We start from the raw sequence: 57,671 nt of genomic DNA, 5'->3' as shown, positions 1-57,671 counted from the left end.
GGACGAGACCAGGGGCCGGGCCCTGTGGTCCGGCGCCTGGCTGGCCGTCATCCAGGCCGACATGGACACCGCCACGACGATGCTGGAGCAGGCCGAGGCGATCGGCAGGCGACCGGGGCAGGAGGCGATCCTCGGCTACGTCGCCCTCTGGTCGGGGATGATCTCGATGTCCCGGGGGGACGTCGAGGTCGCGATCGGGCTCTACGAGGAGGCGGCGGAGCGCCATCGCGCCGAGGACGACCCGACCGGGCTCGCCGCGACGCTCATCCGGCTCTGCCTGGCCCACTCCTTCCGGGAGGACTGGCCGAGCTCGGTCGCCGCCGGGGAGAGGTGCCTGGCACTCTGCGAGACCCACGGGGAGGGCTGGCACCGGGCGTACGCCATGATGGCGCTCGGGGTCGGGGTCTGGCGCCAGGGGGACGCGCGGCGCGCGGCCGAGCTGGAGCGGGAGAGCCTGAGGTTCAACCGCTCGCTCGACGACCTGCTGGGCACCGGCGTCAACCTGGAGGTGCTTGCCTGGATCGCCGCCGCCGAGGGCGACCACGTCCGGGCGGCCAGGCTGCTGGGAGTGCTGGAGAAGATCTGGCAGGCGCTCGGGGCACCGCTGTCCGGGTACGGGCATCTGATGCGCTACCACGACGAGTGCGAGGCCGCCTCGCGCGCCGCCCTGGGAGGGGCCGCCTTCGACGCGGCGGCCCGGTACGGGGGGCGGATGACCCGCGACGAGACGGTCGCCATGGCGCTGGGAGAGTACGAGCGCCCCGGTGACCTCTCCGCGACGGTCCCGCCCTCCCCGCTGACCCGCAGGGAGACGGAGATCGCCCGGCTCGTCGCCCGGGGGCTGAGCAACAGGGACATCGCGACCGCGCTCACCATCGCCCGGCGTACCGCGGAGGGTCATGTGGAGCACATCATGACCAAGCTCGGCTTCCACTCGCGGGCCCAGATCGCGGTCTGGGCCGAGGACCGCGACCGGACCGGGGACCACGGCCGGGACGGCGGCCACGACGGGGACGGCGGGCGGGACACGGGCGAGTCCCCTCCCCCGGGCGGCTGACGGCACCGGGGAGGGACCCGGTTTCCCGCTCCTCCGGGGAGAACGGCGGGCGGCCTCGGGAACGGTCCCCGAGGGGAGGTCAGCCCCGCGCGGGGTGTGCGATCAGTTCGAACCAGACGGTCTTGCCCTTGGCGGTACGGGCGCTGCCCCAGCAGCAGGAGAGCAGTTCGAGCAGGTACATCCCGCGTCCCCGCTCGTCCTCGTCGCGTGCCCGGCACACCCGGGGAAGGGAGGGGTCGGCGTCCTCGACCTCGCCGCGCAGCATGCCGTCCGAGAGGAACAGGGCGAGCCGGATGGCTCCTCCCGAGTGGCGCAGCGCGTTGGTGACCAGCTCGCTGACGAGCAGTTCGGCGACCTGGCTCTGCTCCTGCAGTCCCCAGCCCTCCAGGCAGTCGCGGGTCATGTGACGGGCCCGGGGCACGGACGAGGAGTCGGGGGCGAACAGGTGCCATCGCTCGCGGACGGGCGGGTGGCCGGGGCGGGGGGTGGTGGACGGCCGTCCGATGGACACCGGTGAGACGGCCTGCGGGCGCGGCTCGGGCGGTGTCGCGGCGTCCGTGGTGTCCGAGCCGCCGGCGGTGCCGGCGGTGTCGGCGGTGTCGGCGGTGTCAGCGGTGTCAGCGGTGTCAGCGGTGTCAGCGGTGTCAGCGGTGCCGACGGTGTCGCAGCACGAGGTTCCGGACACGTCGGTGAAGCCGGAGGGGTTCGCGTCGTCGGGCGCGTCGGCGATCTCGGGCACCGTGACGGCGAACGCGCCGGGGATCGCGGGAGGTTCGGCGACGCCGAACACACCGGCGATCCGGGGTGATCCGGCCGTACCGGGCGCGGTCGTAGGGGGTGCCGTCATGCCGAGCACGGTCGTGGCGGGCGCGGTCGTGGCGGGGGCCTCGGCGAGCGCGGACGTTCCGGCGGCGGTGGGCGCGCCGGTGGTGTCGGCGACGCGGAGCGGGCCGCTCACGCCGCCCGTCCCAGTGCGTCCCGGTGGACGGGGATGCCGTGAACGGGAACGCTGCTCCCGTCCGGCAGGAGTGCTCCGGTGTCGTCGAAGACGACCACACCGTTACAGAGCAGCCCCCACCCCTGTTCCGGGTGGAAGACCACCAGATGCGCGGCATCGTGATCGGGGGCGCTCGCGAGGGGACATCGGGGCTGGTGATGACACATGGCTCGTACCTTCGATCCTTCTCTGGTTGCAGGAGCCCTTACTGGTGTGACCAGCATCTCGCGCAACCAATTCCTCCACAGGGGGACAAATACCTACACGACTACCTATATGTCCGAAAAGGTGATGAAGCACCCAGAAGACATCAGACAGATCGAAACTTCACGAGGGTGGATGCCGGGCCCGGCCGGACCCGGAGCCCTTTTGGTAGATCTTTTGCCTTGGAGGTTTGATGCTGAAAATACGTAAAAGGCCGTTGACGTCGATGTTTGTCTAGGTACGTCACACTAAGTCACTTGACGACTGCTTTAACGTGTCGTGAATCATCCTTTTGTCCGGGTAGCCTCCCTCGTCACGGAAGACATCCGGTCAATGGCGCCGCCACACGCGTCCCATCGCCCCCACGGTGGGTCAGCGTGAACGTGCCGTCGTCCAACCCTGTCTCCCGGTGGCCGGGTCGCAGGGCGGAGCGACCAGGACGTACGGCCGCCGGGGGTCCCCCTGATGCCTCACATGATCCCTGAGATGCAGAAGTTCATCGAGCTGCTCGAGAGCCAGCTCGGTTACTCCGAGAAGAACGACGGCTACACCAAGTTCGGCAGCTGGTACGGCAAGACCGTCGAGTTCGACGCCGACTACACCTCCGCGCCCTGGTGCGACATGTACCTGTCGTGGGCGGCCAAGCAGCTCGGTTACCAGGACTGGGTGGGCCAGTTCGCCTACACCGTCCACCACGCGAAGTGGTTCCGGGAGCAGGACGCCTGGGGGACCGTCCCCAAGCCCGGCGCCATCGTCTTCTTCGACTGGGGCGGCTCCGCCAACGTCGACCGCATCGATCATGTCGGGATCGTCACCGCCGTCGAGGGCGGCAGGATCCACACGATCGAGGGCAACATCGACGGCGGCGTCGCCAAGCGCAAGCAGCGTGAGACCGACAAGGTCGTCGGCTACGGGTACCCCGAGAAGATCAAGATCCGGCTGGACCGGGAGGCCCAGCAGAAGCAGACGATCCTCGACCCCAACTCCGTCACCGGCTCGATCGGCCCCACCGTCGAACTGCCCGGGAACCTCGTCGCCGTCGCCCCCACCCCCGCCCCCGCCCGGGCCTCCGCGGGTCCCGGTACGGCCACGGCGTCCCCCAAGCACGCCAAGCCCGCCGAGCAGGCCCGGGAACAGGCCCCCAAGGCCGAGGCACGCTCCGGCGCCACCTCCGGGAAGGCCGACGCCACCAAGGCCCCGCGGAGCGAGCGGGGAGCCGAGGCCGGCGCCCAGGTCCCGGCCACCGCCGGCCGGAGCGCGGCGGGCGAGCAGGCCAAGACGTCCACCACAGGACGTGGCACGCCGGGCAAGCACGCCAAGGCGTCCACCGCCGACACCAGCGCGCTCGCGACCGCGCCGGCCGCCGCGACGAGCGACTACACCGGGTACACCCCCGAGCTCGGCACCCCGGCGGTGCTCGCCCCGGTGCTGCTGGCCGCGGTCGCGATCCTCGTGCACACCAAGGCGAAGCAGTCGCGGCTACGGCTCGTGGCGGCCGCCGCCGAACGCGTCGTGCCGGTCGCGCCCCCGCGCAGGTCCCCGGGCCGCAGGCGCGCCCCCGGCCGGCGCCGCATGCCGAGGAACGCCCCCGTCACGGCCCGCGTGGCCGGGAGGCGCCAGGAGATCGTCCCGGCGACCACGTCGTTCACCCCGGCCGTGGCGGCCGGGTTCCCCGCGATCACGACCCCCGTCGATCTTCTTGAGGAGATCGGCACGCGGGCACCGCGCGACCTTCTCGACGGGCCCCGGACACGGGCCTCCCGCGACCTCCTCGAGGGGACGCGGGCATCGGTCCCGCACGGCCTTCCCGAGGGGACGCGGGCATCGGCCTGGTACGGCCTTCCCGAGGAGATCCGGGAGTGGTCCTCGCACGGTCCTCGCGAGGAGACCCGGGCGTGGGCCCCGCGCGACGACCGTCCCCGCGCGCCCTACCGGGGCAGGCGCCGCCTGCACGAGCGGCCCGTGGTGGAGTCGTCCACCTTCGTCCAGGACGCCCCCCTGCGCGGCCGCCGTCATCGCCGGACCGACTCCACGGTCACCACGACCGTCCCGGCCGTCCCTGCCGTCCCTGCCGTCCCGGCCGTCTCGACCCGCCCGGCCGGGCCCGTCCCGTCCACCACCTCCGCCATGCCCTTCCCCGCGCTCCGCGGCGGCCGGGGCCGTCCCGTCGCCCGTACCGTTCCGGTCGCGCCGCCGGTCGAGGCGGGGGACGTCCTGGAGCACAGCGGTTACCAAGGACGCCGCCGGGCGAGGGTCCCGGCCTAGCGACCCCTGCCCAGCGGTCCCTGCCTGGCGACCCCTGCCGGTGGCCTCGCGGGGCGGCTCCCGGGAGCGGGTGCCGCCTCAGGAGCCGAGGTGGCCGGCCGCGAAGGTCTCCAGGGCGGCCACGGCGTCGCGGCCGCGCCTCCAGGGGCGGACGATCATGCGGTCCACCCCGAGCGCCTCCCAGCGCGGGACCTCCTCGGGACCGGCGAGCTCGTAGGCGTGCACGGTGAGCGAGAAGGGCCGGTCGCCGGTGGCGCCGTGCCGGTCGCGAAGCACGGCGAGCCTGTCCAGGCGCGGGCGGATCGTCTCCAGGGAGTGCGGCATGCTGATCCAGCCGTCGCAGAGCCCGGCCGCCCGCCGCAGGGCCGCCTCCGACTCGCCCCCGGCCAGGATCGGCAGCCGTTCCTGGACGGGCTTGGGTTCGAAGGCGACCTCCGGGAAGGCGTAGAAGCGCCCGGTGTGCGCGACGACCGGCTCTGACCAGAGCCTCCGGGTCACCTCGATCGCCTCGTCCAGGCGGGCCCCCCGGCCGGCGAAGTCCACCCCCGCGGCCACCCACTCCCCCTCGTACCAGCCGGCGCCGACCCCGCAGACGGCACGCCCGCCGGAGACCCGGTCCAGGGTGGCGAAGGCGCGGGCGGAGACGAAGGGGTGCCTGAGCGCGTACAGGTACACGGCGGTGCCGAGCCGGATCCGCGAGGTCAGCCCGGCCAGCCAGCACAGGTAGGCGGGGGCGTCGAAGAGGGGGGTACGCGGGGAGATGCCCGGCCTGTCGGTCCCCGGGTAGACCGCCAGCGACAGGTCGGTGGCGAACACCAGGTGCTCGGGCAGCCACACCGACTCGAACCCCAGCTCGTCGGCGGCGACCGCGACGTCCCGCCACGCGTCCGGGTGGAGCAGCCCCAGCGGAACCCCGAACCTCATCGCGACCCCCCGATTCCCTCGCCGGTCCCCTCGCGAGGCCCCTCACCGAACCTCCCGCCAGGCCCCTCATCAGATCCCTCACCGAACCTCCGGCCGGGTCCCTCACCGAACCTCCGATCAGGTCCCTCACAAGATCCCTCGCCGGACCCGTGCGACGGCCCCTCGCAGGAGCACCGCCCGAGGATCATGGCTCTCAGGCGCGAGCGGTGCAGGGCGGTGCCGCCGTGGGCGGCCGACAGGGACCACACCCGGGCCAGCCACAGGTGCAGGTCGAACTCCTCGGTGTAACCCATCGCGCCGTGCACCTGCAACGCCGCCCTGGCGGCCAGCTCGGCGGTCTCCCCGGCCCCCGCCTTGGCCGCGGCCACGTCCCGCCCGGCGGACGGCAGGTCCCGGTCCACCGCGACGGCCGCGGCGCAGACCAGCGGGGCGGTGAACTCGACGGCCACCGCGACGTCGGCGAGCAGGTGCTTGACCGCCTGGAACGACCCGATCGGGACGCCGAACTGCCTGCGGGTCAGCGCGTGGGCGACGCTCGCGTCCAGCAGGTGCCGGGCCAGCCCGACCAGCTGGGCGGCGACGGCCACGGTGACCGCCCGGACGGCCGGCGCCGTCCGGACCGGAAGCCGGACCAGGCCTCCTCCGAGGACCGGAGGCCGGACCACGCCTCCTCCCGGGACCGGAGGCCGGACCACACCCTCCGTCGGGACCGTGAGCCGGGTCACGCCGCGGGCCTCCGGGCGGGACGCCCCGCCGGACCCGGCCTCGGCCCCGTCTTCCGCCCCCGGGTCCACGGTCCGCGGGTTCACCGTCCCCAGGTCCACGCCGAACAGCCTCCTGGTCCGGTCCACGCCCGGCTGCGGCGTGAGCCGCACCCGGTCCGGGCTCACCGCGTACGGAACCCCGTCGCGCTCGACGATCAGCAGGTCCGCCAGGTCCGCGTCGGGCGCGTAGACCTGGTCGCCGACGATCGTGCTCACCCGGAGCGAGCCCTTGGCGAGCTCGCCCAGCAGCGGGTTCCCGGCCAGAAGGGCCGGAGCCGCCGCCACGGTCTCCGCCACCGGGCCCGGGAGCGCGGCCCGCCCGGTCTCCTCCAGGGCCGGTACGGCGTCGACGAGGCCCAGCCCGAGCCCTTCGTACTCCTCGGGGACCATCAGGCCGAACAGCCCGATCTCGGCGAGCCGGGACCAGGCGGGGGTGCGCTCGGTCCGCACCGCCCGGGGCGGGCAGTGGGCCGCGAGCACGTCCCTGACGGTGGCGGCCAGCGCGAGCTGGTCGTCGGTGAAGGCGAAGTTCATCGAGCACCTCCGGCGCGGGGATACCCCCTGTCACGAGGGGGGAGGTCAACGGGGGAGCCCCAGGACGCGTTCGGCGATGATGTTGCGCTGGATCTCGTTGGTGCCCGCGTAGATCGGGCCGGCGAGGGAGAACAGGAAGCCGTCCAGCCAGCGCCCGCCGTCCGGCGCGCCGGGGGCTCCGGCGCCCAGGAGGCCGCGCTCGCCCAGCAGCCGGAGCGCGAGGGCGTGCATGCGCACGTCGAGCTCGGACCAGAACACCTTGCCCATGCTGGAGGCGGGGCCGATCTCCTCCCCCGCCGCCAGCCTGCGGGCGGTGCCGAAGGTGTGCAGGCGATAGGCCTCGGCGTCCACCCTGGCGCGGGCGGCCTGGTCGGCCAGGACGGGATCGGTCCCCTCGGCGCGGGCCAGCCGGACCAGCCGGTCGGCGGTGGCCAGGAACCGGCCGGGGCTGCGCAGGGTGAGGCCCCGCTCCGACGACGTGGTGGCCATCGCGATCCGCCAGCCCTCTCCGGAAGCGCCGAGGACCAGGTCGTCGGGGACGGCGACGCCGTCGAAGAAGAGCTCGGCGAACCCGTGCTCCCCGTCGAGCTGGGCGATGGGCCGCACGGTGACGTCGTCCAGCGGGAACATGAAGTAGGTCAGGCCCCGGTGCCGGGAGGAGGCGGGGTCGGTCCTGAACAGGCCGAATCCCCAGCCCGCGTGGCAGGCCCGGGAGCTCCAGGTCTTCTGCCCGTACAGCCGCCAGCCGCCCTCCACCCGTTCGGCGCGGGAGACCAGGGCGGCCAGGTCGCTGCCCGCCTCGGGCTCCGACCACGCCTGGGCCCAGACCTCGTCGGCCCCGGCCATGGGAGGCAGGAAGCGCGTCCGCTGCCCGGCCGTGCCGTGGGAGAACAGGGTGGGCGCCAGCAGGAAGATGCCGTTCTGGCCGACCCTGCCGGGCGCGCCCGCCGCCCAGTACTCCTCCTCGAAGATCAGCCATTCGACGAGACTCGCTCCCCGCCCGCCGTACTCGACGGGCCAGGAGACCACCGAGAGCCTCGCGGAGGCCAGGAGACGCTCCCATTCGCGGTGCGCCTCGAAGCCGTCCGGGGTGTCCATGGACGGCAGCGGGGCGGCGGGCACGTTCACGGCCAGCCAGTCCCGTACCTCGGCCCGGAACGCCCGCTCGGCCGGAGTGAAGTCCAGATCCACCCAACCAACCTAGCGCACGCTTGGGAAAGCGTACAGGGAGCGGCCACCCGCCGGACGGCCTAGGTGTAATGACCTGAGAGGCCCGGACGGGCGCCGGCACCGTCAGCCGAGGTAGGCCGCGCGGACCACGGGGTCGCGGCCGATCTCGGCGGGGGTCCCCGAGGCGATGACCCTGCCGAGGTCGAGGACGACGAGGTGCTCGCAGGTGTCCATCACGAACGCCATGTCGTGCTCGACCAGCAGGATCGTCGTCTCCAGCCCCCTGACGACGTCGGCGATGCGGGCGGTCTGGTCGGCGTCGAGGCCGGAGGTGGGCTCGTCCAGCAGCAGCAGGGACGGTGCGTCGGCCAGGGCACGGGCCAGCTCGACCATGCGCCTCGTCCCGGCCGGGAGGGCCGCGGCGGGGGTGGCGCGCAGCGCGGTCAGCCCGCACAGCTCCAGCATCTCCTCCACGCGCTCCCCGCGTTCCCGCTCCAGCCGGCGGCGCCCCCGCCAGCCGGCCAGGTCGGCGGGGAGTCCCCCGCCCCCGCCCCGCCACTCCATGGCGGTCAGCACGTTGTCGGCCACGCTCAGCCGGCCGAACACCTGGGTGCGCTGGAAGGTGCGGCGCACCCCGTCGCGCGCGCGCCGCAGCGCCGGCGTCCCCGTGACGTCGCGGCCCGCGACCGCGACCGTCCCCGAGGTCGGGCGGCGGAGCCCGGAGATCACGTCGAACAGCGTGGTCTTGCCGGCCCCGTTGGGTCCGATCACCCCGCAGACCTGCCCCGGCGGCACCTCGAAGGAGACGTCGGCGAGCGCCCGTACACCGCCGAACGCCACCGACACGGCCCGTACGCTCAACATCGTCACGAGACCCCCAGGTAGGCGGCGGTGAGGCGGGCCCCGTCCACCTGCGCGCGGGGGCCGGTCCAGGTGATCCGGCCCAGCCGCATGAACGCGACGGTGTCGGCGATCTCCAGGACCGAGACGGCCTTCTCCTCCACCAGGAGCAGCGCGACGCCCCGTTCGCGGAGCTCGGCGAAGACCTCGAAGACCTGCCCCACGACGAGCGGCGCCAGGCCGAGTGACGGCTCGTCGGCGATCAGCACGCGGGGCGGCCTGACCAGCGCCGGGGCCAGGGTGAGCAGTTGCTGCTCGCCCCCGGAGAGGGCCCCGGCGGCGAGCCCCCTGCGCCGGGCGAGCTGCGGCAGCCGTTCGTAGACCGGACCCGGGTCGTCGAGCCAGGTCCGCAGGTTCTCCTCCACGGTCAGCCCGGGGAACACCCCGCGCCCCTCGGGTGCGAGCAGCACCCCGCCCCGCGCGCGGCGGTACGCCGGCCAGGAGGTCACGTCGGCCCCGTCCAGGGTCACCCGCCCGGCCGTGAGCGGCAGGTCTCCGGCCGCGGCCGCGCAGGTCGTGGACTTGCCCGCGCCGTTCGCGCCGAGCAGCGCCACCACCTCCCCCGGCCGTACGGCGAGGTCCACCCCGCGCAGCACGGTGACGTCCCCGTATCCGGCGACCACGTTCTCCAGCGTGAACAGGGCACCCCCCGGCGTGTCCTGCGGCACGGACGCCACGACGTCCTCTCGCGCGGGCGCCTCGGGCCGCACGGCGACGCGCTCCAGGCGCGGACCCCGGGTGCGGTCGCGAGTGCGGTGACGGCGGCGGTGGCGGGCCTCGGCCATCTGGGCGAGCACCCCGTCCGGGTGCCGGGCCAGGATCATGCCGCCGGTACCGAAGAGGATCGCGCCGACGTGGGCGGAGACGTGCCATCCGGCCAGCAGCTCGGGGAAGACCGCGGCGATCAGCCCGCCGAGCACGGCACCGCCGATCCGCCGCACGCCCTGCAGGACCACCACGGCCAGCCAGACGAACCCGGTGAAGGCCGGCAGGTCCGTCGCGGTCACCGAGCCCTTGGAGATCGCGAACAGCACCCCGCCCAGCCCGGCGATCCCGGACGCCAGCGCGAAGATCATGATCTTGGTGCGCGGGGCCGAGATGCCCGAGGTGGTCGCGGCGGCCGGTGCGGAGCGGACGGCCAGGATCGCCCGGCCCGAGGCCGACCGTTCCAGGTTGCGGACCAGCAGGCCGACCAGCCCGATCAGGGCCAGCAGCAGCACGACCCTGACCCGGGGGTCGGTGGTGTCGGCGAGGCCCAGGCCGAGGGCGGGCAGCGGCCAGCCGATCGTGCCGTTGCTGAACGCGTCGATCTGGAACAGCACCTGGTCGGCGAGAAGGGCCAGGGCGAGCGTGGCCAGGGTGAGGATCCGCCCTCCCAGCCGCAGCGCGGGCAGTGCCACGAGCACGCCGGCCGCCGTCGCGCCGAGCACCCCCAGCAGGATCGCCACCGGCAGCGGCAGACCGGAGGAGAAGGCCCAGCCGCAGGTGAGCGCGGCCATCGCGGCGAAGGACGCCTGGGCGAGGTTGACCATGCCCCCGATGCCGGTGACCACCGTGAACGAGCAGAAGATCAGCGCGAGGACGAGTCCGTGGGCGACCACGCCCACCCAGAAGTCGTCGGCCGGGCGGGTGAGGGTCCAGGCGAGCAGCGCGACCAGCGCCACCGCCCACGGCAGCCGCCGCCGCCACGGCGGCAGGTCCGCGAGGTGGTCGGGCGGGGGCGCGTCCTCGGCCGCGGACCCGGCGACGCGCTCCCCGGACCGGTTGAGCAGGATCAGCCCGGCGAAGAGCAGGATCACCGGCACGGCGGTGCGCAGCCCGGTGACGTCCTCGGCGAAGTCGGCGTACCCGGCGACCAGGTTCTGCACCACGCCGAGTCCCAGCCCGGCCGCGAACGTCCACGGGATCGACCTCAGCCTGCCGAACACCGCGGCCGTCGCCGAGACGAAGAGCATCACGGTGAACGCCGTGGAGTCCAGTCCCAGGGTCGAGACCGCCAGCACCCCGGCGAGCCCGGCGAGCGCCGACCCCAGCGTCCAGGCCAGGGCCGAGGAGGCGTCGGCGTCGATCCCGCGCAGGGTGGCCAGCCCGCGGCGGTCCACCGAGGCGCGCATCCTCAGCCCGTACGGCGTGTGCCGCATGAAGGCCCACAGCCCGGCGGCGGCCAGCACCGCGAAGGCGAAGGTGATGAGCTGGTCGGAGTCGAGGTGGACACCGCCGAGGGTGTAGGCGATCGCCGGGTAGGGGCCGAGGCCGCGCGGGAGCGAGGTCGCGTCGGCGCGCGGCAGCCCGAGCGGCTCGGCGACCAGGTCGACGGCCAGCAGTCCGAGGGCGGGCAGCGCGATCGTCAGGCCGACGGTCCCGACGATCTGCGCGGTCTCCCCGGCCTGGGCGAGGCCGCGGAACATGACCCGGTGCAGCAGGTGGCCGAGCAGCGGCGAGAACACCGCCACCGCGAACAGTCCCGACGCCCAGGCGGGCCACCCGAGTCCCACGTTGAGCTCGAAGAACACCAGCGCGGACAGGAACCCGACGGCCCCGTGGGCGAAGTTGAACACGCCGGTCGCCGCGTAGGACAGGGTCAGCCCGGAGGCCATGACCGCGAAGACGGCCCCGGTGACGAGGCCGCTGAGAACGTAACCGACCAGTTCGGACATGAAGGCCTCACCCCGGAGTTTCGCGCCTGGTCACCGGACGGGTCCGCGTCGTACGCCGGGGCGCCCCGCGAGGGAGGCCCGCGTTGGCCGCGTCGTACGCCGGGGCGCCCCGCGAGGGAGGCCCGCGTGGGCGCCGGGGTGCCGCGCGGGCACCCCGGTCGCCCCCGTCCCGCCGCCCACGTGGCCCGCCACAGGCGTGGGCGACGCGCCGGCGCCCCCTATCTGAGCGGGACGTTGTCGAAACACTTCATGTTCCTGGCCACGGTGAAGACGCCCTTCTCCAGCCTGACCAGGGCGCCGCAGCCGTTGGGCTCGGTGTGGTCCCTGGGGTAGCGGATCCGGCCGAAGCCCGGGTTCTCGTAGCTGAAGGAGCCGTTGGCGGTCGCCAGGAACCTCTCCCTGGTCAGCTCCCTGCCGGTCTGTTCCAGGATCTTGAGGAAGATGTCGGCCGCCCAGTAGCCGATGGCCAGGTGCTGGGTCGGCACGGTGCCCGGGGCGGTCCTCTCCACGTCCGCCTTGAGCTGGGCGATCTCGGCGGCCTTCGACTCGAAGGGCTCGAACATCGGGGCCGCGATCACGCCCTCCAGGGCCTGGGCCGTGGCCGGGTCCTTGAGGATGGCGGCGTCGTAGCTGGTCGCGTCCGACAACAGACCCTTGTAGCCGGCCTTCTTCAGCGCGCCGTACAGACCGGTGTTGAACTTGGTGCCGGCGATGATCGAGACCACCAGGTCCGGCGGCCCGCCGCCGTCGGCCGTCATGATCTTGTTGACGTACGGGAGCCAGTCGGGCGGCGGGGCCGCGGCCGGCAGGCCCGAACTGACGCCGGCCAGCGTGAAGCCGGCGGCCTCGAAGGACTGCGCGATGGTCCTGCCGCCGTACTTGCTGCCGCTGGAGTCGGTCGTCTGGATGTAGACGCTCCTGCCCGCCGAGCCGCCGATGAGCCCGGCCATCTGGTTGCCCCACCAGGTCTGCGAGCCCGCGCCCGGCTTCGGGGCCAGGCAGCCGTTGTAGCCGAAGCCGGTCTTCGTCCCGCACCACTGCGGGCCGGTGGCCCAGCCGAACCAGGGCACGCCCTGCTGCTCCAGGAAGGTCGCGCCGCCGAAGTTGGGCGCGTGCACGGGGACGAGCGCGAACACCCGGTCCCTCTGGACCAGTTTCTTGGCCGCCGCGTCCCCCTTGGCCGCGTCCTGGGTGTCGTCCTCGGCCCCGAGGAACTCGACGGTGCGGCCGTGCACGCCGCCTGCCTCGTTCGCCCGCGCGAACCTGGCCCGGGCCCCGATCTCGGCGTCCTTGGTGGAGTAACCGCTCGCGCTGGTCTTGGTGAGCACGCCGCCCACCGTGATCGTCGTGGCGGTCACCCCGGCCGTCCCTGCCGGTCCCTCACCGCCCGCGGCCTTCCGCTCGGCCGCGCAGCCGGCGGCGGCGAGCGCCGTCGCGGCCACCAGGCCGATGAGTCGCACTGCCTGCCGTCCCATGGTCGCTCCCTGCCCTGCCACGCGTCCGCGGATGGTTTTGGCCTAGCGCTCGCTTGGTTTCGTCAGCGTAGATTTGCGATTCGGCAGTGTCAATGGAGTGATCCACCGGGACCGGCCGGAAGCCGCCTCACGCCGGAGGCCACCTTACCAAGCAATTGCTTGCTTATGCTCCTGCCCCCGGCTAGCGTGCGGAGCGCACGGGGTCCTCGGCGCGAGGGGAGCGGACATGTTGATGCGTGCGGCCGTACTCACCGGGTTCGGTGAGGCGCTGGAGGTACGCGAGGTCGAGATCTCCGACCCCGGCCCCGGCGAGGTGCGGGTGCGGATCAGGGCCTCGGGCGTGTGCGGGTCCGACCTCAAGGCCATGGACGGCAGGAGCCCGGTCGTCAGGCGGCTCCCCTTCGTCCTCGGCCACGAGAGCGCCGGGGTCGTGGAGAGCGTCGGCGACGGCGTGACCGGCGTCCGGCCCGGCGATCACGTGATCATCGCGATGAACGGCCCGTGCGGGCGCTGCCGCAACTGCGGCGGCGGCCGCTTCCACCTCTGCTCTGGCCCGGCCAGGCTCGCGGCCGTCACCGGCACGGCGCGCGACGGCGGCACCAGGATCACGGTGGACGGCGAGGCCGCCAGGACGATGATCGGCATCGGCTCGTTCGCCGAGTACGCCGTGGTCAACGAGCCGATGTGCGTCCGGATCGCCGAGGACGCGCCGTTCGACGTGATGTGCCTGCTGGCCTGCGGAGTGGTCACCGGCGTCGGCGCGGTGCTGAACGTCGCGAGGGTCACTCCCGGCGCCAGCGTGCTGGTGGTCGGGTGCGGCGGGGTCGGCCTGAACGTGATCCAGGGCGCCGTGCTCGCCGGGGCCACGACCATCGTCGCCGCCGACGTGGCCGCACAGAAGCTGAAGCTCGCCGAGGAGTTCGGCGCCACCCACACGATCCTCGCCGGCGACCTGCCCGCGCGGGTGGGCGAGATCGTCAGGGGCGGCGTGGACTACGCCTTCGACGTGACCGGGGTGGCCGGGGTGCTCGGGGCCGCCTTCGCCTCCACCCAGCCCGGCGGCACGACCGTGATGGTCGGCAGCCCGCCCCAGGGGGAGCCGATCCGCGTCGAACCGGGCCTGCTGTTCGCCTCCCGGCGCCTGATGGGCACCCAGGGCGGTGACGCCGCCCCGGTCAGGGACCTGCCCATGCTCGCCGAGCAGTACCTGCGCGGCCGCCTCGACCTGGACCGCCTGGTCAGCGAGCGGCTCCCGCTGGAGGAGATCAACGAGGCGGTCCGGCACGTCCGGGCGGGGGCGGTGGCCCGCAGCGTCATCGTCTTCGACTGACCGTGCCCGCCGTGCCCGCCGTGCCCGCCGTGTCCGCCGTGCGCGACCGTCCCGGGGTTCCCGCGACCGGAATCTCCCGGCCCGGCCACCCCGGGGCCCTCGCCGCCGGAATCCCCCAACCGGACCACCCCGGGATCATCGCCGCCGGAACCCTCCGGCCCGGCGGCCCGTCCCCGTCAGCCGCGACCGGCGCCGACGAGTTCCCTGACCGGCTCCGGCTCCCGCTCGTCCTCCTCCTCGTGACCCTCCACGGAGAGGTTCGGCAGGATGCGGTCCAGCCACGGAGGACACCACCAGTTGAGCCTGCCCAGCAGCACCATGGTCGCCGGGACCAGCAGGCCACGGATGATGGTCGCGTCCACCGCGATGGCCACCGCCAGGCCCACCCCGAAGATCTTGACCATCGGGTCGGGGTAGGCGATGAACGCCACGAAGACCGCGACCATGATCAGCGCCGCGGAGGTGATGACCCGGCCGGTCGAGCCCAGCCCCTCGGCCACCGCCCTGCGGTTGTCGCCGTGCCTGAGGTAGGCCTGGCGCACCGCCGTGAGCAGGAAGACCTCGTAGTCCATGGACAGGCCGAACAGGATCGCGAACAGCATCAGCGGGATGTAGCTGTCGATCGGCACCGTGAAGAAGATCGTGTTCAGGTAGGAGCCGTCCACGCTGACCGGCGGGTCCATGCCGACCAGGGCGCTGCCCAGGCCCAGCGAGAAGACCAGCGACAGCGCGCCGAACGCGGCGCCGAGCGAGACCAGGTTCATCAGCGCGGCCTTGATCGCCACGACCGGCGAGCGGAACGCCAGGAGCAGCAGCAGCGCGCTGAGCAGGATCACCACGCCGACGACCAGCGGCGTACGGCCGGCGATCCTGTCACCGGCGTCGGCCATGCCGGCGACCTTTCCGCCCACGTGCACCTCGGCGCCGGGGACGTCGAGCGCGCGGACCGCCTCCACCACCTCCAGGGCCCGGGGGTCGGCCGGGGCGTAGTCCGGGATCGCCTGCACCAGCGCCGCCGTGCCGCGCGTGTTGAGGACCGGGTCGCCGACGTGGGCCACCCCCTCGACGTCCGCGACGCGGTCCTTGAGGATCTGCAGCACGGCCGGGGCGGGCTCGCGGTCCACGACCCTGGTGTCCAGGGCCGCCACCACGATGAGGGGGCCGTTCATGCCGGGCCCGAACCCGGCCTCCAGCAGCTCGTACGCGCGCCGCGTGTCGGTGCCCCGGTCGCCGTAGCCGTCGTCGAGCGTGCCCAGCTTCATCCCCAGGGCGGGCGCGGCCAGCGCGGCCAGCAGGGTGACGCTGAGCGCGAGCACGGTCCAGGGGCGCCTGGCCACCCACAGGCCCAGCCCGGTCCAGCCGGAGGAGCCGTGGTTGCCCCGCCGCCCCACGAACGGCAGGCGGAGCGCGTTGACGCGGTGCCCGAGCAGGCCCAGCAGCGCGGGGACCAGGGTGACCGAGGTGACCACCGCGGCGACGACCGAGATGCCGGTGATCCAGCCGAGCGTCTGCAGCAGGGGGAAGCCCGCGAGCAGCAGCGCGCTGAGCGCGATGATCACCGTGCCGCCGGCGAACACCACGGCGCCGCCCGAGGAGGCGACGACCCTGCGGACGGCCTCGTGCACCGGCAGCCCGTCGGCCAGCAGCTTGCGGTGCCTGCTGAGCAGGAAGAGCGCGTAGTCGATGCCGACACCGAGGCCGATCATCGTCGCCATGATCGACGCCTGCTTGGGCACGTCCAGCAGGTGACCGAGCAGGCTGATCACGCCGAGCCCGGTCGCGATGCTGACCAGCGCGACGAAGATCGGGATCATCGCGGCGACCAGGGTGCCGAACGCGAGCAGCAGGACCAGCAGCGCGCAGACGATGCCGATGATCTCGCTCGTCCCGGTCTTGATCTCCTTGTCCGCCGGGTTGGACGAGTCGGCCGGCACCACCTCGACGCCCGCCGCCCGCGCGGGCCCGGCCGCGTCGGAGACACGCTTGACCATCTCGGACCGCGTTCCGGACGCGCCGTCCTTCAGCTTGACGGTGATGAGGCCGATCTCCAGGCTGGGCGCGAGCCCGCCGACCCGGTAGGGGGATTTCACCTCCGCCACGTCCGGGACGTCGCGGACCTGGTCGACGGCGCGTTCCACCGCGCGTTTCCTGGCCTTGTCGGTGAGCGGTCCTTCAGGCGAGTAGAGGACCATCTGGAAGGTGCCGCCGGTCCTGTACTCGGAGCCGAACCCCTCCCTCATCAGGTCCAGGGCCCGCTGCGCGTCGGTGCCGGGAATGCTGGTGTCGTTGCTGGTGGGGCCGGGAAAGAACACCGAACCCGCGGTCAGCAGCACCGCCGCGGCCACCCACAGCGCCAGCACCGCCCTTCCGTGCCGTGCGCACCAGCTCCCCAGCCGACCCAGCAAACCAGACATCGATGTCCGCCCCGTGAAAAGTGAGATGTTCTTGAAACGTCGTCCTGTACGGTCGTACAAACCGCCGGTACAAGACTATGCGAGGAGAATGCGAGATGCCGTGGACGGGCCTGGATTGAGACGATGACCACACTTGAGCCCGGCACCGATACGCGTGACCGGATCCTGGACGCCGCCCGGCGCCTGTTCGCCGAGCGCGGCTACGCGGCGACCTCGCTGGCCGACATCGCCTCGGCCGTGGGCCTGACCAAGACGGCCGTCGCCTATCACTTCCATCCCAAGGACCGGCTGGCCACGGAGTTGATCTCGCCCGCCGCCGAGGACATCGTGGGCCTGCTCGACGGCGACTTCGACGACGACCTCGCCTTCGTCGAGGCCCTGGTGACCTTCGTCGTCCGGCACCGGGCGATCATCCGGTTGATCATGGAGGACATCAACACCGCCGACGACGCGCCCCCCGGCTCCCCCGGCGAGGCCCTGCGCGCCTTCCGCGACCGGATCTACCAGCGCCTGGCCGGGCCTGAACCCGGCACGGAGCGCACGGTCCGGGCGTGGGCCCTGCTGGGCTCACTCCAGTACGCGGTGGTCAAGACGATCGACATGCCCGAGGAGGAGGTCAGGGACACCCTGCTGACCTTCGCGCGGGCCGCCTTCGGCCCCGCCTCCCCCTGACCCCGCGCCGCGACCCCTCACCGCGTCCCACCGGCACCCCCGCGCCCCGCCTCACCCGGTCACACCCCGCCGCCGGTCACCCCGAGGGGGCGGCCTGGCCGGGAACGGTCTCCGGCGGGTCCGGGGGATCGGGCGGCGCGCCGGTCTGCCCCGGATCGGGCTCCTCGGTCGGCCCGGGTCCCGGCCCGGGGCCAGGACCGGTCTGGCCCCCGACGCCGACCGTGATCACGACCGTCGCGCCGGGCCGCGCGCAGGTGCCCGGCGGCGGGTTCTGCGCCAGCACCACGCCGTCCTGCGCCGAGCCGGTGACCAGCCGCGCCCGGGTCCGTACCGCGAAGCCCGCCCCGCCCAGCGTGTTCGAGGCGTCGGCCGCGCCCTGGCCGGTCACCGGCGGCACCGGGGCCCCGTACCGGGAGACGACGAGTGACACCGCGCTGCCAGGGGAGACCCGCGCGCCCGCGCCGGGGGTGCTGGCGAGGACCCGCCCGGCCGGCTGCCGCGAGCAGCGCCTGCTCACCCCGCCGGCCACGAGACCGGCCCGTACCAGCGCCGCCTGGGCCTCGCGCCTGGCGAGGCCGGTCAGGGTGGGCACCTGGGTCCCCGCGGACACCTTCAGGTCGACCCTGCCCTTCCTGGGGATCGCGATCCCGGCGGCCGGGGAGGTCTCCAGCACCTGCCCGGCCGGCCGGTCGGAGGCGACGGCGCTGACCGTCCCGGCGACCAGCCCGGCCTTCCTGATCAGACGGGCCGCCTCGGAACGATCCAGCCCGACGAGGGCGGGCACGACCGTCGTGGTCGCGGGGGGCGGAAGCGGGGAGGACCTGACGCCTTCCGCGCGCGGCGGGGCGGCCACGGCCGACGGGACGGGCACGGCCGGAGGGCTCGTCCTGCTCCGCCTCGGCGTGCTCTCCGGCCGCGGCCCGGTCTCCACCACCGGCAGTGCGGACCGGGTCCGCGGGTCCGGCACGGCGGTGCCGCTCAACCCCGGGACCAGGACGCCCACCAGTACGGCGGCGCTGACCAGCAGCGCTCCCGAGAACGCGACCGAGGCCCTGGTGGCCGCCCGGCCCGGATGGGTCCTGGGCTCGTCGAACCCCCCGCCGTCGAAGGGGACGGCCCTCCAGGACCGGACCTGCCGGGAGAGACGGCCGGACGAGGAGGCCGGCCGGGAGTCGCCGGGCGGGAGAGCACGGAACGGAAGACCGCCGGCCGACAGACCGCCGACAGAGGAACCACCGGACGAGGAACCACCGGACGGGGGGCCGCCGAACAGGAGGCCACCGGGCGGGAGGGCCCCGGACGAGGAGACACCGGGGGCGACCGGGGAGGCGGACGGCCGGGAGAGGGCGGCCGGGAGCACGGGACCGGACACCTCGGACCGGCCCCGGACCGAGCGGCCGGGAGGAGCACCGGCGCCGGGCACCGGTGCCCGCCCGCCCTCGCCGGGTACCGGACGGCGCCCGTCGTCGCCGAGCAGCGCGAGCAGCAACTCCCGGCTGTCGGGACGGTTGCGGGGGTTCTTGTCCAGGCAGCCGGCCACCAGCGCACCGAGGAGGCCGTCGAGACGGCCCAGGTGCGGGGGCGCGGTGAGGATCCGGTTCAGCACGGCCGCGATGGAGTCCTGGCCGAAGGGCGCGTGCGCGTTGGCGGCGAAGCACATCGTGGCGCCCCAGGCGAAGACGTCGGCCGCCGGGCAGATCTCGGCGCCCTCCACCTGCTCCGGCGCCATGTAGGCCGGGGTGCCCGCGCCGCGCCCGCTCTGGGTGGCCGCCGCGTCCAGCGCCCTGGCCAGCCCGAAGTCGATGACCCTCGGCCCGTCGGGCCCGAGCAGCACGTTCTGCGGCTTGAAGTCGCGGTGCACGATCCCGGCCCGGTGGATGGCCGCCAGCGCGGTGGCCGTGCCGATGGCCAGGCGCTCCAGCCTGCCCCCCTCGTGGGGTCCGCTGACCGCGACCTCGCGGTGCAGCGACGGGCCGTCGACGTACTCGCTGACGATGTAGGGCCGGTCGCCGTCCAGCCCGGCGTCGATCACCTGGGCCGTGCAGAACCGCGCCACCTGCTTGGCGAGCTCGACCTCGCGCAGGAAGACCTGCGAGTCCTCCCCCAGCGCGCCGTGCAGGAGCTTGACGGCATAGGGCTCAGAACCGGTGTCGGGGCGCACCCCGACATAGACCACCCCCTGGCCTCCCTCTCCGAGACGCCCGATGATCTCGTACTCACCGAGCGCCGCCGGATCCCCCGTTTTGAGCGGCTGCGCATACGGCACGCGAGCCTCCCCTCGCCGCCACCCTTCTCACTCAAGAAGAAGCTTCGCCGAGAGTCAACGGGGCTGACGGTCTTGTCTCCGTCACCGTGACACTCATGTGATGATCGGGCCAGGACAAGAGGTGCACAACGCCCGAATCGCCCCCCTGTCCCGGCGGGCCGTCACCCGCGCCCGCCACCCGGGCGCCCACCCGGATGGTCACACGAGCCGTCGTCCGGGACGCTCAGCCGGTCGCGGGCCGCTCCAGGAAGGCGGTGTACCCGTCGAGCACCGGGAGCACCTCGTCGGCCGTCCCGGCGGGCAGGCCCAGCACGACCTCCTCGATGCCCAGCCCGGCGTAGTGGTCGAGCTTCTCCGCGCTGGGGATCGTGCCGAACGGGATGATCCTCGCCATCTCCCGCCCGGCCTTGTCGCACGCCTCACGCAGCGCGGGCAGCGCCGCCCCGATGCCCCTGCCGCCGATCGGCATCCACCCGTCCGCGTACTCGGCGATGTGCGCGAAGAGGACGGGGCCCGCCGCACCGCCGAGGTGGACGGGAGGCCCGGAGAGCGGTTTGGGCCAGGACCAGGAGGACTCGAAGCGCACGTGGCGGCCGTCGAAGGCGGCCTCCTCCCGGCTCCACAGCGCCCTCATCGCCAGCACGTGCTCGCGGGCGACGTCACGGCGCGAGCCGTACGCGACCCCGTGGTCCTCGATCTCCTCGACGTTCCAGCCGAACCCGACGCCGAGCGTCACCCGCCCGCCCGACAGGTGGTCGAGGGTGGCGACGGCCTTGGCGGTGACGAGGGGCTCGCGCTGGGCGGCGAGCAGGATGCCGGTGCCGAGACCGATCGTGCGCGTCACCGCCGCCGCGTACGAGAGCGCGACGAGCGGGTCGAGGGTGCGCCGGTACTCGTCGGGCAGCACCGCCTGCCCGGCGGGCGGGGGCGTACGGCGGGAGACCGGGATGTGCGTGTGCTCGGGCAGGTAGAGCGAGGAGAAGCCGCGCTCCTCGGCGGCCCGGGCGAGGTCGGCGACCGGCATGGAACGGTCGGTGGCGAAGATCGTGACACCCAGCCGCATGTGGCGCCTCCGTCGGGCCGAGCGGAACCGCTCGAAGGACCAAGCGGAACCGCTTGGTAAACCAAGCGATTGCTCGGTTATCATTCCTAGGGTAGCTTGCTCACGTCACCGGCGACGAGGGCGGCGACGGGACGTTCGCCGGACGCGGAGAGAACGCGGCACCCGGCGAGCGTACAGCGGGCACACCACGAACGGCGAGCGGGACGGGCAGGGCGAGCGGGACCGGCACTCCTCACGGAAGGACGCTGATGGCGTTCACGGACATAGACGACGTCCGGCTTTTCCACACCGACGACGGTTCTGGGGACACCACGCTCCTGCTCGTCCACGGTCTGGGCTCCGACTCCTGCGAGTGGGTCCACCACATCCCCGACCTCGCCGCGCGGTACCGGGTGATCGCGGTGGACATGCGCGGGCACGGCCACTCCACCGCCTCCGCCACGGGCAACACCCCCCGGCGGATGGCCGCCGACCTCGCCCTGCTCTGCGCGGAGCTGGGCGTGGACTCCTGCGTCGCGATCGGCCACTCGATGGGCGGCCAGATCGTCTCCCACCTCGCCGTGGAGCACCCCTCGCTGGTCAGGGCGCTGGTCACGGTCGATCCCGGGTACGGCTTCGCGGGCGCGACCGCCGCGTACCTGCCGGTGCTGGTCGAGCGGATGCGCGAGGACGTCATCGGCGTCTCGCTGGGCAACGAGGAGTGGACGACCACCGCCGCCACACCCGGGTGGCTGCGCGAGTGGCACCGGCGCCGCATCCTCGCCACTCCCCCGCACGTGCTGCTGCAGGCCTTCGAGGCGATGTTCGACGGCCCGGACGCGATGGGCCTGCGCCCCGGGTCCGAGGCCTGCCTGGCGCGCCGGGCCTGCCCGGTGCTCACCTTCTGGTTCGACCCCGCCCAGGCGGCGTGGGAGGCCGGGCTGTTCACGGACCCCCACTCCAGGGCGGTCGTGTGGGAGGGCAGCGGCCACCGGCTGCACGAGGAGCGTCCGGGCGAGTTCCTCATCGTCGTCACCAACTGGCTAAGGAGCCTGCCGTGAAGTTCTCGTTGATGCTCAACCCGCAGATCCCCGGCTCGGGCTTCAGCCAGGAGGAGAACGCGAAGGCCAGGAGGCCGATCGGACGCGACACCGAGTCGTACCAGAAACTCCTGGACGAGGTACGCGAGATCGCCGTGCACGCCGACAGGATCGGCTTCGACGCGCTGATGATGACCGAGCACCACTTCCACTCCGAGGGGTTCGAGTTCTCGGTCAACCCCCTGATGTTCCTCACCGACCTGGCGGCCAGGACCGAGCGCATCCTGCTCGCCCCCCTGGGCCTGGTGCTGCCCGCCTGGGACCCGATCAGGGCGGCCGAGGACGTGGCCCTGCTCGACCAGTTCAGCAAGGGCCGCCTGCGGCTCGGCGTGGCCCGGGGCTACCAGAACCGCTGGATGAACGTGCTGGGGCAGCGCTGGCACGCCTCGGCCGCCCGCTCCGACGGCTCCAGCACCGACAACCGCAACTTCGACGTGTTCGGCGAGGTGCTGAACATCATGAAGATGGCGTGGACCCAGGAGACGCTCCGCTACAAGTCGGACGTGATCGACTACGAGGTGCCCTCGCCGTTCGACGGGATCGAGGGCTGGCCCGCCCAGGAGTGGACGAGGACCTTCGGCGCGCCGGGCGAGCTCGACGACGAGGGGAGGATCCAGGCGGTCTCGGTCTGCCCCAGGCCCTACCAGAACCCCCACCCCGAGCTCTGGCAGCCGTTCACCATCTCCGACCGGTCGGTGGTCAGGGCCGCGCAGGAGGACATCCTGCCGTGGATGTTCACCCCCAACCCCGACGAGCACGCCGCCAAGGCCAGGCTCTACCAGGAGGAGTCGGCCAAGTGCGGCCGGGACTACAAGCTGGGCGAGCACACCGGCATTCTCAAGATCGTCGGAATGGCCGACACCCGGGAGGAGGCCATCGCGACCTACGGCACGAGCATGCAGAAGGACTTCGCCGCCTTCTTCGGCCCGTTCGGCTACCTGGAGGTCCTGCGCAAGAAGGAGGACGACCGGCACCAGCCGATCAGCCCGGAGAAGGGCGACTTCAAGCGCATGAACGAGGTCGAGATGGCCCTGCTCGGCGGCCCCGACGACGTCAAGCGCGGCATCCAGCGCATGCTCGACCGGATGCCGGACCTGGAGTGGTTCGGCCTGTTCATGCAGGGCCAGCAGGGCGTGCTGCCGCTCGACACGGTCAAGCGCAACCTGGAGCTGTTCGCCACCAAGGTCATCCCCGAGTTCTCCGGCTGACCCGTCCCGGCCCCCGGCGCCTCCGGCCTCGCGGCACCCGTCCCGAAACCTCCGGAAGTCCAGGCCCCGGGGCACCCCGCCCCGGGAGCTCCCCGGCTCCCGCGCCCCGTCCCAGCCCTCACCTCCCGGGAGGATCCGTGCAGTTCTGGCTTGGAGCGTCGTTCGTCGAGACCGGCCAGTTCATCGAGCTGGCCAGGGCCGCGGAGCGATGCGGCATCCACACGCTCACACTGTCGGACCACATCTTCTACGCCGACTTCGACTCCCCCTACCCCTACTCCAGCACCGGCGCCCCTCGCTGGGACGCCGCGACGCACTGGCCGGACGTGTGGGTGACGATCGGCGCCATGGCCGCCGTCACCACGACGCTGCGCTTCGCCCCCAACGTCTACGTCGCCCCGGCCAGGGACCTGTTCACCGTCGCCAAGCTGGTCTCCACCGCCGCGGTCCTGTCCGGGGACCGGGTGAGCTTCGGCGTCGGCGTCGGCTGGTGCAAGGAGGAGTTCGTCCAGACCGGCCAGGACTTCCACACCCGGGGCCGCAGGCTGGACGAGATGATCCCGGCGCTGCGCCGGCTCTGGGAGGGCGGCACGGTCGAGCACCACGGCGTCCACTACGACCACGGCCCGCTGTCGATCTGCCCCGTACCCGCCGCGCCGGTGCCGTTCTTCGTGGGCGGCGACAGCGAGGCGGCCCTGCGCCGCGCGGCCAGGACGGGCGACGGCTGGCTGGGCAACCGCGTCTACACCGAGGAACGGCTCGACCCGATCCTCGCCGACCTGCGGCGCTACCTCAAGGAGTACGGCAGGGCGGAGGACGACCTGCAGATCATCGCCCCGCTGGCGGTCATGCCCGACGCCGCCACCTACCGCCGTTTCGCCGACAAGGGCGTCACCGGCACCATGGCCGCCCCCTGGTGGCTGGCCACCCCCGAGGAGAAGGCCCGGTATGGCGACGGCGTCGAGCTCAAGATCGCCACCCTGGAGCGTTTCGCCGAGGAGGTCGTCTCCCGCATGTGAACGGGCGGAGACGGGTCCGCGGAACGACGGGTCCACGGGTTCACGGCCTGACGGGTCCGCGGGTTCACGGCCTGACGGGTCCGCGGGTTCACGGCCTGACGGGTCCACGGGTTCACGGCTTGACGGGTTCACCTGGACGGCCCCGCGAACGGGCGAGGGTGGTCCCGCGAGCCGAACGGGTAGCCTGGCCGGGTGCTCGAAGAGATCAAGGCCACCCGCTACGTGACGCCCCTGCGCGAGGGCGGCTCGCTCCCCGGGGTCATGGAGGCGGACGACCTCGGCACCCACGTCGTGAAGTTCCGCGGCGCCGGACAGGGCCGCCGCGTCCTGGTCGCGGAGATCGTCTGCGCCGGGCTGGCGCGGCGCCTGGGGTTCCGCACGCCCGAGCTGAAGGTGATCGACGTCGATCCGCAGCTCGGCGCCCGCGAGCCCGACGAGGAGATCCAGGACCTGCTCAGGGCGAGCGAGGGCAACAACCTCGCGATCGACTTCCTGCCGGGAGCGCTCGGCTTCGAGCCGCTCACCCGGCCGCCCGAGGCCGGCTTCGCCTCGCGGCTGCTCTGGTTCGACGCGCTGATCCACAACGTCGACCGGAGCTGGCGCAACCCGAACCTGCTGCTCTGGCACGGCGACACCTGGCTCATCGACCACGGCGCCGCGCTCTGGTTCCACCACAACTGGCCCGCCGCCGACCCGCTGCGCGCCTTCGACGCCGGCGACCACGTGATGGCCCCCTTCGCCACCCGCCTGGACGAGGCCGACGCCGAGCTCAGCGTGACGATCACCAGGGACCTGCTCGACGGGGTGGTGGACGACGTGCCCGACGAGTGGCTGGAGGACGAGCCGGGATTCGACGGGGCCGAGACCGTGCGGCAGGCCTACGTCGACCACCTGCTGGCCCGCGCCCAGGGGCCGCGCACCTGGCTGCCGGCGCCGTCCGGCCGGGATGCCCGCCCGCAGGAGGAGAAGAGGACCGGCTCGGTGGGCGCGTTCTGGAAGGACAACCGGTGAGGGACGTCTACGAGTACGCGATCATCCGGGTCGTCCCCCGGGTGGAGCGCGGCGAGCTGATCAACGCCGGCGTGCTGCTCTACTGCCAGCCCCGCGCCTACCTGTGCGCCCGCGTGGAACTGGACGAGGCGCGCCTGCGCGCCCTCGACTCCGGCGTGGACCTCGACGGGGTACGCGACGCGCTCGGCGCCTACCGGCGCTCCTGCGACGGCGAGGCCGGGCCGCTGACCGGGGAACCGCTCGGCGGCCGGTTCCGCTGGCTGACCGCGCCGCGCAGCACGATCGTGCAGACGGGCCCGGTCCACGCCGGCCTCACCACCGACCCGGAGGCGGAGCTGGAACGCCTGGTGACCCGCCTCGTACGCACCCCCTGACCGGGCCCGACCACCCGACCGGCCCGCTCTCCCGAACGAGCCCGGCCCGCACTCCCCCGGCCGGACGGCACGGCCCCGCGGGGTCGGCCGTTCCCGGCGCGGGCCGTGAAGGTGCAGGGCAGGAGCTTGTAGCCGTCGGCCAGCGCCACCGTGCCCAGCACACGGAGCACCCGCAGCGGCGCGACCCTCGCGGCCGTCTTCGTCGCCCAGGAGAAGCCTGGAGGGACCCGGCGAAGCTCAGAAGAGCACCGACATGAAGGTCCCGACCTCGACGAAGCCCGCCCTGCGGTAGGCGGCCCTGGCCGGGGCGTTGTAGTCGTTGACGTACAGCGAGACCACGGGGGCGAAGTAGTCGAGCGCGTGGTTGATCACCGCGGCCATGCCGGTCACCGAGTGGCCGCGGCCGCGCAGGTCGGGATGGACCCACACGCCCTGGATCTGGCAGACCTGCGGGGTCACCGCGCCCACCTCGGCCTTGAAGACCACCCGGCCGCCCTCGATGCGGGCGTAGGACCTGCCGATCCTGATCAGCTCGGCGACCCGGGAGCGGTAGAGGGCCCCGCCGTCCCCGGCGTCCGGGGAGACGCCCACCTCCTCGGTGAACATCGCCACGCACGCCGGAAGCAGGACGTCGAACTCCTCGGGCCGGACGCGCCGCACCAGCGGGTCCGGGGAGACCGGGGAGGGCTCCGTGGCGACCATGACGGGCTGCGCCCACCGGATCGCGCGGGCCGAGCCCCAGTAGGGCTCCAGCCGCTCCCAGAGCAGCCGCACCGCGTCGGCGGGCCCGACGATCGAGGAACAGCGTCGGCCCTGTTTGCGCGCGCGGTCGGCGAAGGCGTAGACGGCGTCCGTACCGGCGTTGACCGGAACCAGATTCGCCCCGGCGTAACAGACGGAGATCAGGCCGCCGCGCGGCCCGAATCCCCACATCTGGCCACCGAGCCTGGCCGGATTGAGCCCGACCGAACGGACCCTGGAGGCGACGAAGACATTGCCGACGGGGTCGGTGTCCAGAAGCGCCAGGACCTCGTCCCGATCGTTGTCGTCGAGCACGCGCGACGCCGTTGTGCGCAGCATCACGTGCTCAGCCTACGCGACCCCCTCGAATTTGGCAGGAACCGACACAGAGCGTCTCATCTACTGCTGAGGGCACTCCCCCGTACCGCGTGACCGGCGGGCACCCGGACCGGGGCGGGCGCCGCCGCCGGGACGGGCGCGGGAACGCCCGGGCAGCGGGCGTCGGGAGCGCGGCCCCCCCGGCGGGCCCCCGCGGGCGGCGTGCCGTCCCGGAGATAGGCGGCCAGACGGCGGTCGACGCAGGCGTTGCCGCTGAACGCGACGCCGTGGTTGCCGCCGGGCACGACCAGCAGCCGGGAGGTGGGCATCAGGTCCCGCATCCGCAGCGCGCCCTCGTAGGGGGTGGCGGCGTCGCGCTCGCCCTGGATCAGCAGGACCGGCGGCAGAGCGTCGCTCCCGCGTACCTCCACAGGGGTGCCGCCCGGCTCGGGCCAGAACGCGCACGGCGCGTTGTACCAGGCGTTGGGCCAGGTCAGGAAGGGCGCCCTGGCGTTGGCCCTGGTCATGTCGGCACGCCAGCGCGTCCAGTCGCGCGGCCAGGCGGCGTCGCGGCACTCGACCGCGAGGTAGACGGCGTAGCTGTTCTCGTCCTTGGCGTCGTTCTCGCCGTGCTTGCGGTAGGCGTTGAGCAGCGGGGCCGGCTCGCGCCTCCTGGCGTAGGCGGAGAACGCCTTCGCCAGTTGCGGCCAGAGGATGTCGGAGTAGCCGCCGAGGGTGTAGAGGTCGTCGAGCTCGCTCGGCCCGACCACTCCCCGGGCCGGGTGGCCTGCCAGCCGGTCCCGCATGGCGTACCAGGCGGAGGAGACCGCCCGCTCGGTGGAGCCGAGCCGGTAGACCGCGTCGTGGCGGGCGACCCACCTCAGGAAGTCCACGTGCCTGGCCTCGAAGGCGACGCTCTGGTCGAGGTTCGAGCGGTACCAGACGCCGCGCGGGTCCACCACGCTGTCCAGGACGAGCCGCTTGAGCCGGTCGGGGAAGAGCGTGGCGTAGACCGCCCCGAGATAGCTCCCGTACGAGTAGCCCAGGTAGCTGATCTTCGATTCGCCGAGCGCCTCCCTGATCAGGTCCATGTCCCTGGCCGAGTTCTCGGTGGTCATGTGGGGCAGCATCCAGCTCCACCGCGTGCCGCACGCCTCGGCGTAGCCGCGGGCGCGGGCGATCAGCACGGCCTCGTCGCGTCGGCCGTCCGGGACCTGGTCCGGGCGGGGCGCCCGGTAGTGCGTCCGGGGGTCGACGCAGGTGAGGGCGGGGTCACTGGCCCCGACGCCGCGCGGGTCGAAGCCGATCACGTCGAACCGGGCGGCCAGCCCCACCGGCAGCCCGGCCACGACGCCCTTGGCAAGATCGCGGCCGGACGCCCCGGGACCGCCGGGGTTGACCAGCAGCGCGCCGAGACGGTCGCGGGAGGCGTTACCCCTGATCCGGTTCAGGGCGATGCCGATCGTCCGCGACGGGTCGTGGTGATCGAGCGGGACCCTGAGCGTGGCGCACTCGACCCGGACGGCGGGCCGTCCCGGCACGACCTGGGCGGACCGGCCCCTGCCGTCGCGGCACGGCCCCCAGACCAGGGACCGTCTCTCCCGGACCACCGCCCCCCGCACCGGCCCCTCCCGGGCCGCCACCCCCCGCGCCGGTCCCTGCCGGGCGGCCGTCCCCTGGCCCTGTACGTCCTGAGCCGTCGCCCCCTGTGGTGTCCACATCGCGGTAACCAGCATCCCGATGCCCGCCGCGATCCCGGCGACCCTCTTCTTCACTGTTCCGATCCCCCCACTCGTAAGGCAGAGGCGATGGTCTCCCGGTCGGCGGCACGACCACCCGTGACACGAGCGGATGCCTGCCAAAGTGTAGTCGGATCATTGCTAAGTGTAATGATCCGGGGGTTGAGGACGCCGGGGCGCGGAAAACGCGGAGTGCCGGTCGGCACGGCCGACCGGCACGGGGAAGAACGGGGTGAGGGGGTGACACCGGGCGGGACGCGGACCGCGCCCCCGGGCGTCTCAGCCGACGACCACCTGGGGTCCGGGGGCGTCGTCGTCCTCGAGGTCGACCTCGACGCCCATGGCCTCGGCCAGGCGCAGGGCCTCCTCGATCAGGGTCTCCACGATCTGCGACTCGGGGACGGTCTTGATGACCTCTCCCTTGACGAAGATCTGGCCCTTGCCGTTGCCGGAGGCGACACCCAGGTCGGCCTCGCGGGCCTCGCCGGGACCATTGACGACGCATCCCATCACCGCGACGCGCAGCGGGACCTTCAGCCCCTCCAGACCGGCCTGGACCTGCTCGGCCAGCGTGTAGACGTCGACCTGGGCGCGCCCGCAGGAGGGGCAGGAGACGATCTCCAGGCCGCGCTCGCGCAGGTTGAGCGACTCCAGGATCTGGTTGCCGACCTTGACCTCCTCGACCGGCGGGGCCGACAGCGACACCCGGATGGTGTCGCCGATGCCCTCGGCGAGCAGGGCGCCGAACGCGACCGCCGATTTGATCGTGCCCTGGAAGGCCGGGCCGGCCTCGGTGACGCCGAGGTGCAGCGGGTAGTCGCAGCGGGCGGCGAGCAGGCGGTAGGCCTGGACCATCACGACCGGGTCGTTGTGCTTGACGGAGATCTTGATGTCGCGGAAGCCGTGCTCCTCGAACAGGGAGCACTCCCACAGGGCCGACTCCACCAGCGCCTCGGGGGTGGCCTTGCCGTACTTCTGCAGCAGGCGCGGGTCGAGGGAGCCGGCGTTGACGCCGATCCGGATCGGCACGCCCCGGTCGGCGGCGGCGCGGGCGATCTCACCGACCTTGTCGTCGAACTTCTTGATGTTGCCCGGGTTGACCCGGACGGCGGCGCAGCCCGCGTCGATGGCGGCGAAGACGTACTTCGGCTGGAAGTGGATGTCGGCGATCACCGGGATCTGCGACTTCCTGGCGATGATCGGGAGGGCGTCGGCGTCGTCCTGCGACGGGACGGCGACCCGGACGATCTGGCAGCCCGAGGCGGTCAGCTCGGCGATCTGCTGGAGCGTCGCGTTGATGTCGGCGGTGACCGTGGTGGTCATCGACTGCACGGAGATCGGCGCGTCACCGCCCACCGGGACGGAACCGACCATGATCTGACGGGACACGCGTCGCTCGGCGATCGGCCTGGTCCTTACGGACGGGATTCCGAGAGCAACAGAAGTCATTTTCAGCCCTTGAAGGTCGACGACGCTCACCAGTCTAGGCAGTCCCGGTGAGCTCGCGTGCCCGGATCCTCGCCCAGGCGTCGGCGTCGAGCACCTCGGCCACCGAACCGGCTTCGGTGACGGTGTGCTCGGAGACCACCGACGCCACGGTGTCGACGATGCCGAGGAAGGGCAGGCGCCCGGCCATGAAGGCCTCGACGCAGACCTCGTTGGCGGCGTTGTAGACGGCCGGGGCCGTGCCTCCGGCCGTGCCGACGTGGCGGGCGAGCGCGACGGCGGGGAACGCCTCGTCGTCCAGCGGCTCGAACGTCCAGGTGTGGGCGGTGGTCCAGTCGACCGGCCGGGCCGCGCCGGCGACCCGCTCGGGCCAGCCGAGGGCCAGCGCGATGGGCAGGCGCATGTCGGGCGGGCTGGCCTGGGCGACGGTCGAGCCGTCGACGAACTCCACCATCGAGTGGATGACCGACTGCGGGTGGACGACGACCTCGATGCGGTCGAAGCCGATGTCGAAGAGCAGATTGGCCTCGATGACCTCCAGCCCCTTGTTGACGAGTGTGGCGGAATTCACCGTGATGACCGGTCCCATCGACCAGGTGGGGTGGGCGAGGGCCTGCTCGGGGGTCACGTCCCCCAGATCCGCGCGCCGCCTGCCCCGGAAGGGCCCGCCGCTGGCGGTGACCACCAGCTTCCGTACGGCCCGCGCGTCCGGGCCGCCGGGTCCGGCCGCCCACAGGCACTGGGCCAGGGCGGAGTGCTCGGAGTCCACCGGGATCAGGCTGCCGGGCTTGGCCAGGCGCCTCACCAGCGGCCCGCCCACGATCAGCGACTCCTTGTTGGCGAGGGCGAGCACCCGTCCCGCCTCCAGCGCGGCCAGCGTGGAGGTGAGCCCCAGGGCGCCGGTGATGCCGTTGAGCACGACGTCGGCGGGCCAGGACGCGGCCTCGGCCACCCCCTCGGGGCCCGCCAGCACCCGCGCGTCCACGCCGTGCGCGGCCAGGGCGGCCCTCAGCTCGGGCACCGCCGAGGGGTCGGCGACGGCGACCGCCTCGGGCCGGAACTCGGCCGCCTGGCGGGCCAGCAGGTCGATCCGGCCCCCTCCGGCGGCCAGCGCCGCCACCCGGAACCGGCCCGGGCTGCGGGCGATGACATCGAGGGACTGGGTCCCGATGGAGCCGGTCGAACCCAGCAGGACGACGGAACGGACGACGCTGTCTGTCTGCACCGCCTCATTCTCCCGGCTGTGACGGCGCTGTCGAATCGGCGTGGCCGAGGTCCACGGCGTGACCGGAAGGGGCGGAAGAGTCGGGATCACCGGGATCACCGGAGTCTTAGGGATCTCCGAGGTCCCCGGGGCCCGGAGTCACCGGGTCGCCGGGATCACCGGAGTCGCAGTGTTCCCTGGGTCACCGGATCGTCAGGATCATCGGGTCATCAGGATCATCGGGTCGTCAGGATCATCGAATCGCCGGAGTCGCCGGAGTCACGGCCTCGGGCGGGCGGGCGGGCGGAAGGATCATCCGTTCCGATCGAAGCAACAGAAGAATCCGTTAGATCTGAAACAGGCGATAAAAGGCGACATTTAAGTCCGAATCTCCCTATATCAATAGTTGTAAATCTTGAGAAATGCGGACGGACGGCCCGTTAGCGTCCCGGACAGCAACCGTCTCGGGAGGCATGTATGCGGCACAGTGCACGATTTGTTCCTATTCTCACCCTGGTCGCGGGCGGCACGCTGCTCTCGACGGCGATCGTCTCCGGAGCCTCCGCGACCACCGCAACGACCACCGGCACGGGTGCGGGTACGGGTACGAGGGCCGGCGCGGGCGGAGACACGTCCGCGACGGGCACCTCCCGGACCACGACCACGGGGACCGCCGGGAGCGCGGGCCGCGCCGGTGCGGCACCGGCCGTTCCCCGCCCGGTCGAGAGGGAGGCGGCCGACACCCGGGCCGAGCAGCGGGCCGTCCAGCGCTACTGGACCGAGGCGAGGATGGAGGCCGCCAAGCCGCTCGCCGCCCTCGTCCCGGAGAAGGACGGCGCCCGGCTCACCGCGGCCGCGAGAGCGGCCCAGGCGGCGGCCGACCCCGTCCTGGTCCCCGCCACCACCCCCGAGGGCACGGACGGCGACGGTGCCGAGACCCTCACGACGACCCGCGGGCCGGCCGTCCGCGCCTCCACCGGCTCGCCGTGGACGCGCGGCGGGGCGATCGCCAGGACCGCGGGCCGGGTGTTCTTCACCTACCAGGGCCGCAACGCCTCCTGCTCGGCGAGCGCGGTGACCAGCGAGAACAGGAGCACCGTGATCACCGCGGGGCACTGCGTGAGGATGGGCGGGGCCTTCCACGGCAACTGGGTCTTCGTGCCGGGGTACGAGAACGGCAACCGGCCCCACGGCACCTGGGTGGCCACCACGCTCTACACCACCCCGCAGTGGAACAACAGCGAGGACGTCAACCACGACGTGGCCTCCGCCGTGGTGGCGCCGCTGAACGGCAGGGCACTGACCGACGTGGTCGGCGGCCAGGGCATCGCCTTCAACCAGCCGCGCCGCAGGCAGATGCACTCCTTCGGCTACCCGGCGGGCGCCCCGTACGACGGCTCGAAGCTCGTCTACTGCGCCGGGCGCGCGTTCGACGACTTCCTGATGACCCGCGACATCGGGCTGAACTGCACCATGACCGGCGGGTCGAGCGGCGGGCCGTGGTTCCTCGACCTCGACGAGGGCACCGGCCTCGGCACCCTGAACTCGGTGAACAGCTTCAAGTACGCCTTCGCCGCCGGATGGATGTTCGGCCCGTACTTCGGCACCGAGGCCCAGGCCGTCTACGAGGCCGCGCAGACCACCGGCACCCCCTGAGATTCACCAAAAGTAATCACAAGAGTACCCGGGGTAGTGCAAAATCGGGTCTCATGACCCCGAGCCTCCCCCTGCTTGCGGCCGTCTCGCTCGTCGTCGGCCTGCTGAGCGCCCCGGTGACCGGCGCCACGGCCACCGGGCGGGCCCTCCCGGATCGGACGCCCGTCACGAGAACGCCCTCGCCGCACCCGGCCGCCGCACGACTCCCGGCGCCGGACGTGGCGGACACGCCGGGCGCGCCGGACATGCGGGACGTCGCCGAGCACATCCCCGTCCACACCGCCGCCGAGCGGGAGCGCGTCCTCCACTACTGGACCCCCCGCCGGATGGCCGCGGCGCTCCCCCTCGACCCGCTCGCGAAGGTCACCGGCCTGCTCGGCCGCCTCTCCTCCACGGCCGGGGTGCTGCGCGTCTCCGCCCGGGGACCGCACGATCCCGTCCGGCGCGCGCACCTGTCCCGCGCCTCCGCCGCCGCCGTCCTGCCCTCCAAGACCGCCGGGGCCCGCTGGACCGCGGGCGGCATGGTGGGGCGGACCACCGGGCGGGTGTTCCTGACCGTCGGCGGGAGCGACTTCGTGTGCTCGGCCAGCTCGGTCAGGAGCGCCAACAGGGACCTGGTGGTGACCGCCGGCCACTGCGTCAAGGACGGCGCCGGGGCCTGGGCCGACAACTGGACCTTCGTCCCCGGCTACGCCCAGGGCCGCCGCCCGTACGGGCAGTACACCGCGCGCCGCATGTTCGTCGCGGGTCCCTGGTCGCGCAAGGGCGACGACAGCCACGACATCGGCATGGTCGCGGTCGGCACCAGTGGCGGCAGGCATCTCGGGGACGTCGCGGGCGGCCAGGACATCGCCTTCGGCACGCCCAGGGGGCGCTCCGCCAGCGGCTTCGGCTTCCCCGCCGACACCCCCTACGACGGCGAGCACCTGGTCTACTGCTCGGGCCCGCTGCGCGACGACCCCAACGGGCAGACCACCGACCAGGGCATGCGCTGCGACATGACCGCCGGGTCCAGCGGGGGCCCCTGGCTGGCCGGTTTCGACCCCGCCACCGGCCGCGGCACGATCGTCTCGGTCAGCAGCTTCAAGTACAGCGACGACCGCCGCACCATGTACGGCCCCTACTTCGGCACCACCGCCAGGAACCTCTACACCGTGGCCGGACGGTCCTGAACCGGTCGCCTCCGGGCCGCCGTCGGGTCCGGGACCCGCCCCGTCACCGGTGGGTTCAGGACCGGCCGCCGCCCGCTCAGAGGGTCAGCCCGGTGAGGACCATGACCTTCTCGTAGGTGAGGTCGGCGATGGCCGAGCGGATGCCCTCGCGGCCCACGCCCGAGTCCTTGACCCCTCCGTAGGGCATCTGGTCCGCGCGGTAGGACGGCACGTCACCGATGATCACTCCGCCGACCTCCAGCTCCCGGTTGGCCCGGAAGGCGATGTCCAGGCTGCGGGTGAACACCCCGGCCTGCAGGCCGTACCGGGAGTCGTTGACGGCGGCGAAGGCCTCGTCCACGCCGGAGACCCTCTGGAGGATCATGACGGGGCCGAAGACCTCCTCGCGGGAGACCTTGGCGTCGGACGGCACGTCGGTCAGGACGATCGGCGCGACCGTGGCGCCGTCGCGGGTGCCTCCGGTCAGCAGGCGCGCTCCCGCGGAGACGGCCTCGCCGACCCACCGCTCCACGCGCTCGGCGGCCTCGACCGAGACCAGCGGGCCCACCTGCGTCTTCTCGTCGGCCGGGTCGCCGGTCACCAGGGCCTCGACGGCCGGGACGAGCCGGGCCACGAAGTCGTCGTACACCGACGTCTCGACGATCACCCGCTGGACGGCGATGCAGCTCTGACCGGCCTGGTAGTTGGAGAACAGCGCGATCCGCGAGGCGGCCCAGCCGAGGTCGGCGTCGGCGAGCACGACCGCGGCGGCGTTGCCGCCGAGTTCCAGGGTCACGTGCTTGCGCGGCACCTGGTCCATGATCGCGTATCCCACCGGGGCGGAACCGGTGAAGGAGACGACCGGCAGGCGCGGGTCCCCGGTCAGCGTCCCGGCCCGGTCGTTGGGCACCGGGAGCACCGAGAACATGCCCTCGGGCAGGTCGGTCTCGGCCAGGATCTCCCCCAGCGCCAGGGAGGAGAGCGGCGTCGCCGGGGCGGGCTTGAGGACGATCGGGGCACCGGCCGCGATCGCCGGGGCCACCTTGTGCGCCACCAGGTTCAGCGGGAAGTTGAACGGCGTGATGCCCAGCACCGGGCCGTACGGGACGCGTGAGACGTAGGCGAGACGGCCGGCGGAGGCGGCCTCGGTGTCCAGGCGGACGGTCTCACCGCCGAGGCGGCGGGTCTCCTCCGCGGCGAACCGGAAGGTGGAGACCGCGCGGCCGACCTCGCCGCGGGCCCAGAAGATCGGCTTGCCGTTCTCCGCGGTGATCAGGCGGGCGATCTCGTCGGCCCGCTCGGCCAGGCGGCGCGAGACGTGCGCGAGCGCCTCGGCCCGCACGTGGATCGGGAGCGCGGCGGCCGTCCTGCGCACGGCCGCCGCCGCGGCCACGGCCTCCTCCACCTGCTCGGGAGCCGGTACGGAGCAGACGGCGACGACGCGGCCGTCATGCGGGTTGGTCACGGTGAGCTCGGCGTCGCCGGTGGCGGGGCGACCGGCGAGCCAGAAGGGGCGCACGTCCATGCCCCGACGCTATGCCACCGGTGGGCGGGCGGCCCTACTCCAGTCCGCACAACGGGTCCGCGCCCTCGCGCCGTTCCGCATAAAAACCGATACACACCCTTCTTGTAACGAAAACAGCGTTATTTACGGTTATTGCTTATAAGGTGCCGGTTTGAATGATCTTCACCGTGGCTAGGTCACCGGATGGACACTCAGAGCGGAAGGGCGTGGACGCATGATCCCCTCGGCGCCACGCGGCCTTCAGGGCGCCTATCTCGCCGGTGAGCGCGCCTCCCAGGACCGGTTGCGGGTGCGGCTGCTCGACGTCGCCAGCCAGCTGCTCGTCACCGTCGGGCCGGAGAGCCTGTCGATGCGCCGCATCGCCACCGAGGCGGGGTGCTCCACGACCGTCATCTACACGATGTTCGGCAGCAAGGAGGGCCTGGCCGAGGCGCTCTACCTGGAGGGCTTCGAGCGCTTCCGCCGCCGGCTGGAGGCGGTGCCACGGCGCAGGAACGCCCTGGAGCACCTCGGCTCGCTCGCCCCCGCCTACCGGGACGCCGCGCTGGCCGAGCCCGGCTACTACGCCCTGATGTTCGAGCGCGCCATCCCCGGCTTCACGCCGAGCGAGCGGGCCAGGACCCTCGCCCGCGCGGCGCTGAACGTCGTCGACCGGGTGATCGCCGACTGCATCTCGTCCGGGTACGTCGTGCCCACCCAGCCGAGGAAGATCGCGGACGCGCTGTGGGCGGCGGCACAGGGTGCCATCGCTCTGGAACGTGCCGGGCACCTGAGGGACGGCGAGACCTATGACACGGTCACCTACGCCGTGATCTCCCGGTACCTGATCAGCCCTCGCCGCCCCTGACGACCGGCGTGGACGCCTCGGGTGCGGCGACCGCGAGGGCGACCCAGAGTTCGGCGCGGACCGCCGGGTCGTCCAGGTCACGCCCGACGAGTTCGGCGGCGCGGCGCATCCGGTAGCGCAGGGTGTGCCGGTGCACCCCGAGCCGCTGCGCCGCCGCGTCCCAGTGGCCGTTGCACTCCAGGTAGGCGCGGAGCGATCCCAGCAGGTCGGCGCGGGAGCCGTGTCCGGTGAGGGGGGCGAGCAGCGCCGAGGAGAACGCCGCCGCCGTACCGGGGTCGATCAGGGAGAGCAGCCCCTGGCCCGCGAGGTCGGCGAAGCGCATCACCGGCGCGGCGCGGCGCCCCGCGGCGGCGAGCGCCCGCTCGGCCCGGCCGAGACCGGCGCGCAGGTCGCCGGGGCCGGCCGCGTCGCCGATCCCGACGGGGCCGTGCCCGCCGAGCGCCGCCGCCCCGGCGTCGGCCTCCGAGGCGGGCACGAGCAGCACCACCCTGCCCGTACCGGCCGCGTCCCTGTCGGCCGCCGCGAACCCGCCGGGCACGGCCTCGGCCGCCTCCAGCACCGCCTCCCCCGACACCGACCCCGATACCGACACCGACACCGACCGCGACGCCGGCTCCGAGCTCGACCGCGATCGCGACGCCGACACCGATCCCGGTCGTGACGCCGATTCGGGCAGCGACAGCGGCCCCTGTGCCGAGGCGGGCCCAGGTGGCGACGCCGGCCCCGGCCGTGACGCCGTTCCCGGCCCGCCCGCCGTGACGAGCACGGCCAGCGGCCCCTCGGGCAGCCCCTCCCCCAGCCGCTCCAGCGTCTCGCGCCCGGCCTCCGTCTCCCCGGCCAGCAGCAGGCGCAGCACCGCGGAGCGGACCCTGCGCTCCGCGGCCAGGTGCTCGCCGCCGTGCTCGACGTCCAGCGTCAGCAGCGACCCGGCGGCGGTGACCACGGTGTGCGCGACCGGGGTGAAGGGCCGGTCGAGGCCGACGGCGAGGAACCCCCTGACCCGGCCCGCTCCGACCGGCCGTACGACGACGTGCTCTCCCGGCGAGGACAGGGCCAGGCTCGCGGGCGTGCCCCGGCGCTCGCCCCTCAGCCGTTCCAGCTCCGGGCCGAGGCTCCTCGCGGCGGCCGCCGCCCCCCGGCCCGCCGCGTGCCGCACCGCTCCGGCCTCGTCCAGCAGGACCGCCCAGCCGCCGAGCTCGCGGGCGAGGCGGTCGATCACCGCGCGCGGCCCCTCGGGGCGGAGGGCGGCGCGGGTCAGACGGCCCTGGGCCGCGAAGGCGCGGCTGAGCTCGTCGTACTGCTCGGCGGCGATGAGCTCGCTGACCGCCTTGCCGATCGCGACGAACGGGGTGTCGCGCGGCACCTCGACGAGCGGCAGCCCGGCCCGCGCGGCGGCCTCGACCAGCGCCCGGGGGATCGTCTCGTGGCCCAGGCCGGTGCCGAAGCCGAGACCCGCGACGCCCCTGGCGACCAGGCGTTCCACGTATCCCGCGGCGTTGCCGTCGTCCAGGCGCATGCCCGTGGTGAGGACCAGCTCGTCCCCCTCCAGGAACGGCGTGGGGTCCTCCAGCTCGCTGACCGCCACCCAGCGCACCGGCCGGTCGAGCGAATCCCCCGCGGCCAGCACCTCCAGCCCCAGCGACGGCCGCCGTACGACGGTGCGCAGTGTCGGCGGCACGGCCCCTCCAGCTTTGTACGTTATGTCGAGTCCGGTCCGGCCAATTTTGCCATAGTGCATCATCGGCAGCCCGGCATCCGCGACATACCTTCGCAGCATGAGCACCGTCACCAGCACCGCCGCCGGCAGCGCCGGCGAGGGCGGCCCCTCGCTTCCGCAGGAGCGCCGCCTCGTCACCGAGATCCCCGGCCCGAGGTCGCGCGAGCTGCTGGCCCGAAAGCAGGCCGCCGTGCCACCGGGCATCGGCACCACGCTGCCCGTCTTCGTGACGCGCGCCGGCGGCGGTGTCGTCGTCGACGCCGACGGCAACTCGCTGATCGACTTCGGCTCCGGCATCGCGGTGACCGGCGTCGGCAACGCCGCCCCGCGCGTGGTCGAGCGGGTGCGCCGGCAGGTCGCGGAGTTCACCCACACCTGCTTCATGGTCACCCCGTACGAGTCGTACGTGCGGGTCGCCGAGGCGCTGAACCGGATCACCCCCGGCGACCACGAGAAGCGCACCTTCCTGCTCAACAGCGGCGCCGAGGCCGTGGAGAACGCGGTCAAGGTGGCCCGCCACGCCACCGGCCGCCAGGCGGTCGTCGTCTTCGAGCACGGCTACCACGGCCGGACCCTGCTGACCATGACGCTGACGGCCAAGAACATGCCGTACAAGCACGGCTTCGGCCCGTTCGCCCCGGAGGTCTACCGGGTGCCGCTGGCCTACCCGTTCCGCTGGCCCACCGGGCCGGAGAACTGCGCCGAGGAGGCCGCCGCCCAGGCGATCGACCAGATCACCAAGGAGATCGGCGCCGGGAACGTCGCCGCCGTGGTGATCGAGCCGATCGCGGGCGAGGGCGGGTTCATCGAGCCCGCCCCGGGCTTCCTGCCCGCGATCCTGGAGTTCTGCCGGGAGAACGGCATCGTCTTCATCGCCGACGAGGTCCAGACCGGCTTCTCCCGCACCGGCGACCTGTTCGCCTGCGAGCACGAGGGCATCGTGCCCGACATCATCGTCACCGCCAAGGGCATCGCCGGCGGCCTGCCGCTGGCCGCCGTCACCGGCCGCGCCGAGATCCTGGACAAGGTGCACGTGGGCGGGCTGGGCGGCACCTACGGCGGCAACCCGCTGGCCTGCGAGGCGGCGCTGGGCGTGCTGGAGACCATCGAGGCCGAGGACCTGACCGGCAGGGCCCGCCGGATCGGCGCGACCATGCTGCCCCGGCTGCGCGCCCTGGCGGAGCGCAACCCGGTGATCGGCGACGTGCGCGGCCGGGGCGCGATGATCGCCGTCGAGCTGGTGGTCCCGGGCACCACGGACCCGCACCCCACCGCGGCGGCCGAGATCGCCGCCAGGTGCCACGCCGAGGGCCTGCTCGTCCTGACCGCCGGGACCTACGGCAACGTGCTGCGCTTCCTGCCCCCGCTGGTCGTTCCGGACCACCTTCTGGAGGAGGGACTGGCGATCCTGGAGAAGGCGGTGAACGAGACGTGACGGTTTAGAACCCAACAAAAGGGGCATCCGGCTTGACGCCAGGTGCCCCTTTTGCCGTTATACGGCCCGCATGCAGGCCGTGATTTAACCGCGGCTTGACACCCGCCACAGCGATCACGGGTCATGACCGCGTTATAACGGTTCCGATGTGAAAGTGCGCGATCAAGACAGAAAACGTGTCGACATCCTCCCCCGGGACCGCACCGGGGGAGAACGCTCGAGGTCTCCCTATGGAGGGATCACATGAACTGGGGGCCGACCAGAACGGCACACGTCACGATGACCTTCGACCCCGAGGGCCTGACCCGTACCCAGCGTGAGGGCGACGCCTGCGTGGCCTGTCACAAGAAGTGGCCGCGCCCGCGGATCAGGATCGGCCGGCTGCCCGACGGCACGGCCCTCTTCGCCTGCCCGGAGTGCGCGGACGCGCTGCTCCCGCAGCAGAGCGACACCCACTCCCGTCCCCGGCGCGCCGCCTTCTTCTGACGAACGGAGGGCTCGGGCTTCCGGAGGGCTCGGGCCTCTGACAGGCGGAAGGCTCAGCTTCCTGGAAGCTTGGGTTCCCGAAAGATCCGGGCCTCTGACGGGCGGTTGGCTCAGGCGACCATGAGGGAGGCCCCGGCGGCCTGCTCGCGCATGCCCCACGGCGAGCCGTAGGCCGTGAGCAGCTCCAGGAAGGGCACCGCGTCGAACGCCTCGGGGCCGAGCACCCCGGTGCCCGACCAGACGCCGGTGGCCAGCAGCTCCAGGGCGACCACCGGGTGCACGGCCGTCTGCCAGACCACGGCCTGGCAGCCGTACTCGCGCATCGACCACTCGTTGTCGACCACGTGGTAGAGGTAGACCTCGCGCGGCGCGCCGTCCTTCCCGGTGCCCTTGACCCAGGTCCCGGCGCAGGTCTTGCCCCGCATCAGGTGGCCGAGCGTGGCCGGGTCCGGCAGGCTGGCCGCGACCATCTCGCGCGGCGACGCCTCCACGCCCCCCACCCTGATCTTCCCCGCGTTGTCCAGGCCCAGCTTGCGCAGCGTCTTCAGCACCCCGATGAACTCCTCACCGAGGCCGTACTTGAACGTCACCCGCCGGGCGTCGATGTAGCGCGGCATCAGGAGCACCTCCTCGTGCTCGACGTTGACGCACTCGACCGGCCCGATCCCCTCCGGGAAGTCGAAGACCTCCGGCTCGCTGAACGGCTCGGTGGTGTGCCAGCGGCCGTCCTCCCAGATCACCGGGGGGTTGAGGCACTCCTCGATGGTCGTCCAGATGGAGAACGTCGGGGCGAAGTCGTAGCCGTCGACCACCAGGTTGGACCCGTCGCGGACACCGATCTCCTCGATGTCCTCGAACAGGTGCTCGGCGGCGTAGCGCGCGAACACGTCGGCCAGCCCCGGCTCCACGCCCATGCCGACCAGCGCCAGCCCGCCACGCTCGCGCCACGTCTCGCCGAGCGCGAACTGCTCGTCGCCGAGCTTCACCCCCGGCAGCTCGTACGGCCTGAGCGGGTGGGGCCGCGACAGCGACATCGCCATGTCCAGGTAGCCGGCACCGGCGTTGAGCGCCGCCTCGAACAGGGACATGGTGAAGCGAGGATCCACCGCGTTGAACAGCACGTCGCAGCGGTGCTCGGCGAGGGCGGCCTCGACCGCCGTCCGGTCGGAGGCGTCCAGGGCGATGGCGCTGAAACGCGGGTCCGCGACCCGCGCCACGACGGCGACGGCCCGCTCCCGGTCGAAGTCGGCGACCACGACGTGCTCGAAGAAATCCCGGCGCGCGGCGATGGGGACCACGGCGGAGCCCACGCCGCCCGCCCCGACAAGAAGAATCCTCATAACGGACATATTATCCACTGACTGGTCGACCAGTCGATAGATGGAGCATGATCTCACCACCGAATCCATCGTCAGAATTGATCATGGCAACGGAAAGCGTCGCCGCGACCGGGGTACGCGGACCAGGCCGGAGACGACGGGAAAGGGCGGGGGCGGCGGGTCGGCACCTTCACCGGGGGCAGCACCACCCGTGAGGCGATCGGCGGGAAAGAGCGGCTCAGCGGGTCCCGGTCACTTGACCAGACCCCTCCAGCGCTCCGTCCAGTCGGCGTAGTCGGTGCACGTACCGTCCCGGCCGCCGCAGTCCCGCGCCGGGCGGGAGGCGAACAGGACGTCGCGCAGGCCCTTGCCGTCGCGCACGCGGTAGATGTCGCACATCCGGCGGGCGTGCCCGCCGCACGCCTCCGGGTTGGCCGGGGCGAGCCCCGTCCAGGCCGAGGCGGGACGCTGTGCCCCCTCCGAGGCCGTCCAGTCGAGCCACCGGTAGGCACAGTTCGGGCTGGCGGACGCGGCCGAGATCATCCAGGAGTCGACCCACCCCGTCACCGGCCCCGCCTGCGCGGCCTTCATCTGCCGGCCCGCCCTGCGGAACAGGTCCAGGTGGTAGGGAAGGGCCTGGGCGATCCGTACCGGGCCGGACGACAGGGCCCTGACCAGGTCGAGCGAGTCCTGCCAGTAGACGCGGTCGGGGCCGTCGCCCTCGGCCAGCAGCTCCACCGCGGCGTCGAGCTGGTCGGGGGTGAGCTGGAACGGGTCGCCGATGTCCAGCTCGGGACGGGTCTCCCGCAGGACGAGCGCGGCGTCGGCGATGCTCAGCGGGCTGTCGCGAAGGGCCGCGGGATCGCCCCCGTACAGCGCCCCGGCCTTCCGCGTCCCGCCTCCCTCGTGGATCACCCGGTTGACGCCCCACAGGTAGGGGACGCCGTAGGCCCTGCCGTCCTCGCGCAGGCCGGGCAGCTCGCGCAGGCGCTTGGGGATGTGCCTGTACTCCGGGATCAGGGAGGTGTCCAGCGGCATGACCTTGCCGTCGGCCACCAGCAGGCCGGCCAGGTCCGGGGAGGGCGAGACCACGTCGTAGGTCCCGGCGGCGAACCTGCTCGCCATCTCCTCGCCCGTCCGGACCCGGTCGACCCGGACGACGCACCCGCTCCTCTTCTCGAAGGACGAGACCCAGTTGACGCCCGCGGCCGAACTTCCGTACTCGACGTGTCCCTGGTAGGTGAGCACCCGCAGGGTGCCCTCACCCTTGCCGACGGAGGCCGACGGCGTGGCACGCGGGGTGGCGGACGCGGTCGCGGTGGACGCCGGGGTGGAGGTGGAGCCTGGATCGGGTGTCATCGGCGGCCCGGACGACGACGGCACGATCGGCACGATCGGCCCGGCCGTCACGGAGGGCGTGGCCGTCACGGGAGGCGAGGGGGCCCGCGCCGCCCTGGCAGCGCTCGCGACCCCCGTCCCGGCACCCGCTCCGGCACCGGTCACGTCCCCGGTCACGGTCGCGCCCCCGGTCTGGGCGCACGCCGCGAGCAGCAGGCCGCCCGCCCCCAGCAGCGCCCCGAGACGCGCCCGGCCGAGCCTGTCCCCGCCCACGAGGTCTCCTCCCGATGTCCACGGACCTGCCGGGGAGCCTACCGGCCCTCCCCGCCCCCCGCAGGCCCCCGCACGGCGGCCTCCCGGCGGCCCACTCCCGCGACCGGCCCGCGGACACCCGGGGCCGTGGTCATCCGGTGACGATCACCCGGTGGTCACCCGTTGGTGGGGAACCCGAGGTTGACGCCCCCGTGGCTCGGGTCGAGCCAGCGGGAGGTGACGACCTTGCCTCGGGTGTAGAAGTGCACGCCCTCGGTGCCGTGCACGTGACTGTCACCGAAGAGCGAGGACTTCCAGCCGCCGAAGCTGTAGAAGGCCATCGGCACCGGGATCGGCACGTTGATGCCGATCATGCCGACCTCCACCTCGTTCTGGAAGCGCCGGGCCGCGCCGCCGTCGTTGGTGAAGACCGCGGTGCCGTTGCCGAACTCACCGCCGTTGATCAGCTCCAGCCCCTCCTCGTACGAGGAGACGCGGACGATCGCCAGGACCGGGCCGAAGATCTCCTCGGTGTGCACCCGGGAGCCGGCCGGCACGTGGTCCAGGACCGTGGGCCCCAGCCAGAAACCGGGGGTCTCCTCGGCGGCGCCGCCGCCCAGGACGGGCGTCCGGCGGCCGTCCACGACGAGCTTGGCCCCCTCGGAGACGCCCAGGTCGAGGTAGGAGACCACCTTGTCCCGGTGGGCCCCGGTGACCAGCGGCCCCATCTGGGAGGCGGGGTCGTCGCCGGGACCGACGGTCAGCTCGGAGACCCGGGAGGCGATCCGGTCGACCAGCTCGTCCCCGACCGGGTCGACGGCCAGCACCACGGAGATCGCCATGCAGCGCTCGCCCGCCGAGCCGAAGCCCGCCGACACCGCGGCGTCCGCCACGAGGTCGAGGTCGGCGTCGGGCAGGACCAGCATGTGGTTCTTGGCGCCGCCCAGCGCCTGGACCCGCTTGCCGTGCCGGGTGCCGGTCTCGTAGACGTAGCGGGCGATGGGCGTGGAGCCCACGAACGAGACCGCCTTGACGTCCGGGTGCTCCAGCAGCCGGTCCACCGCGACCTTGTCGCCCTGCACGACGTTGAACACGCCGTCGGGCAGCCCGGCCTCCTTCCACAGCGAGGCCATCAGCAGCGACGCCGAGGGGTCCCTCTCCGACGGCTTGAGGACGAACGTGTTGCCCGCCGCGATCGCGATCGGGAACATCCACATCGGCACCATGGCCGGGAAGTTGAACGGGGTGATCCCCGCGACCACGCCCAGCGGCTGCCGGATCGAGTAGGAGTCGACCCGGGTGGAGACGCCCTCGGAGAAGCCGCCCTTGAGCAGGTGCGGGATGCCGCAGGCGAACTCCACGACCTCCAGGCCCCTGGCGACCTCGCCCAGCGCGTCGGAGTGGACCTTGCCGTGCTCGTCGGAGATGAGCCGGGCGAGCTCGTCGCGGTTGGCGTACATCAGCTCGCGGAAGCGGAACAGCACCTGCGAGCGCCTGACCAGCGAGGCGTCCCGCCACGCGGGCCAGGCGGCGACGGCCGCGGCCACGGCCGCGTCGACCTCGGCCGCCGAGGCCAGGTGGACCCGCCCGGCGACCTGCCCGGTCGCGGGGTGGAAGACGTCCGCCGTACGGGCCGCGTCCCCGGTGCTTTCGGCGGGGCCGCCCGCGATCCAGTGGGTGACGTTCTTCACGAGGTCACCTCGGCGTTGACGGTCTCCAGCGCGTCGACGATGATCCCCAGGCCCTCGGCGGCCTCCTCCACGGTCAGCGTGAGCGGCGGGGCCATCCGGAGCACGTTGCCGTACAGGCCGCCCTTGCCGGCCAGCAGGCCCGCCTTCCTCGTCTCCTCCATGAACCGGGCGGCGAGCGCCGGGGCCGGCGCGCCGGTCGCCGGGTCGACCAGGTCGAGGGCGAACATCAGGCCCTTGCCCCGGACGTCGCCGACGATCGGCAGGCGCGGCGCCGCCTCGCGGAGCCCGTCGACGATCAGGGCGCCGGTCCTGGCGGCGTTCGCCTGCAGGTCGTGGTCGAGGACGTAGTCCAGGGTGGCGTTGGCGGCGGCCATCGAGACCGGGTTGCCGCCGAAGGTGGACAGGCCGACGGCGTGCAGGCCGTCCATCAGGTCGCCGCGGGCGACGACGCCGCCCACCGCGAAGCCGTTGCCCAGCCCCTTGGCGAAGGTCATCATGTCCGGCGTGACCCCGTGGTTCTGGATGCCGAAGAAGGCCGAGCCGGTACGGCCCCAGCCGGTCTGCACCTCGTCGGAGATGAACAGGACTCCCTCGGCGTCGAGCACCTCCCGGTAGGCGGCGAACAGGCCGTCCGGGGGCATGGTGAAGCCGCCCACGCCCTGGATGGGCTCGGCGATCAGCGTGGCCACGTCGCCGCCGACGACGGTGGAGAGCACGTGGCGCAGGTCCTCGACGCAGGCGGCGACGTAGTCGGCGTCGGACATGCCGCGGAACGGCGTCAGGTGCCGGTCGGCGCCGTGCAGGAAGTGCACGTTGAGCGGCGAGAGCGAGCTGTTCTTCCAGGCACGGTTGCTCGTCACGCCGACCGCGCCGAAGGAGCGGCCGTGGTAGCTCTGGCGCATGGCGAGCACCTGGTCGGAGCGGCGCGCGTAGGTCGCCAGCAGCAGCGCCGTCTCGTTGGCCTCGGTGCCGGAGTTGGTGAAGAAGACCTTCGCGTCCGGGATGCCGGAGAGTCTGGCGATCTTCTCCGCCAGCTCGATCTGGCCGCGCATCAGGTAGAGCGTGGAGGTGTGCACGACCCCGGTGGCGAGCTGCCGCTCGACGGCCTCCCGCACCTCGGGCACGTCGTACCCGATCATATTCGTCAGGATGCCGGCGAAGAAGTCGAGGTAGCTCTTGCCCGACGCGTCGACGACCCGGTTGCCCTTGCCCGAGACGATCTCGATGGGCTCGTCGTAGTAGAGGGCCAGCCAGTTGGGCATTACCGCGCGGTGGCGCGCAAGGAGGTCCGACATGTATCGAGTATCACCGCTCGGAGCCACCACTCCTACCTGCAACATGTCGGCACATCCCGATCAAACCCGTCACACTGTCAGATCGGGTGCCTCGTCCGCGACCGGCCGGCCCGCCGGGACCCCGCTCCGGGCCCGGGCCTCGTACGGCTTGCGCCATGCGACGGATGCCGCAAGCCGTACGAGGGGTCGCGGGAGGATCCCGGTCCTCGGTCCGGACGCGCGCCGCGCGGCCGTGGGACCAGCATCTCCCCCGCCCGCCGCCGAGGCAATCGCCCGGGGCCGGACGAGACGCTCCCGAGACCGTCCGGAAGCGCGCCCCCGCACCCGGGGCCCGGGTGGTCGTCTCAGCCCTCCGCTTTCACCAGCCCCGTTTCCGCTTCCGTGCCCGGTCCCGCCGTCGCCGCGGGCCGCAGCACCACGAACGCCAGGGTGGCCGCGGCCAGGGTGAAGGCCACGCCCACCCAGGAGCCCAGCGACATGGCCGAGACGAACGCCTCGCGCGCGGTACCGATCACGCCCGGGTCGCCCAGGCGCATCGCCTCGCCGATCGACGCGCGGGCGGCGGCGGGCGCGTCCGCGGGCATCGAGGCGGTGTAGACGCCGGCCAGCACGCTGCCGAGCACGGCGATGCTCAGTGCCATGCCGACCTGCTGGACGGTGTCGTTGAGCGCGGACCCGACCCCGGCGTGCGCGGGCGGCACGGCGCCCATCAGCGTCGCGTAGGCCGCCGGGCCCGCCAGGCCGCCGCCGATCCCCATCAGCATGAGGCCGGCGATCAGGGTGCCGTACCCGGTCTCGGCGGTCATGAAGGCCATCACGGCGAAGCCGCAGGCCATCACGGCCATCCCGGAGGCGACCAGCACCCGGTTGCTGACCCTGGTCCCCAGACCGGCGCCCACCGCGTTGAACAGGGCCGCGGCCACCGCGTACGGCAGCAGCGCCAGCCCGGCCCGCATGGGGTCGTAGCCCAGCACGAACTGCAGGTACTGGGTGAGCATCAGCAGCAGCGCGCCGGTGCCGAACGACATCAGCACGATCGAGAAGGACGCGCCGCTGAAGTTCCGGTCGCGGAACAGCTCCAGCGGCAGCATCGGGTGGGAGGCCCTCATCTCCCAGACCACGAACACGGTCAGCGCCACGACGGCCACAGCGGCGGCGACCAGCGTCTCCGCCGAGGTCCAGCCCGCGGACGGCGCCGAGATGACCACGTAGACCAGCGCGCTCATGCCGATCATCGACAGCAGCACACCGGCCGGGTCCAGCCGTCTCGCCGGGCCGCGCGACTCGGGCATCAGCAGGAGCGCGGCGATGCCCGCGACGACCGCGACCGGCACGTTGATCAGGAAGATCGAGCCCCACCAGTAGTTGTTGAGCAGGAAGCCGCCGAGCGTCGGACCGGCGATCACCCCGACCATCGCCACCGCGCTCCACGCGGCGATCGCCTTGCGGCGCTCCTGCTCGTCGAAGACGGTGATCAGGATCGACAGCGTGCTCGGCATCAGGATGGAGCCGCCGACGCCCATCAGGGCGCGGGCGCCGATCAGGTGCCAGGGCTCGGTGACCAGCACGGCGAGCAGCGAGGCGCCGCCGAACAGCACCAGCCCGATGATCAGGAAACGCTTGCGGCCGTAGCGGTCGGACAGGCTGCCGGAGGTGAGCAGCAGCCCGGCGAAGACCAGCACGTAGGCGTCGATGATCCATTGGATGTCGGACGGGCTGGCCCCCAGGTCGACCATGAGGGCCGGGATGGCCAGGTTCAGGACGGTGTTGTCCACCACCAGGACCAGCAGGCTCAGACAGAGCACCCCGAGGATCCACCAGCGCCTCGGGTCGCGTTCGTCTCGTACAGTGTTCGATTCCACTCGCACACTGTACGACATCATCGAACGGTGTACCACCGGATTTATGCTGGTCGTGTGAACGAGCACTTCAGCTCCGTCTGGACACGCGAGCCGCGTACCACCAGGAGCCCGGCCCTGGGCCGCGAGCAGATCGTGCGCGCGGCCATGACGCTGCTGGACTCCGAGGGCCCGGACGCGCTGAGCATGCGCCGCCTGGGCGCCAAGCTCGGCTCAGGGGCCACCAGCATCTACTGGTACGTCGCCAACAAGGACGAGTTGCTGGAACTGGTCCTCGACGAGGTCTACGGCGAGTTCGACGTCCCCGACGTCGACGAGACCACCTGGCGCAACGTCGCCGCCTCCTTCGCCTACGGCATGCGCCACGCGCTGACGCGCCACCCGTGGGTGATCGGCCTGGTGGGGTGCACCCCCGCCCTCGGCCCCAACGCGATGCGGATGATGGGCCGGCTGGTCACCACCTTCGACCGGGCGGGCTTCCGCGGCCTGGACCAGGACTACGCGGCCTCGGCGCTGATGTCCTACGTGATCGGCGTCACCACCCCCGAGCTGTCCTGGCGGAACATGCTGGAGCGGACCGGGCTCGACTCCAACGGGATGAACGCGGCCATCCAGCCGGTGGTGGAGAAGGCCGCGGCCGACCACCCCGAGCTGGCCGCCCGGTACGCCGAGTTCAGGGGGATGGACGTCGAGACCGCCAGGGCGCTCAACTTCGAGTTCGGCCTGACCTGCCTGCTCGACGGCCTGGAGGCCCGCCTGGAGCGCGAGTCCTCCCCCAGGACGGACCCTCCGGCGGCGCCCCCCTCCCGGCCGCGGGCCCGGCGGCGGCCGGCCCCGCGCCCCGGGCCGGGCGCGACCGGCCCGGCCGGGGACGAACCTCCCGCCGACCGGCCCGCCGCGCGCTGACCCCGGCCGGCGCGCGACCGGCACGCGACCGGCACGATCGGCGGCCGGTCAGATCTCCAGCCACCGCTGGATGCGGCGGAGCAGCTCCTGGGCGTCGACGGGCTTGGTGACGTAGTCGCTGGCACCGGCCTGCAGGGTCTTCTCCCGGTCGCCCTGCATGGCCTTGGCCGTCACCGCGATGATCGGCAGGTCCGCGAAGTCGGCCATCTTGCGGATCGCCGCGGTCGCCGCGTAGCCGTCCATCTCCGGCATCATGATGTCCATCAGCACCAGGTCGATGTCCTCGTTGCGCGACAGGATCTCGATGCCCTTGCGGCCGTTCTCCGCGTACAGGACCTGCATGCCGTGCAGTTCCAGGATGTTGGTCAGCGCGAAGACGTTGCGGACGTCGTCGTCGATGACCAGGACCTTCCTGTCGACCAGTACCGTGTCCACCTGGTCCACCGGCTGGGGCCGCTCGTCGGGGCTGGCCTGCACCAGCGGCAGCACGTCACCCGGCTCGGGCGCCGACAGGTGCAGGGTGATGCGCTCGCGCAGCTCGTCGAGGCTGGGCAGCCGCTCCAGCGGCTGGGTGTTGGAGCGGCCCTTGAGGAGGTTCTCCTGCGGCCGGGTGAGCGTGCGGGTGTGGTGGGCGAGCACCGGCAGCCCGCGCAGCACCGGGTCGTCGTCCAGCATGCGCAGGAAGTCGGCCGCCGCGTCCTGGCGCATGCCCAGGTCGAGCACGATGCAGTGGTGGGTGTCGGTGTTCAGCATCTCCACGGCGGCGAGGGGGTCGTTGGCGGCCGACACCTGCACCGGCCCGTGCGTCTCGGGCAGGTCGGCCACGACGCTCTCGGCGAGCTGGGACAGCAGCCCGTTGGGCCGGGACTCCAGGACGAGCAGGCGCCGCCCCTCGGTGCCCGGGAACCGCTCCGGCACGGCCGCGGCCACCGGCGCCGGGAGCGCCGGGGCGGGCGCGAGGGCCGGTCCCCGCCCGCCGGCCCGGCCCGTGCCGCCGAGGGTGAGGTCGGCGATCGGCAGGCAGAGGCTGAAGGTGCTGCCCACACCCAGCGTGCTGACCGCCCGGATCTCACCGTTGAAGAGCGCGGCGATCTCCCGGCTGATGGACAGCCCCAGCCCGGTGCCGCCGTACTTGCGGCTGGTGGTGCCGTCGGCCTGCTGGAAGGCGTCGAAGATCTGCGACAGGTTCTCCTCGGCGATGCCGATGCCGGTGTCCACCACCCGGAAGGCGAGCACCTCCTGGTCACGGGCCCCGGCCAGGTCCATCCGCTCCACCCGCTCGATGCGCAGCTCGACCGAGCCCCTCTCGGTGAACTTCACCGCGTTGGAGAGCAGGTTCCGCAACACCTGCCGGAGCCTCTGCTCGTCCATGAGCAGCTCCTCGGGCACGTCGGGGGCGACCACGACGTCGAACCGGAGCCCCTGCTCGGTGGTCAGCGGGCGGAAGGTCGCCTCGACGTAGTCCAGGAGCTGCCGCAGGGGCAGCGGCTCCAGGCTGATGTTCATCTTGCCCGCCTCGATCTTCGACAGGTCGAGGATGTCGTTGATCAGCTGGAGCAGGTCGGTGCCGGCCGAGTGGATGACGTTGGCGTACTCCACCTGCTTGGCGGTGAGGTTGCGCGCCGGGTTCTGCGCCAGGAGCTGGGCCAGGATGAGCAGCGAGTTGAGCGGGGTGCGCAGCTCGTGGCTCATGTTGGCCAGGAACTCGCTCTTGTACTTGGAGGCCAGCGCGAGCTGCTTGGCCCGGTCCTCCAGCTCCTGGCGGGCCTGCTCGATCTCGCTGTTCTTCGTCTCGATGTCGCGGTTCTGCCGGGCCAGCAGCTCGGCCTTCTCCTCCAGCTCGGCGTTGGAGCGCTGCAGCTCCTCCTGCCCGACCTGCAACTCGGTCGCCAGTCGCTGCGACTCGGTCAGCAGCGAGTCCGTACGGGCGTTGGCGACGATGGTGTTGACGTTGACGCCGATGGTCTCCACCAGCTGCTCCAGGAAGGCCCGGTGCACCTGGGTGAAGCGGTTGAGGCTGGCCAGCTCGATCACGCCGAGCACCTGGTCCTCGACGATGATCGGCAGCACGATCAGGTTGACCGGCCCGGCCGATCCCAGGCTGGAGGAGATCGTGAGGTAGCCGGGGGCGATGTCCTCGACCAGGATGGGACGCTTGGCGACGGCGGCCTGTCCCACCAGGGAGTCGCCGAAGAAGTGCCGGCGGGTGGTGTCGCGGTGCCCGTAGCAGCCGACGACCCGCAGCTCCGAGCCGTCCGGCTTCTCCTCGGCCAGCAGGAACGTCCCGTGCTGGGCGTAGACCAGCGGCGCCAGCTCGTTCATCACCAGCTCGGCCACGACCGCGAGGTCTCGGTGCCCCTGCATCAGCCCGGAGATGCGGGCCAGGTTCGACTTGAGCCAGTCCTGCTCCTGGTTGGCCAGGGTGGTCTCGCGCAGCGACTTCACCATGGAGTTGATGTTGTCCTTGAGCTCGGCCACCTCGCCCGAGGCGTCGACGGTGATCGAGCGGGTGAGGTCGCCCGAGGTCACCGCGCTGGTCACCTCGGCGATGGCCCGCACCTGGCGGGTCAGGTTGCCGGCCAGCTCGTTGACGTTCTCGGTGAGCCGCTTCCACGTCCCCGAGACGCCCTCGACCTCGGCCTGACCGCCCAGCCGCCCCTCGCTGCCGACCTCGCGCGCCACCCGGGTCACCTCGGCGGCGAACGAGGAGAGCTGGTCCACCATCGTGTTGATCGTGGTCTTGAGCTCCAGGATCTCGCCCCGGGCGTCCACGTCGATCTTCTTGGTCAGGTCGCCCTGCGCGACCGCCGTGGTGACCTGCGCGATGTTGCGCACCTGGTTGGTCAGGTTGTTGGCCATCGAGTTGACGTTGTCGGTGAGGTCCTTCCAGGTGCCCGCCACGTTGGGCACGCGCGCCTGGCCGCCCAGCTCGCCCTCGGTGCCGACCTCGCGCGCCACGCGCGTCACCTCGTCGGCGAACGCGCTCAGCGTGTCGACCATGGTGTTGATGGTCTGGGCGAGCGCGGCCACCTCGCCCTTGGCCTCGACGGTGATCTTCTGCGACAGGTCGCCCTTGGCCACGGCCGTGGTGACCTGCGCGATGCTGCGCACCTGGCTGGTCAGGTTGTTGGCCATCGAGTTGACGTTGTCGGTGAGGTCCTTCCAGGTGCCCGAGACCCCTCGCACGGTGGCCTGGCCGCCGAGGTTGCCCTCGGTGCCGACCTCGCGCGCCACCCGCGTCACCTCGTCGGCGAAGGCCGAGAGCTGGTCGACCATCGTGTTGATGGTCTCCTTCAGCTCCATGATCTCGCCCCGGGCGTCCACCCGGATCTTCTGCGACAGGTCGCCCCTGGCCACGGCCGTGGTGACCTGCGCGATGCTGCGCACCTGGGCGGTGAGGTTGTCGGCCATCACGTTCACCGACTCGGTCAGCGCCTTCCAGGTGCCCGAGACGCCCTTGACGTCGGCCTGGCCGCCCAGCCTGCCGTCGGTGCCGACCTCGCGCGCCACCCGGGTCACCTCGTCGGCGAACGACGAGAGCTGGTCGACCATCGTGTTCAGCGTGTTCTTCAGCTCCAGGATCTCGCCCCGCGCCGAGACCGTGATCTTCTGCGACAGGTCTCCGCGGGCGACGGCGGTGGCCACCTGCGAGATGTTGCGCACCTGGTCGGTGAGGTTGCCCGCCATGTAGTTCACCGAGTCGGTGAGGTCGCGCCAGGTGCCCGAGACGCCCTTGACGTCGGCCTGCCCGCCCAGCCGCCCCTCGGTGCCCACCTCGCGCGCCACCCGGGTCACCTCGTCGGCGAACGACGAGAGCTGGTCGACCATCGTGTTGATGGTGTTCTTGAGCTCCAGGATCTCGCCCCGGGCGTCCACGGTGATCTTCTGCGACAGGTCGCCCTTGGCCACGGCCGTGGTGACCTGCGCGATGCTGCGGACCTGGTCGGTGAGGTTGCCCGCCATGAAGTTGACCGAGTCGGTGAGGTCGCGCCAGGTGCCGGCGACCCCGGTCACCTCGGCCTGCCCGCCCAGCCGCCCCTCGGTGCCCACCTCGCGCGCCACCCGGGTCACCTCGTCGGCGAACGACGACAGCTGGTCCACCATCGTGTTCAGCGTGTTCTTCAGCTCCAGGATCTCGCCCCGGACGTCCACGGTGATCTTCTGCGACAGGTCGCCGGTGGCCACCGCCGTGGCGACCTGGGCGATGTCGCGCACCTGGTCGGTGAGGTTGCCCGCCATGGCGTTCACCGAGTCGGTGAGGTCCTTCCAGGTGCCCGAGACCCCGGGCACCTCGGCCTGCCCGCCGAGCTGACCCTCGGTGCCCACCTCGCGCGCCACCCGGGTCACCTCGGAGGTGAAGAGCGAGAGCTGATCGACCATGCCGTTGAACACGGTGGCGATCTCCTGCAGCAGCCCGTCGCCGTCCTCGGGGAGATGGGTGCCGAAGTCACCGTCGCGCACCGCCGTCAACCCCGCCAGGAGCTGGCGGAGATCGAGCTCCTCCACCCCTGATGTGCCCTTGACGGCCCCGCCCCGTCCCGTACCGGCCGTCTCAACCATGTTCATAGCGGTTCACATCGCGCCTCTCGGCTCGGACGGCAAGCCTCTCGGCCCGTCCAGGAAAAGGTGAGGTAATCCTAAGGCCACGGAAAGGGAACGCCCCGGGCGCCCCGGACGCCTTTCGCGGCCTGTAGCCGGGTCCCGCGACGGGGTTCGGTGGCCTCGGACAGCGGACCGGGCAACGGACCGGACGGTGAGCGGGACGGCGGGCCGGACGGTGAGCGGGGAGCGGGCGGACGGCGGGCGGGGACGGGGGCACTGGGGGACAGCATGTAACGGTGGATCGCCTCGTACTTACATGTTGATCGGATACGCTCGACGAGTGCTCCCTACCGTCGCCGACGTCCTCGCCCTGGACACCGTCCGCCGGGGGAATCCGCGCGTGGTGGCGGGGACCGACCGGCTCGACAGCCGGGTGCGCTGGGTGCACGTGGGCGAGGTGACCGACATCGCGCACCTGCTGCGCGGCGGCGAGCTGGTGCTCACCACCGGAATCGCCCTGTCCGACGATCCGGGTGAACTCGCCGACTACATCACCGAGCTGGTGGCGGTGGGCGCCTCCGGGCTGATCGTGGAGCTGGGCCGCAAGTTCGTCGGGGAGCTTCCCGCGGCGCTGGTCACCGCTGCCGAGGAGCTCGGCCTGCCCCTGGTCACCCTGGCCAGGGAGACGCCCTTCGTGCAGATCACCGAATCCGTGCACGCCCGGATCATCGACGCCCAGCTCGAGGAACTGCGCGCCTCCGAGCAACTGCACGAGGTCTTCACCCAGCTCTCGGTCGAGGGCGCCTCCCCGGCGAAGGTGCTCGGCCAGGTCGCCCGCCTGTCCGGCCATCCGGCCCTGCTGGAGAACCTCACCCACCAGGTCCTGGCCTGCGAGACCGCGGGACGCGACCCGGGCACCCTGCTGGCCGGGTGGGAGAGCCGCTCCCGTGCCGTCTCCCCCGGCGCGCGCACCGCCTACGACGCGGCCTCCGGCTGGCTGGTGACGATGGTCGGCGCGCGGGGCCAGGACTGGGGACGCCTGATCCTGCTGTACGACGCCGAACCCGGCCCGCGCGACATCGTGCTCGCCGAACGCGCCGCGACCACCCTGGCCCTGAGCCGCCTGCTGGAGCGCCACCAGGAGTCGCTGGAACGCCGGGCACACGGCACGATCATCACCGGCATCCTGACCCACGCCTACGCCGACCCCGAGGAGGCCGCGGCCCGCGCCCGCGCGGTCGGCGTCCCGCTCACCGGCCGGCACCTCGTCAGCGCCGTGCTCCGGCTCACCGAGTCTGCCGACGGTTCCCAGGACGGCCCCCTGGAGGGTCCTCGGGACGCCCCGCTGGACGGTCAGGAGCAGCTCGCCCGGCTCGGCGAGCTCGCCGACGCGGCCGCCGCCGCCTGCCGTGAGGCCCGTCTGCCCGCCCTGATCGGCGCCCTGGACCAGAACCGGGTCGGCGTCCTGCTCCCGCTGCCGCCGCGCGTCCCCGCGGAGTCCGCGCTGGCCACGCTCGCCGAGAGGCTGCGCGCGGCCTTCGCGACCCCATTCGTCCTCGCCGCCGGTTCCGTGGTCGAGTCGGTCCGCGACGTACGGCGCAGTTTCCTGGAGGCCGAGCAGGTCGCCGACGTGGCCGTCAGGCAGCCCGACGGGCGCGCCTTCTACCGGCTGCCCGATCTCCGGCTGAGGGGGCTGCTCCACCTGCTCCGCGACGACGCCCGGTTGCAGACCTTCGCCGAGCGCGAGCTCGGCCCCCTGCTCGCCCACGACGCCCAGCGCGGGGGCGACCTCACCGGCATCCTCCGCGTGTACCTCGACGCGGGCCGCAACAAGGCCGTCGCCGCGCAGCGGGCCCACCTGTCGCGGCCCGCCTTCTACGATCGCCTCCGCAGGCTGGAGCGCGTCCTCGACACCGATCTGGACGATGTCGAGTCCTGTCTCTCCCTCCATGTCGCCCTGCTGGCGCTGGAGTCCATCCGGAGAGACGGTCCCCGCCCCTGAAAGGTCCCCATGCCCGACATCTTCGTTCCCGAGGCCGCCGACCTGGCCCGGATGCTCACCGCCGCCGGCGCCTTCTCCGTACCCGCCGGCGACGTGCGCCTCTCCCCCGAGGAGCTGGAGCCCGGTCAGGTCCTGGCGGGCTCCCCGCGGCTGTCCTCGTTCGAGCTGTGGTCCTCACCCGACGGCAGCCAGAGCCGGGGCATTCGCGAGCTCACCGCGGGCACCGTGCTCGATGTGGAACGTGACAACCTGGTGGTGGTCCTCGCCGGCCGCGCCACCCTGGAGGTCGACGGCGGCGCCGTCCTCGAACTCGTACCGGGATCGGTCTGCCTGCTCGCCGAGGGGGCCAAGACCGTCTGGATCGTCCATGAGACCCTGCGCACGGTGTACCACCGCGCGAGCTGAGACGCCTCCGTCACCGTGACCTTTTGGGCACGGTCCCAGGACCGTGCCCGGTCGCGGTGGTACGTGCCGTGTCGTCGGCGTCGGCCGTGTCGTCCCCGCAGATGTGGAGGTCCCAGCGGCGCGGGCGGGTCAGGACCGCTCCGAGGATGACCCCGAGGAGCAGGCTTGCGATGATCACGACGAGAACTCCCAGCCCCATGACGGCTGCCTCTCGTAAGATGTGCCGCTCACTCTGAGAAAATGCGGCCTACCGCACCGTAGCGTCGCTTTCTCACCCGCACGGCGAAACGGCCGGGGACTAATCCTTATTGACCAGGGGATCTGCCCGCCCCACCCCTTAAGACACGTCTGGCCTGCGGGCGTGTGGGCTGAGGTGATCCGCCACACTTTCTCGCCATGTTTCGCGTGTTTCGCTCCCCTTAACCCGTAAATCTCGGCACGATGGTCACGAAGTCGGAGACCAATGGGGAGAGATATACATGTCGCGACGTCTTGTCGCCGGATTCACGGTGGTAGCGCTCACCGTCACGGCGGTCCCCGCCACGGCCGAGCAGGTGAGTTCGAGGTTTCCCTCCTCGGCTTTCCCCTTGGGCACGAACATGGCCACGACAAAGAATGCACAGAGCGTAGCGCCAGGAATCACCCTTTTTAAGATTAAACACGGCAAATCCACACAAGGTTGGACAGTCTCCGCACTTATGCCCAACGGGCACGATAGTGGTCGTCTTGTCACGGCTCAGACCGTGGCCGAAGCGGTGGAGATGGCCGGGTTCACCCCCACCATCCTGAAGATCGTGCAACCCGCCGCCGCGGACGCGCCCGCCGTGGAGCAGTACATGGTACGGATCGGCCTGTGGTCGTTCGGCCAGCGCGCCAAGGCCGACAAGGTCGTGAAGGAGCTCAAGGAGCAGGGCGTCCGGGCCAAGACCGACTATCTCGGAGACGACGGCGCCGAGACCACCGGCCCCTGGGACATGCGCGTGCTCATGGTCGACCCCCGGACGTTCCGGGGGTCGTACCGGACGAGCGTCGGCAAGAGCGTGGCCAAGCGGGAGACCACCGGCTCGATGTCGAAGCTGAACGGCGCCATCGCAGGGGTCAACGGCGGCTTCTTCAACATCCACACCGCCAAGGCGCTCCAGGGCGACCCCGTCGGCGTCTCCGTCGTCGGCGGCCGGCTCCTCAGCGAGGCGGTGCCCGGGCGGAGCGGACTGGTCATCACCGAGGGCCGCAAGGCGCGGATCACCGAGTTGGAGACGGTGGTCACCGCGGTCTCCACAGACGGCACGAAGACGGCGGTGAACGGCATCAACCGTGCCGCCGGGCCCGAGGAGCTGGTCCTCTACACCGAGGAGTTCGGCAGCAGGACGGCGGCCGACGGCGGTATCGAGGCCGTCATCGACTCCCAGGGCATGATCGTCAAGCTCCGGCAGGCCGGCGGCATCGTCGCGCGGGGCACCTCCATCCTGCACGGCACCGGTCTCATGGCCGTCTGGCTGCAGGAGCACGCCGCGAGCACCGGCATGAAGGTGGATACCAAGGTCATCGATCTGCGGACCCGCCGGGCCATCCCGCTCACCCCCACCACCTACGTCATGGGAGGCGGGGTCGGACTGGTCAGGAACGGCCGGGTACGCGTCACCGCCGCGGCCGACGGGCACGCCTCGATCAACATGATGCTCCGGCGCCACCCGCGCACGATGGTGGGCATCGACAGGTCCGGCGGACTGATCCTGGCCACGGTCGACGGGCGTAACCCGGGAGTCTCGGTGGGCGCCTCGATGGTCGAGGGGGCCAGGCTGATGCGCTGGCTGGGTGCCAAGCAGGCCATCAACTTCGACGGCGGCGGATCCAGCGTGATGGTCGTCGGGCACAAGGCCGTCAACCGGCCCTCGGACGGCGCGGAGCGCACCGTGGGCGACGGCCTCTTCATCACGCCCTGAGGAATCCTTCCGTGTGACTCCCCGTGATTCCATGAGCGCCGGGTCGGTCTCCGACCCGGCGCTCTCGTGGTTCTTGCCGTCCTCAGGAGGCGCTGAGACGGCAACAGGCCTCGGGATGCCGGGAAGCCGTGGAAGGCCCTCACCGTGGAAGGCCCTCACGGTGGACGGCCAGGAAGCCTCTGGGCGGTGGCGGAGGAGGCAGGCCGGCACGACGAAGGTCAGGCCGGAAACACGGAAGGCCCTCACCGTGTGGTGAAGGCCTTGGAAAGTACACGAAGCAGGGAAAACACGGAAAGCCCCCACCAGCGGCGAGGGCCCCGGAAACACATGAAGCGGGAAACATATAAAGCCTGGAAATGCTTGAGGGCCCCCACCGACGGTGGGGGCCCTCAAGAAAAGATTGTCCGGCGGTGACCTACTCTCCCACACCGTCCCCGGTGCAGTACCATCGGCGCTGAAGAGCTTAACTTC

The 57,671-nt window shown here is 72.5% G+C and carries 42 protein-coding genes and 1 rRNA gene (1 of these 43 running past the window's edge); 18 read left to right on the top strand and 25 right to left on the bottom strand.

Going from position 1 to position 57,671, the window contains the following annotated elements:
* Positions 1-1,057: the 3' end of an ATP-binding protein gene (locus ACLQ2R_RS35600; protein WP_425965818.1), read on the top strand. 1,316 nt of this gene lie to the left of the window's left edge; 1,057 of the gene's 2,373 nt are visible here — the last part of the coding sequence; its start codon lies off the left edge, out of view; it ends in the stop codon at positions 1,055-1,057.
* A gap of 79 nt (positions 1,058-1,136) precedes the next feature.
* Here the strand turns inward: ACLQ2R_RS35600 and ACLQ2R_RS35595 are convergent, their stop codons facing one another.
* A complete protein-coding gene (locus ACLQ2R_RS35595) occupies positions 1,137-2,015 on the bottom strand; it encodes an ATP-binding protein (RefSeq protein ID WP_425965817.1) in 879 nt (292 codons plus the stop codon).
* Positions 2,012-2,221: a DUF5999 family protein gene (locus ACLQ2R_RS35590; RefSeq protein WP_425965816.1), complete on the bottom strand. Its 210-nt coding sequence runs from the start codon at positions 2,219-2,221 to the stop codon at positions 2,012-2,014. Before ACLQ2R_RS35590 ends, ACLQ2R_RS35595 begins: the two co-directional genes overlap by 4 nt.
* A gap of 523 nt (positions 2,222-2,744) precedes the next feature.
* Between ACLQ2R_RS35590 and ACLQ2R_RS35585 the strand changes: the two genes are divergently transcribed.
* Positions 2,745-4,523, top strand: a complete 1,779-nt coding sequence (locus ACLQ2R_RS35585; RefSeq protein WP_425965815.1) for a CHAP domain-containing protein — start codon at positions 2,745-2,747, stop codon at positions 4,521-4,523.
* Between the two features lie 78 nt (positions 4,524-4,601).
* Here the strand turns inward: ACLQ2R_RS35585 and ACLQ2R_RS35580 are convergent, their stop codons facing one another.
* From ACLQ2R_RS35580 to ACLQ2R_RS35555, 6 genes are all read right to left on the bottom strand, one after another.
* Positions 4,602-5,447: a TIGR03619 family F420-dependent LLM class oxidoreductase gene (locus tag ACLQ2R_RS35580; RefSeq protein WP_425965814.1), complete on the bottom strand. Its 846-nt coding sequence runs from the start codon at positions 5,445-5,447 to the stop codon at positions 4,602-4,604.
* A complete protein-coding gene (locus ACLQ2R_RS35575) occupies positions 5,444-6,745 on the bottom strand; it encodes an acyl-CoA dehydrogenase family protein (protein ID WP_425965813.1) in 1,302 nt (433 codons plus the stop codon). Before ACLQ2R_RS35575 ends, ACLQ2R_RS35580 begins: the two co-directional genes overlap by 4 nt.
* Positions 6,746-6,790: 45 nt before the next feature.
* Positions 6,791-7,936: an acyl-CoA dehydrogenase family protein gene (locus ACLQ2R_RS35570; RefSeq protein ID WP_425965812.1), complete on the bottom strand. Its 1,146-nt coding sequence runs from the start codon at positions 7,934-7,936 to the stop codon at positions 6,791-6,793.
* A gap of 102 nt (positions 7,937-8,038) precedes the next feature.
* Positions 8,039-8,779: an ABC transporter ATP-binding protein gene (locus tag ACLQ2R_RS35565; protein WP_425965867.1), complete on the bottom strand. Its 741-nt coding sequence runs from the start codon at positions 8,777-8,779 to the stop codon at positions 8,039-8,041.
* A gap of 2 nt (positions 8,780-8,781) precedes the next feature.
* Entirely contained in the window at positions 8,782-11,472 is a 2,691-nt protein-coding gene (locus ACLQ2R_RS35560) for an ABC transporter permease subunit (protein WP_425965811.1), read from the bottom strand.
* Between the two features lie 218 nt (positions 11,473-11,690).
* On the bottom strand, positions 11,691-12,947 hold the full coding sequence (locus tag ACLQ2R_RS35555; protein ID WP_425965810.1) for an ABC transporter substrate-binding protein: 1,257 nt from the start codon (positions 12,945-12,947) through the stop codon (positions 11,691-11,693).
* 226 nt (positions 12,948-13,173) lie between these two features.
* Between ACLQ2R_RS35555 and ACLQ2R_RS35550 the strand changes: the two genes are divergently transcribed.
* Complete coding sequence (locus tag ACLQ2R_RS35550) at positions 13,174-14,277, top strand: alcohol dehydrogenase catalytic domain-containing protein (protein WP_425965809.1); 1,104 nt, start codon at positions 13,174-13,176, stop codon at positions 14,275-14,277.
* 176 nt (positions 14,278-14,453) lie between these two features.
* Here ACLQ2R_RS35550 and ACLQ2R_RS35545 read toward each other — a convergent pair whose 3' ends face one another.
* Positions 14,454-16,691: an MMPL family transporter gene (locus ACLQ2R_RS35545; protein ID WP_425965808.1), complete on the bottom strand. Its 2,238-nt coding sequence runs from the start codon at positions 16,689-16,691 to the stop codon at positions 14,454-14,456.
* Positions 16,692-16,814: 123 nt separating this feature from the next.
* On the opposite strand from ACLQ2R_RS35545, the gene ACLQ2R_RS35540 reads away from it, so the two are divergent.
* On the top strand, positions 16,815-17,363 hold the full coding sequence (locus ACLQ2R_RS35540) for a TetR/AcrR family transcriptional regulator (RefSeq protein ID WP_425965807.1): 549 nt from the start codon (positions 16,815-16,817) through the stop codon (positions 17,361-17,363).
* A gap of 76 nt (positions 17,364-17,439) precedes the next feature.
* On the opposite strand, the gene ACLQ2R_RS35535 is transcribed toward ACLQ2R_RS35540, so the two are convergent.
* Positions 17,440-19,629 (bottom strand): protein kinase domain-containing protein, encoded by a 2,190-nt coding sequence (locus ACLQ2R_RS35535; RefSeq protein WP_425965806.1) that lies wholly within the window; start codon positions 19,627-19,629, stop codon positions 17,440-17,442.
* 223 nt (positions 19,630-19,852) lie between these two features.
* A complete protein-coding gene (locus ACLQ2R_RS35530) occupies positions 19,853-20,692 on the bottom strand; it encodes an LLM class F420-dependent oxidoreductase (RefSeq protein WP_425965805.1) in 840 nt (279 codons plus the stop codon).
* Between the two features lie 248 nt (positions 20,693-20,940).
* Here ACLQ2R_RS35530 and ACLQ2R_RS35525 point away from each other — a divergent pair, with 248 nt between their 5' ends.
* The 5 genes from ACLQ2R_RS35525 to ACLQ2R_RS35505 all read left to right on the top strand — a co-directional run bounded on the left by ACLQ2R_RS35525 (position 20,941) and on the right by ACLQ2R_RS35505 (position 25,383).
* Positions 20,941-21,732 (top strand): alpha/beta fold hydrolase, encoded by a 792-nt coding sequence (locus ACLQ2R_RS35525; protein ID WP_425965804.1) that lies wholly within the window; start codon positions 20,941-20,943, stop codon positions 21,730-21,732.
* Complete coding sequence (locus ACLQ2R_RS35520) at positions 21,729-22,979, top strand: LLM class flavin-dependent oxidoreductase (protein ID WP_425965803.1); 1,251 nt, start codon at positions 21,729-21,731, stop codon at positions 22,977-22,979. Before ACLQ2R_RS35525 ends, ACLQ2R_RS35520 begins: the two co-directional genes overlap by 4 nt.
* A 137-nt stretch (positions 22,980-23,116) precedes the next feature.
* Positions 23,117-23,998 (top strand): TIGR03619 family F420-dependent LLM class oxidoreductase, encoded by an 882-nt coding sequence (locus ACLQ2R_RS35515; RefSeq protein WP_425965802.1) that lies wholly within the window; start codon positions 23,117-23,119, stop codon positions 23,996-23,998.
* A 192-nt stretch (positions 23,999-24,190) separates the two neighbouring features.
* Positions 24,191-25,009 (top strand): HipA family kinase, encoded by an 819-nt coding sequence (locus tag ACLQ2R_RS35510; protein ID WP_425965801.1) that lies wholly within the window; start codon positions 24,191-24,193, stop codon positions 25,007-25,009.
* The gene (locus ACLQ2R_RS35505) at positions 25,006-25,383 is read left to right on the top strand and encodes a DUF3037 domain-containing protein (RefSeq protein ID WP_425965800.1); all 378 of its coding nucleotides are present in this window, start codon (positions 25,006-25,008) and stop codon (positions 25,381-25,383) included. The genes ACLQ2R_RS35510 and ACLQ2R_RS35505 overlap by 4 nt, the downstream gene beginning before the upstream one ends.
* Before the next feature lie 237 nt (positions 25,384-25,620).
* Here the strand turns inward: ACLQ2R_RS35505 and ACLQ2R_RS35500 are convergent, their stop codons facing one another.
* From ACLQ2R_RS35500 to dxr, 4 genes are all read right to left on the bottom strand, one after another.
* The gene (locus tag ACLQ2R_RS35500) at positions 25,621-26,463 is read right to left on the bottom strand and encodes a GNAT family N-acetyltransferase (protein ID WP_425965866.1); all 843 of its coding nucleotides are present in this window, start codon (positions 26,461-26,463) and stop codon (positions 25,621-25,623) included.
* 56 nt (positions 26,464-26,519) lie between these two features.
* Positions 26,520-28,217: an alpha/beta hydrolase gene (locus ACLQ2R_RS35495; RefSeq protein WP_425965799.1), complete on the bottom strand. Its 1,698-nt coding sequence runs from the start codon at positions 28,215-28,217 to the stop codon at positions 26,520-26,522.
* 243 nt (positions 28,218-28,460) lie between these two features.
* Positions 28,461-29,630, bottom strand: coding sequence for a flavodoxin-dependent (E)-4-hydroxy-3-methylbut-2-enyl-diphosphate synthase (gene ispG / locus ACLQ2R_RS35490; RefSeq protein WP_425965798.1), 1,170 nt, complete (start codon positions 29,628-29,630; stop codon positions 28,461-28,463).
* Positions 29,631-29,664: 34 nt separating this feature from the next.
* Entirely contained in the window at positions 29,665-30,852 is a 1,188-nt protein-coding gene (dxr, locus tag ACLQ2R_RS35485; RefSeq protein ID WP_425965797.1) for a 1-deoxy-D-xylulose-5-phosphate reductoisomerase, read from the bottom strand.
* Positions 30,853-31,308: 456 nt separating this feature from the next.
* Between dxr and ACLQ2R_RS35480 the strand changes: the two genes are divergently transcribed.
* Together ACLQ2R_RS35480 and ACLQ2R_RS35475 are read left to right on the top strand one after the other, a co-directional pair.
* Positions 31,309-32,487, top strand: a complete 1,179-nt coding sequence (locus tag ACLQ2R_RS35480) for a trypsin-like serine peptidase (protein WP_425965796.1) — start codon at positions 31,309-31,311, stop codon at positions 32,485-32,487.
* 53 nt (positions 32,488-32,540) lie between these two features.
* A complete protein-coding gene (locus ACLQ2R_RS35475; protein WP_425965795.1) occupies positions 32,541-33,659 on the top strand; it encodes a trypsin-like serine peptidase in 1,119 nt (372 codons plus the stop codon).
* 76 nt (positions 33,660-33,735) lie between these two features.
* On the opposite strand, the gene ACLQ2R_RS35470 is transcribed toward ACLQ2R_RS35475, so the two are convergent.
* Positions 33,736-35,163 carry an aldehyde dehydrogenase family protein gene (locus tag ACLQ2R_RS35470; RefSeq protein ID WP_425965794.1) on the bottom strand — a complete coding sequence of 476 codons (1,428 nt, stop codon included), beginning with the start codon at positions 35,161-35,163 and terminating at the stop codon, positions 33,736-33,738.
* Between the two features lie 214 nt (positions 35,164-35,377).
* Here ACLQ2R_RS35470 and ACLQ2R_RS35465 point away from each other — a divergent pair, with 214 nt between their 5' ends.
* Positions 35,378-36,010, top strand: a complete 633-nt coding sequence (locus tag ACLQ2R_RS35465) for a TetR/AcrR family transcriptional regulator (protein ID WP_425965793.1) — start codon at positions 35,378-35,380, stop codon at positions 36,008-36,010.
* Here ACLQ2R_RS35465 and ACLQ2R_RS35460 read toward each other — a convergent pair.
* Entirely contained in the window at positions 35,991-37,688 is a 1,698-nt protein-coding gene (locus ACLQ2R_RS35460; protein WP_425965792.1) for a PucR family transcriptional regulator, read from the bottom strand. The genes ACLQ2R_RS35465 and ACLQ2R_RS35460 overlap by 20 nt on opposite strands.
* A 97-nt stretch (positions 37,689-37,785) precedes the next feature.
* Between ACLQ2R_RS35460 and gabT the strand changes: the two genes are divergently transcribed.
* A complete protein-coding gene (gene gabT, locus ACLQ2R_RS35455) occupies positions 37,786-39,162 on the top strand; it encodes a 4-aminobutyrate--2-oxoglutarate transaminase (protein WP_425965791.1) in 1,377 nt (458 codons plus the stop codon).
* Between the two features lie 243 nt (positions 39,163-39,405).
* Positions 39,406-39,648, top strand: a complete 243-nt coding sequence (locus ACLQ2R_RS35450; RefSeq protein ID WP_425965790.1) for a hypothetical protein — start codon at positions 39,406-39,408, stop codon at positions 39,646-39,648.
* Positions 39,649-39,758: 110 nt separating this feature from the next.
* On the opposite strand, the gene ACLQ2R_RS35445 is transcribed toward ACLQ2R_RS35450, so the two are convergent.
* The 5 genes from ACLQ2R_RS35445 to ACLQ2R_RS35425 all read right to left on the bottom strand — a co-directional run bounded on the left by ACLQ2R_RS35445 (position 39,759) and on the right by ACLQ2R_RS35425 (position 47,405).
* The gene (locus tag ACLQ2R_RS35445) at positions 39,759-40,988 is read right to left on the bottom strand and encodes a saccharopine dehydrogenase family protein (protein ID WP_425965789.1); all 1,230 of its coding nucleotides are present in this window, start codon (positions 40,986-40,988) and stop codon (positions 39,759-39,761) included.
* A gap of 231 nt (positions 40,989-41,219) precedes the next feature.
* Positions 41,220-42,578, bottom strand: a complete 1,359-nt coding sequence (locus tag ACLQ2R_RS35440) for an extracellular solute-binding protein (protein ID WP_425965788.1) — start codon at positions 42,576-42,578, stop codon at positions 41,220-41,222.
* 155 nt (positions 42,579-42,733) lie between these two features.
* Positions 42,734-44,248, bottom strand: coding sequence for a CoA-acylating methylmalonate-semialdehyde dehydrogenase (locus ACLQ2R_RS35435; RefSeq protein ID WP_425965787.1), 1,515 nt, complete (start codon positions 44,246-44,248; stop codon positions 42,734-42,736).
* On the bottom strand, positions 44,245-45,543 hold the full coding sequence (locus ACLQ2R_RS35430; protein ID WP_425965786.1) for an aspartate aminotransferase family protein: 1,299 nt from the start codon (positions 45,541-45,543) through the stop codon (positions 44,245-44,247). Before ACLQ2R_RS35430 ends, ACLQ2R_RS35435 begins: the two co-directional genes overlap by 4 nt.
* A gap of 344 nt (positions 45,544-45,887) precedes the next feature.
* Positions 45,888-47,405 (bottom strand): MFS transporter, encoded by a 1,518-nt coding sequence (locus ACLQ2R_RS35425; protein WP_425965785.1) that lies wholly within the window; start codon positions 47,403-47,405, stop codon positions 45,888-45,890.
* A 54-nt stretch (positions 47,406-47,459) separates the two neighbouring features.
* Between ACLQ2R_RS35425 and ACLQ2R_RS35420 the strand changes: the two genes are divergently transcribed.
* Entirely contained in the window at positions 47,460-48,308 is an 849-nt protein-coding gene (locus tag ACLQ2R_RS35420; RefSeq protein WP_425965784.1) for a TetR/AcrR family transcriptional regulator, read from the top strand.
* Positions 48,309-48,356: 48 nt separating this feature from the next.
* Here ACLQ2R_RS35420 and ACLQ2R_RS35415 read toward each other — a convergent pair whose 3' ends face one another.
* A complete protein-coding gene (locus ACLQ2R_RS35415) occupies positions 48,357-52,868 on the bottom strand; it encodes a HAMP domain-containing protein (protein ID WP_425965865.1) in 4,512 nt (1,503 codons plus the stop codon).
* A gap of 322 nt (positions 52,869-53,190) precedes the next feature.
* Between ACLQ2R_RS35415 and ACLQ2R_RS35410 the strand changes: the two genes are divergently transcribed.
* Both ACLQ2R_RS35410 and ACLQ2R_RS35405 read left to right on the top strand, forming a co-directional pair.
* Complete coding sequence (locus tag ACLQ2R_RS35410) at positions 53,191-54,852, top strand: PucR family transcriptional regulator (RefSeq protein ID WP_425965783.1); 1,662 nt, start codon at positions 53,191-53,193, stop codon at positions 54,850-54,852.
* Between the two features lie 9 nt (positions 54,853-54,861).
* Positions 54,862-55,257 (top strand): cupin domain-containing protein, encoded by a 396-nt coding sequence (locus tag ACLQ2R_RS35405; protein ID WP_425965782.1) that lies wholly within the window; start codon positions 54,862-54,864, stop codon positions 55,255-55,257.
* A gap of 10 nt (positions 55,258-55,267) precedes the next feature.
* Here ACLQ2R_RS35405 and ACLQ2R_RS35400 read toward each other — a convergent pair whose 3' ends face one another.
* Positions 55,268-55,435: a hypothetical protein gene (locus ACLQ2R_RS35400; protein WP_425965781.1), complete on the bottom strand. Its 168-nt coding sequence runs from the start codon at positions 55,433-55,435 to the stop codon at positions 55,268-55,270.
* Positions 55,436-56,000: 565 nt separating this feature from the next.
* Between ACLQ2R_RS35400 and ACLQ2R_RS35395 the strand changes: the two genes are divergently transcribed.
* The gene (locus ACLQ2R_RS35395) at positions 56,001-57,200 is read left to right on the top strand and encodes a phosphodiester glycosidase family protein (RefSeq protein WP_425965780.1); all 1,200 of its coding nucleotides are present in this window, start codon (positions 56,001-56,003) and stop codon (positions 57,198-57,200) included.
* Between the two features lie 402 nt (positions 57,201-57,602).
* On the opposite strand, the gene rrf is transcribed toward ACLQ2R_RS35395, so the two are convergent.
* Positions 57,603-57,671 (bottom strand): 5S ribosomal RNA (rrf, locus tag ACLQ2R_RS35390); the annotation flags it as partial.

The organism is Streptosporangium sp. DT93 (assembly GCF_049844535.1).
In the GTDB taxonomy this organism is placed as follows: Bacteria; Actinomycetota; Actinomycetes; order Streptosporangiales; family Streptosporangiaceae; genus Streptosporangium.
Note: the sequence above shows the minus strand (reverse complement) of the source record. Positions and strands in the feature narration are given on the sequence as shown.

What these genes read in the sequence shown, in the direction of transcription:
- ACLQ2R_RS35590 (WP_425965816.1), bottom strand. Translation starts at nt 2,221, where the DNA reads ATGTGTCATCACCAGCCCCGATGTCCCCTCGCGAGCGCCCCCGATCAC.
- ACLQ2R_RS35585 (WP_425965815.1), top strand. Translation starts at nt 2,745, where the DNA reads ATGCAGAAGTTCATCGAGCTGCTCGAGAGCCAGCTCGGTTACTCCGAG.
- ACLQ2R_RS35580 (WP_425965814.1), bottom strand. Translation starts at nt 5,447, where the DNA reads ATGAGGTTCGGGGTTCCGCTGGGGCTGCTCCACCCGGACGCGTGGCGG.
- ACLQ2R_RS35575 (WP_425965813.1), bottom strand. Translation starts at nt 6,745, where the DNA reads ATGAACTTCGCCTTCACCGACGACCAGCTCGCGCTGGCCGCCACCGTC.
- ACLQ2R_RS35565 (WP_425965867.1), bottom strand. Translation starts at nt 8,779, where the DNA reads ATGTTGAGCGTACGGGCCGTGTCGGTGGCGTTCGGCGGTGTACGGGCG.
- ACLQ2R_RS35560 (WP_425965811.1), bottom strand. Translation starts at nt 11,472, where the DNA reads ATGTCCGAACTGGTCGGTTACGTTCTCAGCGGCCTCGTCACCGGGGCC.
- ACLQ2R_RS35555 (WP_425965810.1), bottom strand. Translation starts at nt 12,947, where the DNA reads ATGGGACGGCAGGCAGTGCGACTCATCGGCCTGGTGGCCGCGACGGCG.
- ACLQ2R_RS35550 (WP_425965809.1), top strand. Translation starts at nt 13,174, where the DNA reads ATGTTGATGCGTGCGGCCGTACTCACCGGGTTCGGTGAGGCGCTGGAG.
- ACLQ2R_RS35545 (WP_425965808.1), bottom strand. Translation starts at nt 16,691, where the DNA reads ATGTCTGGTTTGCTGGGTCGGCTGGGGAGCTGGTGCGCACGGCACGGA.
- ACLQ2R_RS35540 (WP_425965807.1), top strand. Translation starts at nt 16,815, where the DNA reads ATGACCACACTTGAGCCCGGCACCGATACGCGTGACCGGATCCTGGAC.
- ACLQ2R_RS35530 (WP_425965805.1), bottom strand. Translation starts at nt 20,692, where the DNA reads ATGCGGCTGGGTGTCACGATCTTCGCCACCGACCGTTCCATGCCGGTC.
- ACLQ2R_RS35525 (WP_425965804.1), top strand. Translation starts at nt 20,941, where the DNA reads ATGGCGTTCACGGACATAGACGACGTCCGGCTTTTCCACACCGACGAC.
- ACLQ2R_RS35500 (WP_425965866.1), bottom strand. Translation starts at nt 26,463, where the DNA reads ATGCTGCGCACAACGGCGTCGCGCGTGCTCGACGACAACGATCGGGAC.
- ispG (WP_425965798.1), bottom strand. Translation starts at nt 29,630, where the DNA reads ATGACTTCTGTTGCTCTCGGAATCCCGTCCGTAAGGACCAGGCCGATC.
- ACLQ2R_RS35480 (WP_425965796.1), top strand. Translation starts at nt 31,309, where the DNA reads ATGCGGCACAGTGCACGATTTGTTCCTATTCTCACCCTGGTCGCGGGC.
- ACLQ2R_RS35475 (WP_425965795.1), top strand. Translation starts at nt 32,541, where the DNA reads ATGACCCCGAGCCTCCCCCTGCTTGCGGCCGTCTCGCTCGTCGTCGGC.
- ACLQ2R_RS35470 (WP_425965794.1), bottom strand. Translation starts at nt 35,163, where the DNA reads ATGGACGTGCGCCCCTTCTGGCTCGCCGGTCGCCCCGCCACCGGCGAC.
- ACLQ2R_RS35465 (WP_425965793.1), top strand. Translation starts at nt 35,378, where the DNA reads ATGATCCCCTCGGCGCCACGCGGCCTTCAGGGCGCCTATCTCGCCGGT.
- gabT (WP_425965791.1), top strand. Translation starts at nt 37,786, where the DNA reads ATGAGCACCGTCACCAGCACCGCCGCCGGCAGCGCCGGCGAGGGCGGC.
- ACLQ2R_RS35450 (WP_425965790.1), top strand. Translation starts at nt 39,406, where the DNA reads ATGAACTGGGGGCCGACCAGAACGGCACACGTCACGATGACCTTCGAC.
- ACLQ2R_RS35445 (WP_425965789.1), bottom strand. Translation starts at nt 40,988, where the DNA reads ATGAGGATTCTTCTTGTCGGGGCGGGCGGCGTGGGCTCCGCCGTGGTC.
- ACLQ2R_RS35430 (WP_425965786.1), bottom strand. Translation starts at nt 45,543, where the DNA reads ATGTCGGACCTCCTTGCGCGCCACCGCGCGGTAATGCCCAACTGGCTG.
- ACLQ2R_RS35415 (WP_425965865.1), bottom strand. Translation starts at nt 52,868, where the DNA reads ATGGTTGAGACGGCCGGTACGGGACGGGGCGGGGCCGTCAAGGGCACA.
- ACLQ2R_RS35405 (WP_425965782.1), top strand. Translation starts at nt 54,862, where the DNA reads ATGCCCGACATCTTCGTTCCCGAGGCCGCCGACCTGGCCCGGATGCTC.